This window comes from Flavobacterium anseongense, assembly GCF_021608185.1.
Lineage (GTDB): Bacteria > Bacteroidota > Bacteroidia > Flavobacteriales > Flavobacteriaceae > Flavobacterium > Flavobacterium anseongense.
This window is the reverse complement of sequence record NZ_JAKIHN010000011.1, coordinates 1-51,033: the sequence shown is the minus strand read 5'-3', so window position 1 is coordinate 51,033 and position 51,033 is coordinate 1. Positions and strand designations below refer to the sequence as shown.

At 37.1% G+C, this 51,033-nt stretch carries 29 protein-coding genes; 24 read left to right on the top strand and 5 right to left on the bottom strand.

Annotated elements, in window-relative coordinates; genetic code table 11:
- Together L1S35_RS12625 and L1S35_RS12620 are read right to left on the bottom strand one after the other, a co-directional pair.
- The coding region (locus L1S35_RS12625) for a beta strand repeat-containing protein (RefSeq protein WP_236401245.1) at nucleotides 1–3,388 on the bottom strand (3,388 nt) is incomplete at its 3' end.
- Between the two features lie 10 nt (nucleotides 3,389–3,398).
- A complete protein-coding gene (locus L1S35_RS12620; protein WP_236401243.1) occupies nucleotides 3,399–3,872 on the bottom strand; it encodes a hypothetical protein in 474 nt (157 codons plus the stop codon).
- A 314-nt stretch (nucleotides 3,873–4,186) separates the two neighbouring features.
- Between L1S35_RS12620 and L1S35_RS12615 the strand changes: the two genes are divergently transcribed.
- Entirely contained in the window at nucleotides 4,187–6,736 is a 2,550-nt protein-coding gene (locus tag L1S35_RS12615) for a RemA C-terminal-like gliding motility protein (protein ID WP_236401241.1), read from the top strand.
- Nucleotides 6,737–6,805: 69 nt separating this feature from the next.
- On the opposite strand, the gene L1S35_RS12610 is transcribed toward L1S35_RS12615, so the two are convergent.
- Complete coding sequence (locus L1S35_RS12610; RefSeq protein ID WP_236401240.1) at nucleotides 6,806–7,486, bottom strand: Crp/Fnr family transcriptional regulator; 681 nt, start codon at nucleotides 7,484–7,486, stop codon at nucleotides 6,806–6,808.
- Between the two features lie 107 nt (nucleotides 7,487–7,593).
- On the opposite strand from L1S35_RS12610, the gene L1S35_RS12605 reads away from it, so the two are divergent.
- The 9 genes from L1S35_RS12605 (at nucleotide 7,594) to L1S35_RS12565 (ending at nucleotide 16,484) form a co-directional block, all read left to right on the top strand.
- Nucleotides 7,594–9,966, top strand: coding sequence for a heavy metal translocating P-type ATPase (locus tag L1S35_RS12605; RefSeq protein WP_236401238.1), 2,373 nt, complete (start codon nucleotides 7,594–7,596; stop codon nucleotides 9,964–9,966).
- A gap of 72 nt (nucleotides 9,967–10,038) precedes the next feature.
- Nucleotides 10,039–10,233: a cbb3-type cytochrome oxidase assembly protein CcoS gene (ccoS, locus tag L1S35_RS12600; RefSeq protein WP_236401236.1), complete on the top strand. Its 195-nt coding sequence runs from the start codon at nucleotides 10,039–10,041 to the stop codon at nucleotides 10,231–10,233.
- Nucleotides 10,234–10,235: 2 nt separating this feature from the next.
- Entirely contained in the window at nucleotides 10,236–12,419 is a 2,184-nt protein-coding gene (gene ccoN / locus L1S35_RS12595; RefSeq protein ID WP_236401234.1) for a cytochrome-c oxidase, cbb3-type subunit I, read from the top strand.
- A 6-nt stretch (nucleotides 12,420–12,425) separates the two neighbouring features.
- A complete protein-coding gene (locus L1S35_RS12590) occupies nucleotides 12,426–12,593 on the top strand; it encodes a CcoQ/FixQ family Cbb3-type cytochrome c oxidase assembly chaperone (protein ID WP_236401232.1) in 168 nt (55 codons plus the stop codon).
- A gap of 15 nt (nucleotides 12,594–12,608) precedes the next feature.
- The gene (locus L1S35_RS12585) at nucleotides 12,609–13,538 is read left to right on the top strand and encodes a cbb3-type cytochrome c oxidase N-terminal domain-containing protein (protein WP_236401231.1); all 930 of its coding nucleotides are present in this window, start codon (nucleotides 12,609–12,611) and stop codon (nucleotides 13,536–13,538) included.
- A 20-nt stretch (nucleotides 13,539–13,558) separates the two neighbouring features.
- Nucleotides 13,559–14,977 carry a cytochrome c oxidase accessory protein CcoG gene (gene ccoG, locus L1S35_RS12580; protein ID WP_236401229.1) on the top strand — a complete coding sequence of 473 codons (1,419 nt, stop codon included), beginning with the start codon at nucleotides 13,559–13,561 and terminating at the stop codon, nucleotides 14,975–14,977.
- Between the two features lie 21 nt (nucleotides 14,978–14,998).
- Nucleotides 14,999–15,448 (top strand): FixH family protein, encoded by a 450-nt coding sequence (locus tag L1S35_RS12575; protein WP_236401247.1) that lies wholly within the window; start codon nucleotides 14,999–15,001, stop codon nucleotides 15,446–15,448.
- 75 nt (nucleotides 15,449–15,523) lie between these two features.
- Nucleotides 15,524–16,228 carry a sulfite exporter TauE/SafE family protein gene (locus L1S35_RS12570; RefSeq protein ID WP_236401227.1) on the top strand — a complete coding sequence of 235 codons (705 nt, stop codon included), beginning with the start codon at nucleotides 15,524–15,526 and terminating at the stop codon, nucleotides 16,226–16,228.
- A 25-nt stretch (nucleotides 16,229–16,253) separates the two neighbouring features.
- On the top strand, nucleotides 16,254–16,484 hold the full coding sequence (locus tag L1S35_RS12565; protein ID WP_236401225.1) for an HP1242/YdcH family protein: 231 nt from the start codon (nucleotides 16,254–16,256) through the stop codon (nucleotides 16,482–16,484).
- Nucleotides 16,485–16,546: 62 nt separating this feature from the next.
- Here the strand turns inward: L1S35_RS12565 and hemN are convergent, their stop codons facing one another.
- Complete coding sequence (hemN, locus tag L1S35_RS12560) at nucleotides 16,547–17,914, bottom strand: oxygen-independent coproporphyrinogen III oxidase (protein ID WP_236401223.1); 1,368 nt, start codon at nucleotides 17,912–17,914, stop codon at nucleotides 16,547–16,549.
- A 105-nt stretch (nucleotides 17,915–18,019) separates the two neighbouring features.
- Here hemN and L1S35_RS12555 point away from each other — a divergent pair, with 105 nt between their 5' ends.
- Nucleotides 18,020–18,940, top strand: coding sequence for a PfkB family carbohydrate kinase (locus tag L1S35_RS12555; protein WP_236401221.1), 921 nt, complete (start codon nucleotides 18,020–18,022; stop codon nucleotides 18,938–18,940).
- Nucleotides 18,933–19,850 carry a pseudouridine-5'-phosphate glycosidase gene (locus L1S35_RS12550; RefSeq protein WP_236401219.1) on the top strand — a complete coding sequence of 306 codons (918 nt, stop codon included), beginning with the start codon at nucleotides 18,933–18,935 and terminating at the stop codon, nucleotides 19,848–19,850. Before L1S35_RS12555 ends, L1S35_RS12550 begins: the two co-directional genes overlap by 8 nt.
- A gap of 68 nt (nucleotides 19,851–19,918) precedes the next feature.
- Here L1S35_RS12550 and L1S35_RS12545 read toward each other — a convergent pair whose 3' ends face one another.
- A complete protein-coding gene (locus tag L1S35_RS12545; protein ID WP_236401218.1) occupies nucleotides 19,919–20,227 on the bottom strand; it encodes a hypothetical protein in 309 nt (102 codons plus the stop codon).
- Between the two features lie 258 nt (nucleotides 20,228–20,485).
- On the opposite strand from L1S35_RS12545, the gene L1S35_RS12540 reads away from it, so the two are divergent.
- From L1S35_RS12540 to L1S35_RS12485, 12 genes are all read left to right on the top strand, one after another.
- Entirely contained in the window at nucleotides 20,486–21,421 is a 936-nt protein-coding gene (locus L1S35_RS12540; protein WP_236401216.1) for a nuclear transport factor 2-like protein, read from the top strand.
- A 409-nt stretch (nucleotides 21,422–21,830) separates the two neighbouring features.
- Nucleotides 21,831–23,519: a sensor histidine kinase gene (locus L1S35_RS12535; protein ID WP_236401214.1), complete on the top strand. Its 1,689-nt coding sequence runs from the start codon at nucleotides 21,831–21,833 to the stop codon at nucleotides 23,517–23,519.
- A gap of 27 nt (nucleotides 23,520–23,546) precedes the next feature.
- A complete protein-coding gene (locus L1S35_RS12530) occupies nucleotides 23,547–24,197 on the top strand; it encodes a response regulator transcription factor (protein ID WP_236401212.1) in 651 nt (216 codons plus the stop codon).
- Between the two features lie 221 nt (nucleotides 24,198–24,418).
- The gene (locus L1S35_RS12525; RefSeq protein ID WP_236401210.1) at nucleotides 24,419–25,168 is read left to right on the top strand and encodes a sensor histidine kinase; all 750 of its coding nucleotides are present in this window, start codon (nucleotides 24,419–24,421) and stop codon (nucleotides 25,166–25,168) included.
- Nucleotides 25,169–25,194: 26 nt separating this feature from the next.
- Complete coding sequence (locus L1S35_RS12520; protein ID WP_236401208.1) at nucleotides 25,195–25,551, top strand: YegP family protein; 357 nt, start codon at nucleotides 25,195–25,197, stop codon at nucleotides 25,549–25,551.
- A gap of 538 nt (nucleotides 25,552–26,089) precedes the next feature.
- Nucleotides 26,090–32,869, top strand: coding sequence for a T9SS type A sorting domain-containing protein (locus tag L1S35_RS12515; RefSeq protein ID WP_236401206.1), 6,780 nt, complete (start codon nucleotides 26,090–26,092; stop codon nucleotides 32,867–32,869).
- 220 nt (nucleotides 32,870–33,089) lie between these two features.
- Complete coding sequence (locus tag L1S35_RS12510) at nucleotides 33,090–34,676, top strand: helix-turn-helix domain-containing protein (protein ID WP_236401204.1); 1,587 nt, start codon at nucleotides 33,090–33,092, stop codon at nucleotides 34,674–34,676.
- A gap of 26 nt (nucleotides 34,677–34,702) precedes the next feature.
- Complete coding sequence (locus L1S35_RS12505) at nucleotides 34,703–35,836, top strand: tetratricopeptide repeat protein (protein WP_236401202.1); 1,134 nt, start codon at nucleotides 34,703–34,705, stop codon at nucleotides 35,834–35,836.
- Between the two features lie 324 nt (nucleotides 35,837–36,160).
- Nucleotides 36,161–44,935 (top strand): choice-of-anchor J domain-containing protein, encoded by an 8,775-nt coding sequence (locus L1S35_RS12500; RefSeq protein ID WP_236401200.1) that lies wholly within the window; start codon nucleotides 36,161–36,163, stop codon nucleotides 44,933–44,935.
- Between the two features lie 44 nt (nucleotides 44,936–44,979).
- Complete coding sequence (locus tag L1S35_RS12495) at nucleotides 44,980–45,915, top strand: PorP/SprF family type IX secretion system membrane protein (RefSeq protein WP_236401198.1); 936 nt, start codon at nucleotides 44,980–44,982, stop codon at nucleotides 45,913–45,915.
- Between the two features lie 11 nt (nucleotides 45,916–45,926).
- Nucleotides 45,927–47,798: an OmpA family protein gene (locus L1S35_RS13330; protein ID WP_305070388.1), complete on the top strand. Its 1,872-nt coding sequence runs from the start codon at nucleotides 45,927–45,929 to the stop codon at nucleotides 47,796–47,798.
- 121 nt (nucleotides 47,799–47,919) lie between these two features.
- Nucleotides 47,920–51,033, top strand: a 3,114-nt coding sequence (locus L1S35_RS12485) for a beta strand repeat-containing protein (protein WP_370641068.1), incomplete at its 3' end; no start/stop codon positions are given.

Here is a 51,033-nt window from a genome sequence, read left to right as displayed (position 1 = left end):
AAGTTGTAGCTGTTACGGCAGCACACCCGCCACCAGCTGCAATGGTGTAAGTAACAGTATAAGTTCCTGCAGTAGAAGTAGAAGGCGTAATGGCTCCGGTAACAGAATTAATGGTAAGACCGGCAGTAGAAGAATAGACTCCACCGGTATAAGCTCCTGTTCCTGTTAAAGTCACGGATTGTGCAGTAGCCACAGAAGAACAAAACGGCGTTGCATAACTAATACTTGCCGTCGGCAGAGCCGTAATGGTTACTGAAGTTGTAGCTGTAACGGCAGCACATCCACCACCAGCCGCAATGGTATAAGTAACGGTATAAGTTCCTGCAGTAGAAGTCGAAGGCGTTATAGCACCCGTAGCCGGATTAATGGTAAGTCCGGCAGTTGAGGAATAAACTCCACCGGTATAAGCCCCTGTTCCGGTTAAAGTCACGGATTGTGCCGTAGCCACAGAAGAACAAAACGGCGTTGCATAACTAATACTTGCCGTCGGCAGAGCCGTAATGGTTACTGAAGTTGTAGCTGTAACGGCAGTACATCCACCACTAGCAGCAATGGTATAAGTAACAGTATAGGTTCCTGCCGTAGAAGTCGAAGGCGTAATGGCTCCGGTAGCCGGATTGATAGTCAGTCCGGCAGTTGAGGAATACACTCCACCGGTATAGGCTCCAGTTCCGGTTAAAGTCACGGATTGTGCCGTAGCCACAGAAGAACAGAACGGCGTTGTATAACTAATACTTGCCGTCGGCAGGGCCGTAATGGTTACTGAAGTTGTAGCAATTACAGCTGGGCATCCGCCACTAGCCGCAATGGTATAAGTAACAGTATAAGTTCCAGCAGTTGAAGAGGAAGGCGTAATGGCTCCGGTAGCCGGATTGATAGTCAGTCCGGCAGTTGAGGAATACACTCCACCGGTATAAGCCCCTGTTCCGGTTAGTGTCACGGATTGAGCAGTAGCTATAGAAGAACAAAACGGCGTTGCATAACTAATACTTGCCGTCGGCAGAGTCGTAATGGTTACTGAAGTTGTAGCAGTTACGGCAGCACACCCGCCACTAGCCGCAATGGTATAAGTAACAGTATAAGTTCCTGCAGTAGAAGTAGAAGGCGTAATGGCTCCCGTTGCAGAATTAATGGTAAGACCGGCAGTTGAGGAATACACTCCACCGGTATAGGCCCCTGTTCCTGTTAAAGTCACGGATTGGGCAGTAGCCACAGAAGAACAAAACGGCGTTGCATAACTAATACTTGCCGTCGGCAGGGCCGTAATGGTTACTGAAGTTGTAGCAATTACAGCTGGGCATCCGCCACTAGCCGCAATGGTATAAGTAACAGTATAAGTTCCTGCCGTAGAAGTAGAAGACGTAATGGCTCCCGTTGCAGGATTAATGGTAAGTCCAGCAGTTGAGGAATAAACTCCACCCGTATAAGCCCCTGTTCCTGTTAAAGTCACAGATTGGGCAGTAGTTAATGAAGTACAAAAAGGGGTTCCGACATAGCTAATGTTGGCAGTTGGAGCTGGTGTAGTATTAATAGTAACTGTATCGGTTGCTGTACATCCAATCCCGCTATTTGCAGTCAATGTATATGTGGTAGATGAAGTAGGGCAAACAGTAGGGGTTAATGTATTAGAATTAGTCATAGTGGTTGTAGGCGACCATGTAAATGCAGGTAGATTATTATTGAAAGTTATAGTCCAACCCGAAATACTTCCGGCATCACCGCCTAAATCATCCTGAACAAAAAGTTGCCAAGTTCCGTTGGCAGTACATCCATTTAAAACATTGAAAGATTGTTCAGGTAAATAAGTCCCTGTAAATGGTGCGGTACCAGTTGTAATTGAGGAAGCAGCAGTTGGAGTAAAACACGTATTAGTATAATTATCTCCAGTACCACCATTATCAGTTGATAATTCTACCCTAGTTCCATCAGGGCATTGCAGATAAATATCTAGATCTGAGTCCCAAGTATGAGTCATGTTTACACAAACTGAAGCAATAGAAGATGCTGTTATAGTTGTTGGTAGTAGACCGCTCGTCACTAATGGAGAATACACACCAGTTGTACTACCATCAGGAATTGCATAACTTCCACTATTAGTAAAGGAAGTAGTTCCGCTTGAACCTGTAGCGTTTGTAGAACCGCCTAATGTGATACATCCACCTGAACAAACTGTGCCGCCAATACCTGCATCTACTGTTGGTATTGGGTTAACTGTAACCGATTGTGTTATGGCATTCTGACATCCTCCCGGAACAGCAGTTAGTAAAAGAGTTACGCTATATGTTCCAGCTGTTGCATAAATATGAGTTGGGTTTTCTGAAGTTGAAGTATATCCATCACCAAAATTCCAATTATAAGTATAATTACCGTTGGTCGTATTTGTGAATTGTGTAGCCGTTCCTATACAAGCAGTAGTAGCTGTAAAAGTAGGATTTGGGCTCGCAAATGTAGCGGTGGTGCCTGCAAAATTTAAGGTAAATCCAGCAGAAGAAGTTGCGGTAAATCGATCAACTAATATCGTGTAGGTTTGACCTGCTGTAACTGTAAATGTAGTTTCACATTGTGCTCCGCCGCATCCTAAACCGGTAGTTCCAGTTCCACCTGTATTTGGACTCCAATTACATTCTATTTCAGTTCCCGGACAAGATGTTGAAGTATTGAAAATCGCAAAATCATAATCAATAACAGCTGTAGGAGTAATAGTGAAGGCCAAAGTCCCCGAAGTAGCAACTGTAAAAGTATACCAATTTGAAGAACGTTCACCAGGAGCGCCAAAACAAGAAGGGTTCTCAGGCGTTATTCCTACACCACCTACACCATTTGGAACGGTAACATTCCCAACACTACATAAAGTTTGAGCTGTGGCACAATCTTGAACGGGTAATGCAGGTCCTATAGGCAAAGCTTGTTGGGCACAGATACCAAAAGTGCCGGTTGTATTTCCATTACCGTCAACAAGCATATAGTATGTATTCCCTATGGTTAAACCATGTAGTATAACATCAGTATGAAATAAACTACCACCTGTATTAATATCTTCCTGACAGGCAATTTGAGTTAAGGAACCACAAGCACCACTATAAACCGCTAATTGAGTATTGGCTAATGTACCTCCAAAATTGGTGGAAATTTCAATATCAGCTGTAGTAGCTACGAAAGAAAACCAAACAGTGTGACTTAAACTGTTAGGAGACCAACAAGCTGGTGTGGCAGGATCACTTGCTGTTGTTGAGGCAACATTGGTGTAAAGGATAGAATTACAACTTCCGACACCAACTGTAATAGGAATAGCCGCTCCACAAGCATCATTTGAAGGCTGTGCATATGTTAAGGTCGGAAAACCAAAACATAGTATTACTATGAGTAAATATTTAATCCAAGCCTTCATCCTATTGTTATTATTTTTTATCTACACTATTTTGTAAATTTCGTAAGTAGGCTTCACGATCAATAGGTTTGTCATCTTTTATATAGAAAATAGCCGGGGATACTTTTTCATTTATTGGTAAAGATGTTTTGGAATAGATTTCATCAGAAAAACCGGCAATTAAAAATTTAATTTTCTTGGTGTTCTCAAATGATAATTCCCCTTTTAATGAAATTTCATTATAATTTCCGATATCAACTATAATTGTGTCACCTTCTTTTGCAATTTTATATGCTGAAAGGATAGTTAATTTAGGATTGTCCGGAGAAATACCATCATTAGAATCATTTCCTATTGCTGTGGTATAGATATCTCCTTTGATTGAATTGTCATTAACATAAAAAGTAGTAGCATTAATTTTTGAGCAAAAAATTACAGCACAGTATAATAATATTCCGCAGTATCTTCTCCCTCTTATAAAATTGAATCGCAAATCTTTAACCATTCCAAAAAAAATGTTAAGAAAATCATAAATCAAATGTAATTAATTGATTTGTTAAAATTTATATTTTAATCTAAATATTTTATAGGGTTTTTACTTAAATGAGCAAAAAAATATGTTTAAAATCAACAATTTAGCAATTTTTTTAAAATTAATAAAAATATGATTTGGATTACATTTTTTTTTGAAATTTCTGAAAGTGTTATTCATAGATTTTTTAAGTAGTATAACGACAAAAATTTCCAATAAGTAGCAGATGGCGTAATTTTACAGTCCCTAAAATCTACGCGCTGAAAATCATCGTAAATGGGTACTATATGAAAACTTTTTTACTGTCCCTTTTTGTTTCTTTACTTTTTTCATTAGGCTTAAATGCCCAATGCACAATTACAGGTACTACTGTAAATGCAAGCACTTTAACATGCAGTTCGTTTTCGGGCTGTACAACGGTTTATGTTGGAAATGGAACTACTGCAACAACTCTTAATATGAATGCCGATTTGAATTTGTCTTGTCTTGGGACTATTCAGTTTATAATCAGAAACAATGCTTCAGTTGACTTCTCTCCTGGTAATAATAGATTAACTTTAGGATCTGGTTCCTCATTAACTATTGAGACCGGAGGAAATATAATCGGAGGCTCATGTAATGCTTCTGAACGTATCTACGTAGGTACAAATTTATTAGCAAGTTGTAATGGTGGAGCTGGAGCAGACCTAAGTTTTACAACACTTATAAGTTTGGGTGGAACAGGTAGTTTGACTTCTAATTCGCCGGTTTGTACAAGTAACACTATTAATCTTTTAGCCACACCACCACCAAATGGAACCTATACGTATTCATTTTTTGGAACCGGACTTCCAGGTGGCGGAACTGCATACTCTAGTAGTCCAAGTTATAGTGTAACAGCTCCAGGAACTGCAGGTTCTTATCTGTATCAGGTGTATATGAAATCATCTCTTTCCGGAAACCCTATTTCGGTAGCCGAAATTACGGTTGTAGTTAATTCAGGTTTGGCCACATCAACGCCTATTGTTACTGTTACACAGCCTACATGTACTGTTGCAACAGGAACGATAACAGTTACTTCGCCAACAGGAACCGGGATGACTTACAGTACAAATGGTATAACATATACAAATACAACAGGTATTTTTACTCCAGTGTCGTCTGGTACTTATAGCGTAACTGCAAAAAATTCATCAGGATGTATCTCACCGGCAACAAGTGCTACAGTTAATACACAAACAAATACTTGGTCATCTTCAGGTTGGTCATCAGGTTCACCTCCAACAAGCTCACAAAAGATTGTTTTTACCCATGATTACACATCACCTACAGATATTTCAGGCTGCTCATGTCAAGTAAGTTCAGGTGCTATTACAATAAGTTCCGGACATACTTTAACTGTGGCTGATGATATAAAAATTCTAGGTAGTGGCTCATTAACTTTTGAAGACCAAGCTAGTTTGGTACAAACAAATAATTCAGCGGCAAATGTAGGAAGTATAACATACAAAAGAAGAACTACTGCACTTAAACAATATGATTATACTTATTGGTCGTCGCCAGTTGTGTCGGCTACTTTAAGTCAGTTAGCAACAAATTCATTAATGTATAGTTTTAGCCCAATTACTAATCTTTATGTATATCAAACCGGCGCAACTACTATGGCGCAAGGTGTTGGTTATATAGGGAGAGCACCAAGTGGGCTAACTTACGCTCCAACACAAATTGTACAAACCAGTTTTGTTGGTGCTCCGGGAAATGGCGTAATCAACACTCCAATTATAAAAAACACTACAGCGTACAACTTGATAGGTAATCCTTATCCATCTGCTCTTAATGCCGATTCATTTATAGCAGCTAATAGTTCGGTTATAAACGGAACACTTTATTTTTGGACACATAACACGGCAATAACAAACAATGTTTATACTGTCAATGATTATGCAAAGTATAATTATACTGGTGCAGTAGGAACAGCTCCTGCTCCAAGCGGAGGTCCAACACCAACAGGGAAAATTGCTGCGGCTCAAGGTTTCTTTGTTGAGGCTAAAACAAGCTTGGCTAATGGAACCTATTCAGCTACTTTTAATAACGCTATGCGACTTGCCGGTAATAACACACAATTTTTTAAAGGCGGAACACAAGCAAATAATACCACAAGTTCTATTTCAGAAGGATTAGAAAGACATCGTGTTTGGCTTTCATTACGAAGTCCACAAGGAGCTTATAACCAAATGTTAGTTGGATATGTACAAGGAGCAACCAATGATTTTGATTCATTATTTGATGGTAAAACATTTGCTGTAGGTAATTCGGTTTCCATTTATACCAGGCTAGGTGCTGATATTTTAGCCATACAAGGAAAAAGTCTGCCTTTTTCTGAAGCAGATGTTATTCCGTTTGCATATAGCACAATTTTTAACGGAGAACTAACTATTTATCTGGATAATTTTGATGGTGTATTTACTACTCAAAATGTGTATTTATTAGATAAAGTTACCAACACATTACACAATTTAAAAGAATCACCTTATGCTTTTGTCACCACTAACGGTAGTTTTGAAGAGCGTTTTGAATTGCGATTTACGGATCAGGCATTGGGAACAACTATTCCAACAATAACCGATAATGATATTAAAATTATTACCGCAAATCATCAACTGGAAATACTATCACCGGCCATGGCTATTACAAAAGTTGAAGTATATGATATACTTGGAAAATTGTTGTTTACCCAAAATGACTTAAATACTAATTTGTTTCAAACAAGTTCGTTGCAAATAGCACCGCAAGTACTATTGGTAAAAGTAACTTTAGACAATGGGCAGAGCTTTACTAAGAAAACTCTAATGAACTAACAAAGTTCAATTATAAAACGAAAAACCACTTTATTCAAGTGGTTTTTTTTATGAGTTAATGAATGAAAATTAATCTGCTAAACGACGCAATTTGTTTTTGTCGACTATCTTGATGCGCTTGCCAACCAATTCAATAAGATTACTTTTATTGAGTTCAGAAAGTAATCGGATGCAGCTTTCTGTAGCCGTACCAATCATTCCTGCCAATTCTTCCCTTGATAATTGTAAGCGAAGTGTCCCGTCTGTATCAACTCCAAACATTTCTTCCAAATAAATGAGCGTTCCCGCTAAACGTTCTTTCACACTTTTCTGTGCCATGTCTACCATGTGATCATCGGCATCTTTTAAATCGCCACAAATGGTTTTCATCACATTCATAGAGAATTCATTGTTTTGCGTAAAGAACTGCATGATTTCTTTTTTCGGAATAAAACAAACTTCCATATCTTCTAAAGCAACGGCACTTAGGTTTGCAGGTTCTTCACTAATCATAGAACGTTGCCCTAATAATTCTCCCGGTTTTACCAATTTTACGATTTGGTCTTTTCCGTTAGAGCTAAGTTTAGACAGTTTGCAAACACCGTCTTTGACGCAATAAATTCCATTAGTGACTTCACCTTCTTCAAAAATTGGCTCACCTTTTTTGATGGTGTATGAAGTTTTACAATCTGCCATTTTGAGCAACTCTGCTTTGTTCAGCGCTTTCAAAGAACTGAATTGACGTACGATACATTGCTCACATTTTGACATAAAAAAAATTGTTTTTTGGTCATACAAATATATTCAAAAGGATGATATATATCATATTTTAATTTTAGTCGATGTTGGAAATTTGTCCCAGGTAAAATGAGCAAATTATGAATACATCACAGTGTTTCCATTGTGGTAATGAAATTAGTAAGAAAGACGAGGTTCTTTTTGATAATAAAAGTTTTTGTTGCAACGGATGTAAAACCGTCTACGAAATTTTTAGTCAAAATGACCTTTCGTGCTATTATGATTTTCAGTCAGCACCAGGTGCGACACCACAAGACATCAAAGGCAAATATGATTTTTTAGCCAATGAAAATATCGTTGACAAGCTTCTCGAATTTAAAGAAAATACAACGCATATTGTTTCGCTCTACATTCCACATATACACTGTAGTTCATGTATATGGATTTTAGAAAATCTGCAAAAACTGCAAGCAGGAATAAGTACTTCGCAGGTTAATTTTCCAAATAAAAAAGTCCGGATAACTTATAATCCTGAAAAAACTTCTTTGAAAGAAATTGTGGAGATGTTGTGCTCTATCGGTTATGAACCCTATATCAGTTTAGAGAATTATGACGAAGGCAAAAAGAAAGTAGATCGCACTTTGATTTACAAAATCGGAGTAGCTTTTTTCTGTTTTGGAAATATTATGCTTTTGTCGTTTCCGGAATATTTTGAAGTTAATGAATTTTGGATTGACCAATACAAAGATTTCTTCCGTTGGATGATTTTTGTGTTGTCATTACCGGCTTTTATCTATTCGGCTTCGGGTTATTATGTTGCAGCATGGAAAAGCATCAAACAAGGTATGCTCAATATCGAAATTCCGATTGCTTTGGGAATTGTAATAATGTTTATTAGAAGCACGGTAGATATTGTGTTCAATTACGGTCAAGGTTTTTTTGACAGTATGTGTGGCTTGATTTTCTTTATGTTGTTAGGGAAATTATTCCAGCAAAAAACCTATGATTTTCTTTCGTTTGAACGTGATTATAAATCGTATTTTCCCATTGCGATTACCAAAATTTTGCCTGACGGAAAAGAAACAGCAGTGCAGGTTTACGACATTCAAAAAGGCGACCGATTATTAATCAGAAATCAAGAGCTGATTCCGGTTGATGGTATTCTGATTTCTGATAAAACATCAATAGATTACAGTTTTGTAACCGGAGAAGCGGTTCCTATCGAAAAAAAATCAGGAGACAAAATCTTTGCCGGAGGAAAACAATTGGGCAAAGTCATTGAAATGGAAGTGCTGTTCTCGGTTTCCCAAAGTTACCTGACGCAGTTGTGGAGCAATGATGTCTTTCAGAAAAAGGTCGAACAAAAACACAAATCCATTACCGATAAAATCAGTCGCTATTTTACTCCGGCTTTGTTGTTATTGTCGGTTGTGTCTTTTATCTTTTGGATTTTTATCGATGTGACGACTGCTTTTAATGTATTCACAGCAATTCTGATTGTCGCTTGTCCGTGTGCATTGGCGTTGACAGCTCCGTTTACTTTGGGGAATGTCTTGCGTATTATGGGAAAACGAAAACTCTATCTCAAAAATGCGATTGTCATCGAACAATTAGCCAAAGTAGATACGATTGTTTTTGACAAAACCGGAACCATTACGACTAACAAAAAGACTTCGATAACCTATGAAGGTGAAGCTTTAAATGATTCCGAATTAAAGCTACTGAAAAATGCACTTCGAGGTTCTAATCATCCATTGAGCAGAAGATTGTATGACTTTATTCCGCATCAGGATAAACTTGAAACAAAAAGTTTTGAAGAGATTATTGGAAAAGGGGTTTTTGTTGAATTCGAAAATGATACTGTCAAATTAGGCTCATCCCAGTTTTTGCAACACATGAGCGAAAACACCCATAAGAAAACCAAAGTCCATGTCGAAATCAATGGCGTGTACAAAGGCAGTTATGTTTTTAATAATCAATACCGAAATGGATTAGAGCAATTATTTGAAAGCCTATCCAAAAAATACAATCTCATCGTATTATCCGGAGACAACGATGGCGAGCGCGCTATTTTAGAAAAGATGTTGCCCAAAACTACTTGTTTGGTATTCAATCAAAAGCCTGAACAGAAATTATCCTATATCGAAAACCTTCAAAGAGAAGGCAAAAATGTACTAATGATAGGCGACGGATTAAATGATGCCGGAGCTTTGGCGCAAAGCAATATTGGAATATCCATTTCGGAAAATGTAAATGTATTTTCTCCGGCTTGCGACGGAATATTAGACGCTTCTCAATTTGAAAAGATTGCGTTCTTCTTGAACTATTCTAAAAATGCGATGAAGACAATTTACATGAGTTTTGGTTTGTCATTATTGTATAACGTTGTTGGACTAAGCTATGCAGTTACCGGAAACTTACTTCCAATTGTAGCCGCAATCATCATGCCGTTGAGCACGATTACGATAGTAAGTTTTGTTACGGTTATGAGTAATTATTTCGCTCGAAAATAAAAATGCAGGTATGATAAATATCATATTTTAAGAATAACCCCAACAGTAACTTTGCTTACACAAATTAGAGGTATGAGTGTCATTTATCTATTAATATCCATCAGCATCATTATAGCCGTGGCGTTTTTATACGCTTTCCTTCGTGCCGTGAAAACCGGCCAGTATGATGATGACTACACACCATCGGTCAGAATGCTTTTTGACGATGAGCTTATAAAAGCAAAATCCAAAACAATAACAAATAAAGAAGAACAAAAACCAATTTAATTATGGAAATGCAACAATTTTATTACGACAACAAAATTGTAAAGAAGTTTATCTACGCCACAATTGTCTTTGGACTGGTAGGAATGTTAGTTGGACTCTTACTGGCGGTCTTATTTTTGTTTCCCAACTTAACGGACGGTGTTTCGTTCTTGAGTTTCGGGCGATTAAGACCTTTACACACCAACGCTGTAATTTTTGCCTTTGTGGGTAACGCTATGTTTGCCGGAGTGTATTACTCTTTGCAACGTTTGCTGAAAGCCCGAATGTACAGCAACTTTTTGAGCAATCTTCACTTTTGGGGTTGGCAGTTAATTATAGTTGCAGCAGCCATTACGCTGCCGTTAGGTTATACGTCTTCAAAAGAATACGCCGAATTAGAATGGCCGATTGACATCGCCATAGCTTTGATTTGGGTGGCATTTGGAATCAATATGATTGGTACGATTATCAAACGTAGGGAACGACATATGTATGTAGCTGTTTGGTTTTACATCGCCACATTTGTTACGGTAGCAGTGCTACATATTTTTAATAGTTTGGAGATTCCGGTTTCGGCTTTAAAAAGTTATTCCGTTTATGCCGGTGTACAGGATGCCTTAGTGCAATGGTGGTACGGACATAATGCTGTGGCTTTTTTCCTTACAACGCCTTTTCTTGGAATGATGTACTATTTTGTGCCAAAAGCAGCTAATCGTCCGGTGTATTCTTATCGATTATCAATCATTCATTTCTGGTCATTAATCTTTATTTATATCTGGGCTGGTCCACACCATTTATTGTATTCTTCATTGCCGGATTGGGCGCAAAACCTTGGAGTAGTATTTTCTATAATGTTGATAGCACCATCTTGGGGTGGAATGATTAACGGTTTGCTAACCCTGCGCGGTGTTTGGGATAAAGTGCGAACCGATTCGGTATTGAAATTCTTCGTAGTGGCGATTACCGGATATGGAATGGCTACGTTTGAAGGTCCGATGTTATCACTTAAAAATGTAAATGCTATTGCCCACTTTACCGATTGGATTATTGCTCACGTCCATGTTGGAGCTTTGGCATGGAACGGTTTCTTAATCTTTGGTATGATTTATTGGTTGATTCCGCGTTTGACTAAAACTACTTTATATTCTGAAAAATTAGCCAATTTCCATTTCTGGATTGGAACTCTCGGAATCGTGTTGTATGCGTTACCAATGTATGTTGCCGGATTTACTCAGGCTTCTATGTGGAAACAATTCAAACCCGATGGGACATTGCAATACGGTAACTTCTTAGAAACCGTTACGCAAATTATGCCAATGTATTGGATGAGAGCTATCGGAGGAACATTGTATTTAATCGGTATGATTGTATTGATTTACAACGTAATAAAAACAGTTAAACAAGGCAGCACAGTAGAAGATGAATTAGCAGAAGCTACTGAGTTAACCAAAATTTCTTCAGGCCGATTAAAAGGAGAAAAATTCCACCCATGGTTAGAAAGACGTCCTATACAATTAGCCGTTTTAGCTACTATAGCCATTTTAATTGGAGGTATTATTCAAATTGTGCCAACGATTATGGTAAAATCAAACATCCCAACTATCGCCGCAGTAAAACCTTATACACCACTTGAATTGCAAGGACGCGACATCTATATCCGCGAAGGTTGTGTGGGCTGTCACTCGCAAATGATTCGTCCATTCCGCTCAGAAGTAGTTCGTTATGGCGATTACTCTAAATCGGGAGAATATGTATACGACCATCCATTCTTATGGGGTTCTAAACGTACCGGTCCGGATTTGCACAGAGAAGGAGGAAAGTACAACGATAACTGGCACTTTAACCATATGTGGAATCCACAAAGTACTTCACCGGGTTCTATAATGCCTGGATACAAATGGTTGTTCGACAATACAGCCATGGATTATTCGGATACAGAAGCCAAAATGAAAGCCATGCAGACATTAGGTGTTCCTTATACAGATGCCGATATCTCCAATGCAAAACAAAGTATTGAAACACAAGTATCAGCAATAGAGAAAAACCTATACAACGATCCCGACTTTGTTAAATCATACGAAGCGAGTAAAACCAAAGCTGCTGCTAAAGGTGTTGCTTTTGTGCCAATGAAAGACAGAGAAATAGTGGCTTTGATTGGGTATTTACAACGTTTAGGAACCGATATTAAAGTAAAAAACAATAAATAGTCAGCCATGTTAAAGTTTGTAAAACACAATTTAGAATCCATTTCAGGAGTAGCTATTTACCCGATTATTTCCCTGATTATTTGCTTTTCATTTTTTGTAGGTCTGTTTATTTGGGTGTATACCTATAAGAAAGAAACCATCAAAGAATTGAGTGAGTTACCTATTAAAGATTAATTAAAAGTTATAGACATGAAAAAATTAATTCCCGCCTATGTAAGAGTACCATTGATTTTTGCCTGTGTGCTTGCTGCAATGGAATATTTCATCGATTCCGGAAATCAACCTGCTTTTATAAAGTATCCTATGGTTGGATTGTTTTTGGTTGTATTTTTATTTCTCCTGATTGCTATCGAAATTGTAGTCAGTGCGGTAGATAATGTGACCTATCATTTGCTGACTGAAGAGCAGAAAAAGCAACTAGACGAAGCGCAGTCAGTACCGTTTACCGAAAGTGCTTTCTATAAAAACATCTTGAAAAAACTGACCCGTACCAAAACCATAGAGGAAGAAGCAGATGTGATGTTAGACCACAACTACGATGGTATTCGTGAGTTAGATAATGTGTTGCCGCCTTGGTGGGTTTATTTGTTTTATGGAACCATTATTTTCGCAGGAATCTATTTAGTGCGCTTTCATGTTATGGGAGATTATAACCAAGATCAGGAATATCAGACCGAGGTTAGAGAAGCTAAAGCAGCTGTGGATGCCTATTTGAAAACGGCACCTGATATGATGAACAAAGACAAAGTAACTCTATTAACAGATGCACCAAGTATTGCGACTGGTAAAGCCTTGTACCAAACCAACTGTGTTGCCTGTCACCGTGCTGATGGTGGTGGACAAATCGGGCCAAACTTAACAGACCAATTTTGGATAAACGGTGGTGGTATCAAAAACGTATTCAACACCATTATGGAAGGTGGTCGAGACGGAAAAGGAATGGTATCTTGGAAAGCATCTATAAAACCATCTGATATTCAAAAATTAGCCAGCTATGTGTTATCACTTCAGGGTTCCAATCCAAAAGATCCAAAACCAACCGAAGCCGAAGCCAAAGAATGGAAAGAAGAAGGAGCAAAAGCCGTAACACAAGACACCGTCAAAGTAGCTAATAAATAAGTTTTTAATAACTCCAAATAATGCTCAACGAAGAAGATGATAGTTTTAGAGATAGTATAAGCACTATCGATGCAAAAGGAAAAAGAGCCTGGATATTTCCAAAAATTCCGAAAGGAAAGCTGTATGAACGCAGAAAATGGCTGAGTTATTTCCTGCTGTTGTTCTTGTTTGCCGCGCCTTTCGTAAAAGTTAATCATCATCAGTTTATGATGTTCAACGTTTTGGAACGTCGTTTTAACTTGTTTGGATTTCCTTTTTGGCCACAAGACTTTCACATCTTCGTAATCATTATGATTATTGGTGTGGTTGGACTAACCTTGTTTACGGTTGCTTTCGGGCGCATTTTTTGCGGCTGGTTTTGTCCGCAAACCATTTTCATGGAAATGCTCTTCCGTCGAATTGAATTCTGGATAGACGGCGATCGTGGAGCGCAAATACGCTTAGCCAAGCAAGAATGGAATGCAGAAAAAATCAGAAAGCGTTTAACCAAATGGTTCATCTTTTTTGTGATTTCGTTTTGGATAGCCAATGTGTTCCTAGCGTATTTAATAAGTAGCGATAAATTAATTCTGTTAGTTAGTGAAGGACCTGCCAATAATACATCAACGCTCATTGCCTTATTGATTTTTACCGCCGTATTCTATTTTATCTACGCCTGGTTCAGAGAGCAAGTATGTATTATTGCTTGTCCATATGGCAGAATGCAGAGTGTGCTTTTGGACAACAAATCCATTAATGTTGCCTACGACCATGTTCGTGGTGAAAAAGAAATCGGTCGGGCCAAATTCAATAAAAATGAAGACAGAACCACTACAGGTAAAGGCGATTGTATCGATTGCAGTTTGTGCGTGCATGTTTGTCCGACGGGAATCGATATCCGTCACGGAACACAATTAGAATGTACTAACTGCACCGCCTGTATTGACGTTTGCGACAGCATGATGGAAAACGTTGGTCTGCCAAAAGGATTAATCCGTTATGCGAGTGAAGATGAAATTGTCAAAAAAGAAAAATTTGTCTTTACCAACAGAATGAAAGGCTATGTAGCAATATTAGCAATTCTTTCGGGAGTTTTTATCGGAATGTTGTTTTTGAGAAATGAAGTTGAAGCAACTGTTTTGAGGTTGCCGGGTCAATTGTTTCAGCATAAAGGAGAAAATATCAGTAATGTGTATACGTTCAAAATTGTAAATAAAACGTCAATCAACTTTGATAAAGTACATATCGAATTAGTATCGCCTAAAGGCAAAGTCAAAATGGTTGGACCACGTTATTTTAAAGTGCCAAGGGAAGGCATCACCGAAGGAACCTTGTTTATAGAAATCAAAGAAGTGTTGCTCGAAAGCGACAAAACCAAATTAGTGTTAGAAGTGTATAATGATAACAAGTTAATCGATAACGAAACAACAAATTTTTTAGGTCCGCGTAGTTTCGATTAGCACAAATTTAAAAGTATGAGCATTAAAATTAATTGGGGAACTGCAATCGTAATAGCTTTTGCATTATTTATGAGTTTTATATTGTTTTTTGTGTTTAAGGTACAATCCGACAGCAAATACGATAATGAGTTAGTAACCGAGGAATATTATAAAAAAGAAGCCAAGGTTCAAAATGATATTGAATACGTTAATAACGCCAACGGCTTGTCCGAAAAGGTTAAAATAAACAATACTTCCGATGGAATCACAGTAAGTTTTCCTAAGGATTTGGATGCGAAAAACATTAATGGAAAAGTATCCCTATACAGACCGTCAAACCAAAAATTAGATTTTGTTATCCCAATTGCATTATCTAATTCTGATTTGCTCATACCTAAAAAAAATCTGGTTGGCGGTCTTTGGGATATTACTGTCGAATGGACTTATGATGGTAAAACCTATTTGAATAAGGAAGAAATATATTATAACTAGGGATAAGGTACAAGTTTATTGTTATGTACTGCTCCCTTTCCACTTTTCCCTAATCCCTTTTCCCTCTCTAATAAAATGCTTTATACAGCTCTCATATTCGGTCTAATCTCCAGTTTGCACTGCATTGGTATGTGTGGTCCGATTGCTATGATGTTACCGGTGTCACGCACGAATCCAACGCAGAAAGCGTTACAAATTATGTTGTATCATGCCGGAAGATTAACGTCTTATGCTACTTTGGGCTTTCTCTTCGGATTGATGGGAAGAGGTTTATATTTAGCCGGAATTCAGCAGCGTATTTCTATTGCAGTTGGTCTTTTGATGATTGTAATGGCTTTGGTGCCTGAAAAAGTATTTGCCCGTTACAACTTTTCGAGACCTATTTATAAACTGATTTCAAAAGTTAAAACCAATTTGGGCCAACAGTTTAAAAGAAAAACTCCTGATGCGCTTTTTACCATCGGTTTGTTTAATGGCTTATTGCCTTGCGGATTAGTATATGCTGCGCTGTTTGGTGCTGTTGCTATGCAAAATGTCGGTCTAAGCACAGTTTATATGCTGCTATACGGTTTAGGAACAGTTCCGTTGATGAGTGCGGTGGTCTATGTTGCTAATTTTTTAAGTTTTCCTTTTCGAAACAAATTACAGAAAGTTGTACCTTTAGTAACTGTGGTTATTGGAGTACTCTTTGTACTTAGAGGAATGGACTTAGACATTGCTTATATATCGCCAAGTAATGTTCACTTGTTTGTTCAGGCTGTTGCCAACTGCCATAAATAAAAATCAATAACCAAAATAAGATAGTATGGAAAAACACGATTTATTACATGAATTCCCTGAACATAAGGATAAAATTCACGAGTTGAAAATTTCGAATGAGCACTTCAGAAAATTATTTGATGAATACCATGAAATTGAGCATCAGATTCACCGAATAAATATGGGTTCAGAACTTGCTAATGATACTTTTGTTCACGAATTAAAGACCAAATTATTGTTCATTAAAGATGAAATTTATTCTTATTTGAATAAGTAGTTTTAAGTTAGTTGAAAAAACCACGTTGAAAAACGTGGTTTTTTTATTCTTTAGGTTTGATGTTAAACCGTCATGGAAAACAATTGGGTTTTAGGAGCATTGCGTTTTAATCGCAAATCAAAAGCCATACAAATGTTGCGCACAAAAGGTTTGCCTTTTTCGGTTACGGTTAGTTTGTCATGTGTTATTTCAATAAAACCATCGCTTTTCATCTCATCTAAATAGAATAAAATATTAGGAAGCAGTACATTAAAATAAAAGGTGTCATTATCCCAGGAAGTTGTAAAATGGCACATCAGATTTAATATATGTTGTCGAATAGTTAAGTCTTCAGCAGACAATATATGTCCTCTGAACACAGGTAATTCGTTTTGCTCTAATCGAGCGTAATAAGTTTCTAATTCCTTTTCATTTTGAGCAAAAGCATACCAACTGTCACTTATCGAAGAAACTCCCAAGCCAATCATCAGTTTTGTTTTGGAAGCAGTATAGCCCATAAAATTGCGATGCAGTTTATTTTCTTTAAAAGCTATGTACATGCTATCGGTTTCCAGTGCAAAATGATCCATGCCAATTTCGTGATAGCCTTTTTGCGCCAGTAATTTTTTGCCTTCTTCATACAGCAATCTTTTGGCATCATCTTTTGGGACATCTTCATCTTTAAAACCGCGTTGTCCGTTGCCTTTAATCCAAGGCACATGCGCATAACTGTAAAAAGCTAATCTGTCTGGCGAAAGCGAATTGGTTTTTTCAATGGTATCAGTCACATTTTCCAAAGTCTGAAATGGAAGACCAAAAATCAAATCATGCGAAATAGAAGTATAGCCAATTTCACGTGCCCAAAACGTTACTTTGGCCACATTGTGAAACGGCTGAATTCTGTGAATAGCGGTTTGTACTTTTTCGGCATAATCCTGTACGCCAAAACTAACTCTTCGAAAACCCAAGGCATGCAGCGTTTCTAAATGTGCTCGTGTAGTATTGTTGGGATGTCCTTCAAAACTAAACTCATGTCCGGCAGCAACTTTTGCCTTATTGAGTATTCCTTTTATTAGTTGTTCTAAATTTTCTGGCGAAAAGAAAGTGGGAGTTCCGCCACCGAGGTGAATTTCTTTGATAATAGGTTTCTCTGGAAGCAAATCACAATACAATTGCCATTCATTTAACACTGCTTCAATATATGGATGTTCCACTTCGTGGCGTTTGGTGATGCGTTTATGACAACCGCAAAATGTGCATAGACTTTCACAAAAGGGCAGATGTATATACAAACTGATGCCTTCGGTAGCATTGCTTTCGGCAAAACTTTGTAATAAGGTTTGTTTCCATTTTGCTGTTGAAAAAGAAGATTCATCCCAGTAAGGAACCGTTGGGTAACTGGTGTATCTCGGACCTGGAACGTTATACTTTTGTACTAATGAAATTGACATTGTCTATAATTTGTATGCTCAAAAGTAGTAGAGTCTAATCGCAATAAAGATGACAATTATCATACTATAAAAAAATGCAGAATAAATTTCTTTACATTTGTTTCTATGAACAAAACCGTACTCTGTATAGGCGCTACTTTAGTAGATGAGTTGTATTTCTGTGACAACAGCATCATTGCTGCTTCTTCTAATCCTGCTCAGAAAGTAACGAGTATCGGTGGTGTAATTAGCAATATTGCACAGCATTTGGCTCTTTTAGAAGTTAATCCTGCTATTATTACAGCTATTGGAAATGACGCTGATGGGGTATTTATAAAAAGTAGTTTTAATCAAAGCGGTATCGACTGCAATCATTCAATTGTAGTCAATGATGCTACCGGAAAATATGTTTCCATACTACAACCCGATGGCAATTTGTATGTTGCGGTTTGTCAGGATAACTGTGGGAAGCATATTTCAGCAACTTATTTAGAAACGCAAAAAGAGTATCTCAAGGGGTTTGACATATTGATTATCGATACCAATCTAGAGAGTGAAACCATACAGTGGTTAATCTACTTTGCCAAAAATCATCAAAAGAAACTTATCATTGAACCGGTATCAGTAGCCAAAGCTTCAAAGTTAGCGGGTTTAGATTTGAACGGTGTTTTTATGGTGACTCCAAATGAAAATGAACTGCTGACAATGTCAGCCAACAATATAAAAGAACAGTCAATAGATTCTCTTTTTGAAAGAGGTGTAGAAACCATTTGGATAAGAAAAGGAGCTGAAGGTTCGACATTACATACCAGAAATCAAAGTTTAGACCTGAATGTTCCATCCATACAAATTGTAGACAGCACCGGTGCCGGAGATGCAGCTTTAGCAGCTTGGGTTTTTGGCTATGTGAATGGCGAAGATGAAAAGACCTGTCTGCAATTGGGACATACATTAGCTTTAGAAATACTTAAAAGTAAAGGAGCAGTTGACGCATCTTTAACTCCATCACTATTATACCAACACAAGAAAAAATATTATAATGACTAAAAAAGATTATATCATTATCAGTCCCGAAGTGCAACATGCTTTGGATAATAACCTGCCTATTGTGGCTTTAGAATCCACTATTATTTCACATGGTATGCCTTGGCCCAAAAACGCTATTACTGCTGCTGCTGTCGAAGATGTTGTAAGACAAAACGGTGCAGTCCCGGCTACGATAGCCATTCGAGATGGTAAGTGTTTGGTTGGCTTGTCTAAAGATGATATTGATTATTTTGCGCAAACCAAAGATGTTTGGAAAGTAAGCTTACGCGATATGCCTTATGTAATTTCTCAACTATTGCCCGGAGCCACAACTGTTGCTGCTACCATGCGTATCGCTTCTATGGCCGGAATAAAAATCTTTGCAACAGGTGGCATAGGTGGCGTGCATCGCGGAGCAGAAGATACCATGGATATTTCAGCCGATTTAACCGAAATGGGAACAACAAATGTAGCAATAGTTGCAGCAGGAGTAAAATCGATATTAGATATTGGACTTACTTTGGAATATATGGAGACGATTGGTGTGCCTGTAGTAACTTTTGGTCAGGATGAATTTCCTAGCTTTTATTCTTCAAAAAGTGGTTATAAATCTCCGTTGCGTTTGGATACTGCAAATGAAATTGCAAAACTCTTACGCGCGAAATGGGATTTAGCCCTAAACGGTTCGGTGTTAATTGCCAATCCGGTTCCGGCCGAATATGAAATGGAACCTGAGGTTATTGAAAAACACATTCTCAAAGCACTTGATGAAGCCAATAAACAAGGAATCAAAGGCAAAGCAGTAACCCCGTTTTTATTAAAATTCATCGCCGATAATACCGAAGGAGAAAGCCTGGAAGCAAACATTGCCCTGATAAAAAATAATGCAAAAATAGGTGCAAAGGTTGCGGTTGCTTTACAAAAACTATAAAAAAACTCCCCATAATTTACATTACGGGGAGTAACTGTTTTCAACTAACCTAAATAGTAAAGCAATATTTAGTCTTTATCATGGTCCTTATGGTGCTTTTTATAATGACCTTTGTGTTTGCCTTTATTTTTCCATTTGTTTTTTCTTCCTTCTGCTGAACGTTCTCTTCCTCTGTCAGAAGCGTTATTTTCCTTGACAATCACTGCCGGTTTTGGAGTCGGAGCTACTACAACCGGTTTAATTACTTCTACTTTTGGTTTAGTAATAACAACTTTTGGCGTAACCACGGTTGGTTTAGGAGCTGTTACTTTAACAATTTGGGCATTCATCGTAACCGTAGCAGCAAAAGCGACAACAGTAAAAAATAATCTTTTCATACATTTTTAGTTTTATATTATTTTCATAAATGGGATTGTTGTAAAGCTTTTGCAGCTCTGTCAAACAACAAAATCTAAACAAAATTACAGCTATTTTTTTTATCTAATTGTAGCACTTTTAACTTTCCCATGTAGAATTTTTATCAATGTAAAGAATATGAAGTTCTATAAATCTCACTAAAAGTTATCAACATAAATTACTGAAAATCAATTAATTTGATTATATTTAACAGTATTACTAACCAATATTTTTTAAACATGAAAAAAACAGTACTGATAGTAGCGTTGCTATTTACCGGCATCACTTACTCTCAAAAAAAAACCAATGGTACGGTTTATATCGACCATCCCGCTATTAAAATAGTGGAAGACATGACCAAAGCCTTCGTTAGCGGAGACTCAGTAAAAGTAGCCAGCTTTTTAGCTGATGATTTTAAAGCCTATTCTGGTGCAAGTACCAACCCAAATGACAAAGGAAGAGACAAAGCCGCGTTTTTAAGAAACGTAAAAGGCTGGAAAGAACAACTGGACTATTACAGCATCACTCGTACAAAAGGAGCTTATCCGGATGCCATTGAATATTCAGACAAAGATCAAAAAGACGTGGTTTGGGTACAAACATGGGAACAGCTAAAAGGAGTACACAAAAAAACAGGAGTTAAAGTTGATATGCCTTTGCACCGTTTATTTGTGGTAAACAAAGACAACAAAATCAAAACTATTATCGAATATTCTAATTCGAGTGTTGGTGATGAGATAGAACAAAGTTTTGACGTTAGAGAAAACGGAACCATATACAACCATCATGAGTACATCAATATAGTTCGTAATATGGTTATGGCTTTTGAAAATAAAGACCTTGTAAAATCATACAGCTATTATGATGAAAAAGCTCGGTTTAGAGACATTAACCTGCCAAGAGATAAAACATTCTCACTTGCCGAGCAAAAAGAAAATGACAAAAAAATACTGGAAGAGTATGATATAAACAGTATTGATGTGGTAGGTTATCCGGATTTTTTGCATTATGAATTGAATAATGCCAAAGTGGTACTTTCCTGGTGGAACATCAATTTGACCAGAAAAAAAGATAAAAAAGAATTTGTTTTACCGATTATGTTTATGGATAATTTTAATGATGAAGGTAAAATTATATTCGAAACTGCTTATTATAGCGCTAAAATACTAGAGTAAGTAAAAGTATAAATGACTTTTAAATAATAACAAAGCTGAATCTGAATAGGTTCAGCTTTATTTATTTTGAAGACAGGATTAGTAGCAAATACCAGCTCCTGATGTAGAATTTATTCTACACAAATATTTGTAATGTACTACGTTATTTATCTATAAGAATACTAAATTTGCCTAGTATTTCTCTACATAAATTAAAAAATAGAAGAAATAACGTTGAGTAATTTTTTAAACGTACTCAACACAATTAAAAGAAATCCCCAAATCTCTTTTAACATTATAGAATTAGTTATGTACTACAACGGTATTGCGGTAAATTAGTGTTTATAATGATTTTTTAAACTGAGTTATTTTCGGTTTTGACGTATCAATGCGTTGGAATCCAATGAAGATAACGACAAATTTCGTTTGCTTGAAACCATTAAAATTTGAACATAGAAAAGTAGTTCACTACACCTTATTGTCCTGTATTATATTATTGCAAGTTATCGCTATCGTAACTTGGTACAACGAAACAAAGCTTTCAGAAGCTTTTGATACTATGGCTTCCGCCGGAAGGATGAGTCGATTAAACAGTTCGTTGGTAAGATCGCAGAACTATTTTAATAACTATATTACCTACAGAGATACAACATCTTTGAAAAATTATGCAATCAACATAAATGAAATTAGCGCGTTGATAAGCAGTTTGCAGCTCGAAAACAATGATAACAAAACCACAACAGCACTTTTAAAAAAGAAGACTAAAACCTTGGCCGAAATAGCGAAGGTTAGAGCAGCTATTGATTCTGTTATCGATAAGCAAACGAGTCAATATCAAAAAGATTTTCCAAAGGGATTTAGCTTTGAAGCGTTTGGCACAAAGAAATTCCTGGACGATGTTAAGACCGATTCTTATGTGAAGGTTGATAGCGCCACTCGAAAAGGATTGTTTTCCAGATTAGGCGACGCGATTGCCAACCGCACCAATATTCAGAAAGAATATGTCAATACTGTTGTCACGATGCAGTACAAAGACAAAATCACAACCGGCGACGTCGAGGAACAGATGGCCAATGTGGTTTCGATTACCAATAAATATTACGCTAATGAATTTGCCAGGCTAAAACAATCCTTTTCCAATTTGAGACGAAATGATCTAAAGTTGATGGAACTCAACAACGAATTGTTAGCTTTAAGTCAGACCATAAATGATTATACAGATGTTTCTCATTTACTCAAACCGGATGCACAGCAGCAGTTGGAAAACCAATACAACATCAATAAAACGGTCCGTAATTATAGCATCGTTTTGCTGATATTATTAATGCTGGTGGTTTCAGTAATCCTTTTCAATTTTACCCGAGTGGCTTTTGAATACGAAAAGCAGTTAACATCGGCTACAGCCAAAATACGTCAGAGCCTGCAATTTAAAAACCGAATTACCGGAATGATAAGTCATGAGATTCGGTCACCGTTAAGTATTATCAGAATGTATAGCAAAAAGGCAAGTGCATCGACAAAAGATACGGAGATGAAAGAAACCTTTAAGTCGATTGAGTTTACCACCAATTCACTATTGCTATTATCAAACCAAATTTTAGAATATTCAAAAGAGGAACAACATGAACCGACATTAAAGTGCAAGAATATCCAGCTAAAGGAAGAAATTTATCAGATAGTAAATTCGATGACATCATTGGTAGAAACCAAAGGAAATACTTTGCAGCTTGTTTCTAATTTAAAGGATGATACTATCGTTTATTCTGATGCCGCTAAGATTCATCAACTGTTTTATAACCTAATTGGTAATGCTAATAAATTTACAGAAAAAGGTGTGATTAAAGTAGCTATTGTACTGGATAAGCTTTCGGAATATGAAATGAACCTCAAGGTTGATATTTCAGATAATGGCATCGGAATTGCTCCCAACGATTTGAAAAATATATTTGAATCCTATTATCAAGGTACGGTTTCTGAGAAAGTGAATGATTTGGGTGTTGGTTTGGGACTAAATATCTGTAAAGAAATAATCGAATTGTTTGACGGAGAAATCAAGGTCGAAAGTACTCAAGGAAAAGGAACCAAAGTAACATTCAATTTGATACTAACTCAAGTATAATAACATATAAGCCAAAATAACAAAAGCATGAAAATAGCAAACAACCCTACTTTTTTAATTGCAGACGATCATAGTGTTGTTCGTCAGGGTATTTCGTTAGTGGTTAAAGAGTTGTTTATAAATGCTCAAATACATACTGCCGGCACTTTTAAAGACACACTTAAATTTGTCAAAGAAACTAAATTTGATTTATTGATTTTGGATATTAATTTCCCTGATGGAAATAGTATCAATATTATTCCGGAAGTTAAAAGCGTTCAGCCCGATCTTAAAATTTTAATCTTCAGTGCATTTGATGAAAGCATTTATGCGATGCGTTATCTAAATGCAGGAGCTACAGGTTATTTAAACAAAGGATGCAGCGAAGACGAAATCAAGCAGGCAGTAAAGAGTATGATTACCTCAGGGAAATATATTACCCAATCGATTAAAGACCGAATATTAGATTCCTATATATCAAAAACACCGATTAATCCATTAGAAAAACTTTCTATCAGAGAAGTCGAAGTAGCGCGATTGCTAATCAAAGGCTATGGTAATTTAGAGATTTCAGAATTATTACAGATTAAAAAAACAACGGTGAGTACTTTTAAAAACAGAGTTTTCGAGAAGTTGGGCATAGACAATTTAGCAGCGTTGATAGAACTTTTCCAGCTCTATTTCGAGGACAACAAATAGATTGTAACTTTTTATTTTTTATAACGCATTAAATAGCAAATACTTAGTGGTTTTTGCTATTTTTTTTTGGTGGATTTCTACCGATTCTTGTTCTGTTTTTGAAGTACTTTTTTGTAGAAACAATTCTACTAAATGAGTTTGAATGTTCTACAAGTTATTGATTTCGTTGAATTTATATTTGTAATAAAATGCTAAACAACAATCGAATAACACACATTATAATGAATAACACCAATACCTATAGTACTACTCTAAAGGAACAAAAATTAGACTTGATAGAGAAAGTAGCAAAGTATAGAGATTTTAATGATAGGCTGTTGAATTTGTTTTATACCATTTCTCATAATTTAAATGCGCATACTGCCAATTTTAAATCACTTTTGGATGTTATTGATTTTGAAAATGACCCGGTTGAAAACAAAATGCTGCTAAGTCATTTACGCAGTGTTTCAGATGGTTTGAATCAAACTATAAGCGATTTATTTAAGTTAGTTACTGTCGAAAATAATGCTGATGTAACAAAGGAATGGTTGAATTTGCATCAGAAACTGGAAAAAGTCAGAACGATACTCATTGGTTATAAAAATGAAAATCAATTAACGTTTATAAACAATGTTCCCGATGATGTTGTTGTGAATTTTAATCGAGCTTATTTAGAAAGTGTGTTGTTGAATTTTACTACCAATGCCATAAAATATGCCCACAAAGACAGACTTCCCGTAGTAGAGTTTAACTTTTTTACAGAAAACGGAAAGAAAGTTTTAACCATCACAGACAACGGATTAGGCATCGATTTGGATAGGCATCGCGATTCGTTATTTGGATTGTATAAAACTTTTCATAAACATGAGGACGCGAAGGGATTTGGTTTATACATTTCAAAATATCAAATTGAGGCGATGAATGGCAGTGTAACTGTTGAAAGCAAAGTAGGAGAGGGAAGTACATTTAAAATACATTTTAGCAATTAAATAATTAAACAAGAAATTAAAATACGATGGGAAAATTTATAATCACCAAAAGACTAAACGGTGAATTTCAATTCAATTTAAAGTCAAATAACGGACTTGTAATTCTCACAAGTGAAGGATATATAACGAAGGCTAGCTGTGAAAACGGAATTGAATCAGTAAAAAGGTCTTCACAAGATGATGCGCTGTTTCATAAGGAAAAGGCTTCTAATGGCAAACATTATTTTGTACTTAAAGCAGGCAATGGACATACCATTGGCACTAGCCAAATGTATAGCAGCGATTTTGCCACCGAGAAAGGAATTGCCTCCGTAAAAAGTAATGCTGCTGAAGCTACTATTGAAGACAAAACCAATAGACGAATTTTACAAAACGTCAATTAAAAATATATTACCCGTTTGCCCCAAATCGAGTTTTCTAGGTAAGTTGCTTGAAAAAAATAGTTATTATTTTGGTTTAGGGTTAAATCGCTTTTATGTTTATCAAGCGTAGGATATTGAGACTGTCCTTATAAGCTTACCTAGTTTACTTTATATGTTGCAAATAACCTTGCACATGTTTGTTGAAAGCCCTGATTGGTAGTGACAATCAGGGTTTTTCTTATTATTAGATATTGAATTATTTTAGATGTTGAACTAGTGTAATAGCAACTGCCAAAACAATTTTACAACTTACACAGTATTGCTTAAATCATCATAATCATCTAATATAATTACTACATTTCTTCTTTTGAGTCCACTATGGCTCTTTGAATCTGAAAAAAAAGCAGAAAACTTAAATTCCTAATATTTAAAGGGGTTGAGTAAGATAGTTAGCTGTTTTTTAACTTTTAAAATTCATTAAATTCAAAAGTGTTACCTTATTATAGAAGGTATAAATAATATAATTTTATTTCCGAATTAACTAACACACTTATATTTTATGTCTAACAATTACAAATTACTAAAAGGTTTTGCTTTACTGATTTTAATGACGGTATTTTCAATATCCGGAATGCAGGCACAAACCACACTTATTAATCCAGCTGCTGAAGGTGGATTTAATTCAGGCAGCACATTTGCTGCTAACGGATGGACAGTTGCCAATGAAGGAATCGGTGCTGTTAAATGGGTAGTAGGAACTGCTGTAAATTCAGGAGCAATTACAGGGAATTCAGCCTATGTTTCACTTGATAATGGGGAAACCAATTCTTATGTTGGAATTTCAGGAGCCAGAACAGTCTTCTTTTATAGAGATGTAGTTGTTCCTGCAGGTGAAACCAATATAGCTTTAACTTTCAACTGGAAATCAGTAGCATCAGCTACTTCAACTTGGCAGGTTTTTGCTGCGCCAACAACTTATACACCGGTTGGAACAGATTTACAAACAAGTGTTCCTGCTACTTTGACCGGAGCTACTTCTATAACTTACGGTAGTGTTAATGCGGTTACACAAACTGCTTTTGGATTTGTACCGGCAAGTTTTGCGGGGACTACCGTTAGATTAATCTTTATGTGGTCAAATAGTAATGGTGGAGGAACTAATCCTCCGGCAGCTATTGATAATATTTCATTAGTATCTAGAGCTGGCGGTGTTGAAATCGCTTCACTGGCAACAGGGAACTTTACAAATCCGGCAACTTGGGATGCGGGTTATGTGCCTTCACCTGCTGATGATGTAGTAATAAATGCGGGTCACACCGTAACAATAGATAACAGAAATTTCGGAGCAAACAATCTTTATATTGCCGGCGCTGGTGCGGTTTTGCAATTCGGAACTATTTCAGATGAATTCACAGTATACAACGACCTATTAATTAGTGGTTCGGGTGCAAGATTTAACGTATATGAGGGGACAAACGGAAAATCCTTAAAAGTGGGCCATAATATTGACTTGGCTTCAGGAGGAAGATTAGATGTTTCTGTAGGTAATACAAGTAATAATGTTGGGTCTCTTAATTTATTTGGTTCAACTGTTCAGACTATCGTTTCTGATGGTACAGGTCTAATAGGAGGAACTGTAGTGGCCACTGGTACAACTAATACTGCCGGTATTATCAATCAATTATTAATTAATAATACAAGTACAGCTACCCCAAATATCGATTGGCAATTAAACAATGTCAGAATCAAAAGCATTCTAAGATTAAACACTGCCAGAGTAGGGTTAGGGGCTAATAAAATATATATTGGGAACTTTGCCTCAATGTCTTCTGGTAATTTTACGTGTACATTAGGAAATGGTTTTATTGGCGGAGTAATTTCAAGATGGTATGGAACATCAGCATTAGGAACCGTTATCGATCCGGGAACTGATTACAATCCAAACAGCACAGTGTTGTTCCCGTTTTTAAATGCAACAGGACAAAACAGATGGGCATTTTTGGTTAACTCGGGGGCTACAACTGCAGGAGAATTAGCGATGAGCTATACTGACGCAAATAGTATGACTACCGGTCTTTCAGTAGTTGATGGTTCTTACACTATTACAGACAGATACGACGGAAGTTGGTCAGTTTCTAAAACAGGAAGTACTTATGTAAGTGCAGCCGGGACTTATACTTTAGGACTTTATGGTGTTGGTGCTTATAGTGCGTTGGATGGTAGTTCAAGAGTAATGAATTCAGGTGCTGTAGTTGGAACTCATGTTAACGGAACAACATCCCCTTTTGCAGTGAGAAAAAGTATTTCAGATGCAGACTTAACAACATCACCATTTTATATAGGCATCGGAAATGCTTCATTACAAGCTCCAACCACCAAAACTTCAGTAGCTTCTGGAGATTGGAGTGATGCTGCTACTTGGTCACCAAGTGGTGCGCCTGGATGTAGTGATGTGATAACGATTGCTTCAGGTCATACAGTAACCGTTAACTCTGCCGGAAATAATGCTGCCGGAGTTACGATTAACGCAGGCGGAACTTTAGTTAATGCTTCAGGAGATTTGACAGTGGGTTGTTCAAACAACAATGCTGTTTTAGCTAATAACGGAACAAACACGGTTTCAGGTGGTACACTTACAGTTAATGGTAGTGTAATCCACAGAACAACTGCTACTTTCAATCATACTGCCGGTAACATAGTAGTTGATGGAAATGCTGGTGGTGTTGCTGCAAATAGTGTTGGACAAGGAGCTTCTTTATTTAAAATCGAAACTTCTGCGATTAATTTAACAGGAGGAACTATTACTATTGTTGACCCATTGGTTAATAATGCAGTTCAAACTACTGCGACTTCGGTTACTACTTTCCCGGTTAACACTTACGGTGCTTCGGGGACTTTTAGCAAAACTACCAATGCAGCTGCTACAACAGGTTCAACAACCGTTGTTATGTCAGGTTTCAATAGTAATAAAGCTATTTATGGTGTTGGACAAATTGTAACAGGAACCGGAATTGCAGCGGGAACAACGATTGTTTCTGCAACTTCGGGACCACTTTCAAATTCGCCAATCACTTTAGTTATATCACAAGGAATCACAGCTGATATTGCTGCAGGAGCCGTTTTGAATTTTGCATCGATGAATGATGGTAGTTATGTGATTGATATTGATACCGCACATGCTAACTCTACCAGTTTGGCTGTGGGTCAAATAATTTCCGGTAACGGAATCCAAGCAGGAACTACGATTGTTAGTATGGGCTTTGATTTGAGTGGTATCGGTGGGATTGTTTTATCTCAACCGTTATCAGGATTAACAACGTCACCTATTATAACTCAGCAAGCAGTTAATTTCTCAGGAGCTTCACCAAACTGTTCTACAATTGTTTTATCTGCTGCAAACCCATTGTTACAAGTAGGACAAATAGTTGGTGGTACGGGAATTCAACCGGGAACGACAATTACAGCTATTAGTGGTGTAAGAATAGATTTGTCTTTACCAACGACAGGAGCTATTGTTGCTCCGGCAGCAATAACAATATATGACAGTAACGCAAGCAGCTTTGCTTTTGTTTACAGTTCGACTGTACACAAAGCAACGGGTCTTAATCATACTATTCAAATCGGTGATGGTGTATCTACAGACCAAGCGCCGGTTACTACAAATGGTTTCTATACTAACTTCGCTGCAGGTGGAGGTGTTTTATCGATAGGCAACTTTACAATCAATGCGCTGGATGCTACAAACAGATTCTGTAAAAGCATAGGAATCTTAAATGTTCAAAATAAATTTACAATTGCTACGGGCAGCTCTTTTTTAAGACCAATTGGACTTAATTCTCCTATTTATTTTGGTGGAGATGTTGAAAACAATGGTGTTGCCAATTTCCAGGTAAATACAGGGGTAAACTTTTCCAACTATTTAAATGGCGCAGCAGTAGCTATAACAACACCACAAACTATTTCAGGGACTGGTGTTTTTTATAACGAATTAAACAGTAGTTTGGCTTATGCCGGTTTTACGTCATTAACCGTTAATAATACAAATGCCTCAGGAGTAACAGTGAGTATGCCAAGCTTTAGAGTTGGTTCATTAACAATGACTGCCGGAGTTATCAATACTTCAACTGCAACTCCGTTATATGTAGGTAGAGCTGATTTATCACAAACAGGTTTTATAACGGGTACTTTTAGTAATACTTGTTACATCAATGGTCCTTTGGTAAGAGGATTGGCTACTAATTCAACTTCAGCATTTTACTCAGTTTATCCGGTTGGGAAAGATGGTGTTTATTCCCCAATATCTTTAGCAGTTGGTGGTGGTGCTGATTTCAAAGTAGAAGCATTCAATACTAATTCTGGTACAGCTTCTGCTAACATTGCTAACTTAAGTACAGCAAGATGGACAGTGGAAAGAGTAGGTATTTTAGGAACTTTAACTGACTTTAATGTAAGACTAGGACACACAGGTGTGACTAATGCAAGTCTTGTAGTTCAAGCATCAGCTGACCAAGGAACATATGATAATGTGTTTGGAAATACTTCAGTGTTTACTGCAGGAACTCCCAATACAGTAAATACAGTTGCGGCTGCTCTTGGCGCCAGTTTTACAGGTAACTTTGCTTATGCAACAGCACCAACCTGTACAGCGGTTAATCCAGGAAATACAATAGCTGATACAACTATAACACAAATTGTAACATTACAGAACTCAAGTAGCACTGGTATAACTGCCGGTTCAACAACTGTAACTTTACAAGCTGCTAATGCTGCAATTACTGTAGGTTTAACTGTAACGGGAAGTGGTGTCCCAACAGGTACTACAGTAGCAGCAATTAGTGGAACTACTTTAACGCTTTCGCAAGCGGCAACGGTAACTTCTACTTCGCAAACAACATTAACTTTCTCTATTGTTCAAACACCAACAACGTTATGTGGTACACAAACCGTAACGTTGAGTATACAAAATACACAAGTTGGTGCCGGTATTACGTACCAATGGCAGGCATCAACAGATGGAGGTGCTAACTATACAGATATTTCAGGTGCAACAGCTGCAACTTATATGGCAACACCAACAGCAAATACATATTACCGTTGTACAGTAACGTGCACTAATGGTCCGATTGTAGTTAACTCTACTCCAGTTCAAGTAACATTTACCAATGCTGTAGATACAACAACACCTGCTACAATTTGTGGTCCTGGTGTTGCAAATTTAGAAGCTACAACTGCTACTGGAGTTATTAATTGGTATGCTGCTGCGACAGGTGGTGTTGCCTTAGCAACGGGTAATACTTATTCGCCTTCTATTGCTGCAACAACGACTTATTATGCAAGTGCAGAAGCAACTTCTACTTATACTGCTGGTAAAGTATTTGCAGGAACAGGAACTCAGACAGCACCATTTAGTGGTCTTGTATTTAATACAGCTACTAACATTCGTTTGAATTCGGTAAAAGTGCATCCAAAACAAACTGCAGCAGCTGCTGATGCCGGTGCTCCAATTACCATTAAATTGTTTGATAAAAATGGTGTTCAGGTTCCGGGTACTACAGCGGTAACATTTACACCAGCCATAAATACCGGTACGGTTTCTTCTTCAATATTTAACACAGTAGTTCTTAACTACGATATTCCGGCTGGGACAGGCTATAGATTATTAGCAACTAACGGATTGAGTAGTACGAATGTATTAGGAAGACTAAGCAGTTTCCCGGCGGCAACTCCTACTGCATCAGGTGCTGTTGCTTTTACAGGTTCGTTAAACAGTTTTGATGGTACTGCGGATGCTAGTTACAACAACTTTTTTGAATGGAATGTTACCGAAGTGTGTGCTTCTCCAAGAGTGGCTGTTACAGCAACGGTTAATCCGGCAACAACTAATACAACCACAGTTTCAGAGTGTGATTCGTATACTTGGGCTGTAAACGGAACTACTTACACTACAGGTGGAACTTATACTTCAACCGTTGGCTGTCATACAGAAACATTAGAATTGACTATTACGCCAAGTACAAACAATACGACTACAGTTTCAGAGTGTGATTCTTATACTTGGGCTGTAAATGGAACTACATATACTACAGGAGGAACTTATACTTCAACCGTTGGCTGTCATACAGAAACATTAGAATTGACTATTACGCCAAGTACAAACAATACGACTACAGTTTCAGAGTGTGATTCTTATACTTGGGCTGTAAATGGAACTACATATACTACAGGAGGAACTTATACTTCAACTGTTGGCTGTCATACAGAAACTTTAGAGTTGACTATTACGCCAAGTACAAACAATACCACTACAGTTTCAGAGTGTGATTCTTATACTTGGGCTGTAAATGGAACTACATATACTACAGGAGGAACTTATACTTCAACTGTTGGCTGTCATACAGAAACATTAGAGTTGACTATTACGCCAAGTACAAACAATACAACTACTGTTTCAGAGTGTGATTCGTATACTTGGGCTGTAAATGGAACTACGTATACTACAGGAGGAACTTATACTTCAACTGTTGGCTGTCATACAGAAACTTTAGAGTTGACTATTACACCAAGTACAAACAATACAACTACTGTTTCAGAGTGTGATTCGTATACTTGGGCTGTAAATGGAACTACGTATACTACAGGAGGAACTTATACTTCAACTGTTGGCTGTCATACAGAAACTTTAGAGTTGACTATTACACCAAGTACAAACAATACGACTACAGTTTCAGAGTGTGATTCATATACATGGGCTGTAAATGGAACCACTTACACTACAGGAGGAACTTATACTTCAACCGTTGGCTGTCATACTGAAACTTTAGAGTTAACTATTAATTCAGCAGCTACTCCAACCGGAAATAGTACTCAGATAATTTCTGTAACGGATTTAAACGATGCTACTTTAGAAGATTTAGTGGTAAGTCCAACGAATGTTATTTGGTATGGTTCTTTAGCTGATGCTCAAAGTCAAACCAATCCACTTGCGATTACTACGGTTTTAACTAGCGGAACAACTTACTATGCTGTGAACGTATCTTTAGGATGTCCGAGTGAGCCATTGGCTGTTACGGCAACCGTTGAATTAGGTGTTGGTGGTTTTGACAATAATAGTTTTAGCTTTTATCCAAATCCAACTAACGGTATAGTGACACTTAGTTATTCAAACAACATTGCTAACGTAACTGTTTATAATCTTATAGGACAAGTAGTATTGGATAGAAAAACAAATTTGAATGAAGTTCAGATTGATTTATCATCATTAACTTCTTCAACTTATTTAGTAAAAGTTACTGCTGTTGACGGAAATTCAAAAGTTATAAAAGTGATAAAAAGAAACTAAAATCGCTAAGATTTCTTTATAAACTTTTAACCTTAAACAAAAGGTATTGAGAGTTTAAAAGTAAAGATTTTTCATAGGGTGTTTTTTAAGGTGAAAAGTCCTTCTCATTTTCGGGAAGGGCTTTTTGTATTATAGCAACTTAAAGATTACAGATATCGCCTATAATTCTTATATTTGCTGAACCTTATTGAACAAAATTTTTAGCGATAATTTAAAACGCATGAAATATCTAACCCCTATTAACAGATATTTTCATATCCTATTACTATTTGGACTCCTCCATAGTGTAACTAATGCGCAAACTTTAAGTAAGTATTATTTAGCTGATGATATTGAGAATTTAATTTATTCTAATCCCGATCAGGCACTCAAAATTGCACAGTATCTTTTGAGTAAAACCAATACTTCAGTTAGTGACAAATCGCGTATTAATTACTTAATTTCTAAAGCATATATAGTAAAAGGCGATTATAGTAGTGCTTTAAATTTTCTTTATGAAGAGAAGAATTACAGAGACTATTTATCAGATGAACAAAAAATTAATATTGATATTTCAAAGATATCAATCCTAAGAAATCTGACCCTTGACAAACAATCTAAGAAAATTATTGAGAAACTTGAAAGCACTGTTGTAGCTGATGAAAGGCTACAAATGTATTTGGAGGTTGCTATTGCTATCGAAAAATCAAAGTTTTTGTCAAATGAAAGTAAGCTTCAGGAAAGGATAGATGAACTAAAAAAAGTGGAATCTACAGTTGCTAACATCGCAAAAGATTTTAATGATATAGCATTAAATTATAACATCGCATTAGGGCAATTGTATTTGAAACAGAAAAATCTAGCACTGGCTCAAAAGCAGTTTGAACTTGCAATTAGTAATCTTAATCAGCAAAATGTTGAAAATGCTTATGCTAAAATTGATGTTCTGAATGGTTTGGCAAGCGTTCATTTTCTTAAAAAAGAATATGGAGAAGCCATAATATTGTCAAAGGAAGCGATGAGCTATGTTGAGCGAATTGGCAATCTTTTCTCGCAAATAAAAGTCAATCAATTGCAAAGTGAAATTTATTTAGCCATGAATGATGTGGCCAATTACAAACTTATAAATTCGAAGTTTTTTGAATTGCAAAATGAGACAGAAGGTCAGGAACAGGAGGCCATCAATACTAGTTTTAACCTTATTTCGGATGAATATGCTGATGGTTATTCGGATGAAAAATCAAAATACATAGAAACAATTTATATAGTTTCCGGACTCTTTTTAATTGTGATACTGATAGGCTTTTTCTTTTGGCAAAAAATAGCAGCAAACAAAAAGAGGTTAGTTGAAATTATCAATTATATCGAAATAACCAGAAGCAATCTCATGACTAGTTTTAGTATTACGGATAAAAAAATTGAGAAGAGTGAGCCCAAGAAAAATGTTATTTTAAAGGAAACAGAAGAGCATATCTTAAACAAGTTAAAACGCTTCGAAAGTTCTAAACGTTTTATCAATAAAGATATTTCTCTTGCCGTTTTAGCTGGTCAATTAGATTCCAATACAAAATACCTTTCGGAGATTATAAATACACACTACAATGTTAATTTTAATACCTACATAAACAAATTACGTGTTAATTATATCATCGAAAAATTAAAAACAGATCCTAATTTTATCAATTATAAAATTAGTTATCTGGCCGAAAACTGTGGTTTTTCATCACACAGTAGTTTTGCAACAGTTTTTAAAACGATTACGGGTATTTCGCCTGTGAAATTTATCGAATTGTTAAATCAGGAAAAAGAGAATAATCTTTTAGAGTAATGGGTACCAATAAATTGAGGTTTTGGATGTATGTATTAGTTGTCGGATTGCTGACTACTATTTCAATTCATGCCCAGAACTTTAAAAAGCTTGATAGTATTCTTAAAGTAGCCACTAATGAAATTTACAGCAACCCAGATAATGTAATAAAAGCAGGAGAGATGGTTGTTGTGCAATCCGGAGACAATGTTGATTACAAAATAAAAGGCTATAAATTAATATCCGATGCTTATTCTGCCAAAAGGGATTACGAGAAATCAGTAGAGTACCTTATAAAATCATCTGAACTGTTGCCGCTTTCCAACGACAAGTTGCTTAAGATAAACATTATCAATAAAACCGGAATCCAATACCATCAGCTAAAAGTTTATGATAAATCAATACAATATTTAGATCAGGCGGAACAATTGATTGCGGAATATCCATACAAAGATTCCATTCACATGGAATTAGGGAAAAATTATGTTGTCAGAGGTTTTATTTATAAAGAAAAGCTAAGTTGTGCTATAGCAATAACCTACATAGACCGTGGTATCGCTGAGTTAATGAAGATAAAAGATAAATCGGAATCGGCTACCAAGATGAGCATTGCCATATACAATAAAGGGAATTGCTATTTGCTGATGAATAACAATAAATTGGCTCTCCAAAATTTTGAACAGGCAGCCACAATTGCCAGAGAAGTTAATGCTAAAAGTCTGGAAGCTTTTGCCTTGAAAGGTTCAGCCAAAGTTTTTACACTCGAAGGGAAGAATACAGAAGCCATAGTAGCTTTAAACAAAGCATTAGATCTTTCTTCAGATGTAGATGATTTAATATTAGATCAGGAAATTTATAGAGGTCTAGCCGAAAATTACCTTGCCTTAAATCAATTGGATAAATTCAAAATTTACCAATTGAAGTTCTTAGCTACTCAAAAACTGATTAAAAATACAGAGCGTATTTCAGTAAGCGAATCTATCGGAGATAAAGAATTAGAATTTAAAGTTAAGAAAGCCGAATTATCCACTAAATTTTACTACCTTTTGTTGGTTTTACTATTGTTTTTAATATTGATTGTTCTATTTTTCTACGCAATTATCAAAAGAAAAAGAAAGGAAATCGAGACAATAAAAAGCCAAATTTACTTGCTCCAAAATCAAAAGAGTAAAGAAGCTTAGCCACTTAATTTCTCCAATTTTTACCTCAAATCTTCCTTTTATACTTTATAAATTCAGTAAATTATAAAGTAGAATGATTTTTCCTCAATTATTGTTTGCGTATCTTAGTGTAAGCAAATAAAAAGGAATACATTTTTATAGCCCGTATCACTGAAATCAAGGGCTTCTAGCGATTTAAAAATGATTTCACCATTCAAAAAAATAATGAATTTTGCTTCAAAAAACAGTAGTATTTGATTCAAAATGGTCTTTATATCTTTAAAAAAAAGAAAAAAACTTAAAAAGAAATTAAAATTAACACCAACAACTAAAATAATTTAAAAAATGCAGAAAAATTATCCTTTTTTTGAGACTACATTACCAAAAGTTAATCATGGTATTTTTCAAAAAAACTATGTTAATGAAAATGGGGCTGTAAGCAAAATAGTTCTTCAGCGAATTTTTGCTTTGTTTTTCCTAATCATGGCTAATTTAAGTTATGGTCAGCTTGCTACAGAATATTTTGAAAGTGGTATTCCGGGAACCTGGGCAGTAAATACCAATTTGGCAACTGCACCGGCTAATAACTGGACAACAACTCCGACAGGAGGTTATTTATCAAGTAGAGGCGCTTTTGTAAATCCGGGACTAAATACTACTACCGGAGTCACGGCAGAATATTTTTTGATTTCGTCTCAATTTATAACTCCGGCTAACGGTGAAATTCGTTTTTGGACAAAGCAAGGAAGTTTTACGAACAGAGGAGCAACATATCAGGTTAGAATTTCAACAGCAAATCAGCCGGATATCAGTAGTTTCAACGTAACCTTAGCTTCATGGACAGAGACACAACTTAATGTTGCAGCGACTACTTATGAAGAAAAAATTGTTCCGATTCCTTCTGTAGCTCCGGGAATTCCGGTTTATATTGCTTTCGTAGCAATAACGAACCAGACCGGAGTTTCATCAACTGCAGGAGATAGCTGGTTTGTTGATAACGCCAGAGTAATTTCAAGTTGTCCTCCTGTGACTGGTATTACTTCGGTAGTAACATCTGATAGTGCGACAATCAATTGGACTCATCCAACAGCAACAAATTTTGGAATTGAAGTAGTAGCAGCAGGTGCAGGTCACGGAGCAACAGGGATACCTGTTTCGGGAACTACCTATACAACACCTTCTACACTAACACCTAACACTACTTATGATGTTTATATCATAACCAATTGCGATGCCTCAACCAGCAGTACCTGGGCGGGACCGTTTCAATTTACCACATCAATGGTTGGATTAACCTGCTCAACTCCAATAGTCATTCCGCCAGATGTTACCACAACACCTTATGTGTTAAGTACCAATTTGGATCAGTTTTATGATGGTACAACTTATGTCGAAATGAACAGCCAGGGAATGGATTGTCAGCCGATTGGTCAGACTATGAATCTATTATCTGGAAACCATGTTTATCTTTCTTATACTCCAACAACTTCAGGATTAATCAATATTACCCAAGCGATTACCACTGGTGGAGGTCCAAATAATTGTTACAACTCACTTTCCAGTGTTTTTGTATTTGATGGATGCGCAGGTGTAGGAACCTCTGCAGGATGTCTTGATGCATTGGCTACAACTAATACGACACCCGTACAAATTCCGAATTTTTATGCTGAAGCTGGACATACTTATTTATTTGTGATCTCATCACCATTCCAACATACCAATCCGGGAGCAGGTCTTTGCTTTACTTTTACTGTTAGTGGTTCAACTTGTCCTTCTCCTTCTCAACCCTCAATGGTTATTGATAATTTGCAGCAAACTACGGCAGTGGCGTCATGGGATAATGTTGCCAATTTAGTTAGTGCTTGGGAGTATTTGGTTTTACCGGCTACATCACCGGCACCAACAGCTGCGCAAGCCGGAACGCCTACAACAACAAATATAAATAATTCAATATCAGGGCTTATGCCAGGTTTTGATTATAATCTATATGTGCGTTCTATTTGTGGAACTCCGGGACCTTGGTCAGCACCGAGAGCTTTTACCACACAATGTAACATTCAACCATTACCCTATTATACAGGATTTACGGGTGCTAACTCTGCTAATGGAATTCCGGAACCATGCTGGACTTCTTTAAATTTAAATAATGATTTAAGTGCATTTCATTATGGTCCAAATGCGTTTAGTGAGCCAGTAGCAAAATTGAGAACATCAACAGAAGGTCAAAATAATGATATGTTGGTGACTCCAAAGTTCCATTTAGATGGTGTGACACAAAAACGACTTCGATTCAAATATAATATTTATGGTAACTGGGGTCTTATTATAGACAATCCTACTGGAGGCCCGGGTTCTTTTGAAGTGAAGCTTTCTACGACAGGAGTTGGTGCTACTAATTTTACCACAACTGTAGTTCCTTTGGCACAATATACTACTGCTTATAATTTTATCGAAATGATAGTGCCTTTGCCTAATATTACAGCAGACATCAATATTGCCTGGATTGTACCACCAGGAGCTTTACAAACCGGAAACTGGTTATATATTGATGATGTATACGTTGAAGATTTACCGGCTTGTTCTGAACCTGCATATCCGGTTGTGACTCCAGGAACATTGACTTCGAATTCAGTTGAAATTTCCTGGACTAATGGTTATGCAAATACACAATGGCAACTGGTAGCTCAGCCTCTGGGAACTGGTGTGCCTACAGCAACTCCAGCTCCTGGTTCTGTATGGAATATTGTGAATACTAATCCATATACAGTAACAGGATTAACTCCATCTACACGCTATGAGTTCTATATGAGAGCGTATTGTAATGCGACTGAGCAAAGTATTTGGGTTGGACCTATTAACTTTAATACTGTATGTATTGAGCAGCCTACGCCATATTATGAAAGTTTTAATGATCCTGATCCTAATACTAAGAAATTCTGTTGGACAACAAACAATGCAAATAGTGACAATGCGCAATGGCTAATCAATGGAACCGATGCAAACATACGACCACAACCGATTAGCTTTTTCGACCCTTTTGTTTCTTATGATGATTGGTTAATCAGCGTACCGGTTAATGCGGTTGGTCCTAAAAGGCTGCGTTTCAATTACAGAGTAACAGCTCCAATAGGTCCTATCGCATTATACCCAAGAGGAAATTTTGAAGTGATAATGTCTTCAACTCCCGATTTTGCAACGTATACTACTTTGATTCCCTTGCATGATTTTACAAACGCAAGTTTTATGGAAGATTCGGTTTTATTTACCGGAACAGGAACAACCTATATTGCTTTCCGTATGCCACCTAATATGCCCAATCCGACACAAACGGGTCTCGTAACAATTGATGATTTTGTAATTGAAGATGCACCGGCTTGTCCGAATCCAAATTCAAATACTTTAACAGCGACTAATATAACACCAACATCAGCCACTTTATCATGGATGCCGGGTTATACCGAAACACAATGGGAAGTAGTAATACAAAGCCCATTAACTGGCGTTCCGACAGGTTCAGGAATTACGGTAAATGGAACCCCAACATATCAGGCAACATTAACAGAAAATACGGCTTACGAATATTATGTAAGAGCGATTTGCAGCACCACAGAAAGTAGTGACTGGGTTGGACCATTTCCTTTCAGAAGTATTTGCAATCCTTTGCCAACACCTTTCATAGAAACTTTTGACAGCAATTCACAAACAGAAACATGTTGGACAATTTATAATAATGCTCCAGATGATAATACTTGGAATCTGAACCAAACGATGCAACCAATGTTTGGTAACCAGATGGCTGCTTTATTTACCGGCACGAACGGTAACAATAATGATTGGTTAATTACACCTACACTTACGGCACATGCAGGACAAAGACTTCGTTTTTACTATAGAACATATAGTAACGGAGATTTCGAAGAGGATTTAAAAGTGATGCTTTCTACAAATGGAGTCGCTACCAATCAGTTTTCAACTATTTTATATGAAAATAATATTGTCCGTCCTACAGATGCTACAGGAATAGTTCAGGATTCTAATACAATAACCTTAACTTCTGTTGCAGGTGTTAGAATTGGAGACAGAGTAGATCTTGCATGGCAAATTCCATTTGGTGCAACAGTTACAGCCATCAATGGATTGACAGTAACTATGTCACAAGGTGCGTATTCAACTCTTGCAGGTCCTCTAGATATTACTTTTGTTCATGAAGTTATAAGTAGTACTACTGTGAGGGAGAAAGTTATTGACTTGACGGGAATTACGACTGATACCAATATTAATATTGGTTTCCATACACCGTTTTTTCCACCAAACCCATGGAACTATAGAGGTCAGTATACTTTTATAGACAATGTAATTGTAGAAGATATTCCAGCTTGTCCGTCAGTAATCAATGTTAGAACTTCTAATATTTTGGATGTTTCGGCTCAGGTTAATTGGGAAACAACAGGTACAGAAACATCCTGGCAAATCTCGGTTCAGCCTTTTGGGACACCAGCCCCAGTGGGAGATACATTACCAGCTTATCTTTATACTGCCAATGCTCATCCATATACTGTAACAGGATTGACTCCATCAACTTTATATCAATATTATGTGAGAGCAGTTTGTAGTGGTTCATCACAAAGTGAATGGGTTGGACCATTCGAAATTCTGACTAAATGTGATTATACAAATGTTTGTCAGTACACCATGTCAGTTACTAACGGGAATACAGGTACCGTTACCGATAACGTTACTGTAATGCAAAATGGATCAGTAGTACAGGCCTTAGAATTCCCTGGATTTGGTCAACCGGCTGTTTTAGATTATCAGGTATTCTTATGTTCAGGAGTTCAATTCTCTTTGTATTGGAATGGATTCGGTAGCGGAACACAATATGCAGAAGCGCAAATTGTCATTAGAGATGAATCCAATAACATTGTTTGGACCAGTCCTTTAGGATTAGGTGCTGTAAACACAACATTGTTTACTAGTGTTGCCACTTGTGGTGTGGTAACTTGTCCGCAACCAACCAATTTAGCAGTTAACCCACAAGGTGTTTTTTCATGGACACCCGGAGGTTCAGAAACCCAATGGGAAGTTTTTGTACAGCCTTATGGACAAGGGACGATTCCGCAATCAGGAACCATTGTTAATTCACCATCTTATACTCCTGTTGCTGCTGACTTTATGAATGCTGCTGACGGTACTTATGAATATTTAGTTCGTGCAGTTTGTGGTCCTACAAATAAAAGTTACTGGTCAGGACCAAAAGTATTTATCAGAAATGACGAGCCGATAAATGCAGTTCGTTTACAGGTAAATACAGGATCAACCTGCGAACTTTCAGGAGCAGATGCTTCTTTTATTTCAGCAACAGCTTCTACTGTTCCAACTTCTTGTCCGGGTGTAAACAGCGGTGATATTTGGTACGACTTTGTGGCAACGTCTAAAGTTCATGTAGTTGAACTTAGTGACTTTGCACCGGGTACATATTACACGGGAGGTTTCGTAGGTGCTTGGCCGCAGATTATGATGTCTTTGTATGAAGTACAGGGCGATGGATCTCTTGTTGAAAAGGGATGCAGCAATAACAATTCATTTGTTGCTAAATACGCAAGCGAATTAGTGGTTGGGAATACATATAAAATCAGACTAACCTTAAATGATCCCGGAGTATCCGATAAAACATTCCACATCTGTGTTACTACACCTGAAGATTTGTGTGATATGGATGCTTTTAATTATAGTTTCGAGAAGTTGCCAATGCAGAATGTAACCGGAGTTTCTACTATTATTAACTCAAGAGTAACGCCAGGTTGGAGAACCAATACCGATTGGGGAACCATGTTCTTCCTTGAAGGAAACAATATTGGGGTTACACCATTTGAAGGAGGTCAATGTCTTCAGTTAACTCAAGATGGAGAGGATGATTGGAACCCAAGTGATCCAAACATTAAAGGATTGTACAAAGATTTTGATACTTCTGAAATCACAAAAATGGATTACAGCTTTGCGAGTGCCACAAGAATGACTAGTGGTAATGGTACTACACTGCAATTGTTTGCCGGACCGCCTTCAGGACCTTTTACTGTGATTGCCGAAGATAATGCCAATAGTTCAAACTGGGATTTGGTACAGGGAACTTATAACATCCCAAGTGGACAAACCACAACCCGATTTATTTTCCGTACAGTTGGTAATGCTATAGGACATCTTTTAGATGCTGCCAATTTCAAAGCAAATGTTGATATTACAATAAATACAGCCGATACAACTTTAGACTGTACAACAACATCAATGTCTTTTGATGCTAATGGAGTAGGCGAATGGATTGCAGATGCTGGTAATCCGGCAACAACCACTATTGCAAATCCAAATAGCGGATTAACGAATGTTTCAGGATTTACTACACCAGGAACCTATACTTTTAATTGGAATACCCGCTATTGTGAAAAATCTATAACAATTACTAAACAAGGAACAACTGATGTGCCTGTAGTAACAACACCGGTTGTTTACTGCCAAGGTGCGACAGCGACAGCTTTAACAGCAACAGCTCCAAATCCTGGTGATAGTTTAATGTGGTACACACAGCAAACTGGTGGAACCGGAACAACGACAGCTCCAACACCGCAAACTGCAACTGCCGGAACAACCAGTTACTATGTTAGCGTTGTAGGTTCAGGAGGATGTGAAGGAATACGTACCGAAATAGTGGTAGAGGTGATTGCACTTCCTACTGCAACAATTTCTGGAACAACTACAATTTGTGAAGGTGCAACGGCAGTAGTTACTTTTAATGGTACTCCAAATGCAACAGTTACATATACTGTAAATAGCGGAACACCTCAAACTATTGTATTAAATGCTACCGGAATTGCAACTGTTACAACATCAACATTGACCGCTAATGCCACTTATGATTTAGTAAGTGCTACTTCAGCTGGTACTACGACTTGTAGTCAGCCATTAACAGGAAGCGTGTTGGTTACAGTAGAAGCTTTACCAACAGCTACAATTTCAGCTACTCCTGCAATTTGTGAAGGAACAACAGCTTCGGTTACTTTTAACGGAACACCAAATGCGACTGTTACTTATACTGTAGATAGTGGAGCCAGTCAAACCATTACATTGGATAGTGCCGGATTAGCGAGCATTACAACTCCGATATTGACCGTTAACAGCACTTATACATTAGTAAGTATTACGGCAACCGGAACATTAGCTTGTACACAAACACTATCAGGTTCAGCAACGATAACAGTAAATGCATTGCCGAATGCAACTATATCGGGAACAACTTCAATTTGTTCGGGAGCAACTGCAATTATTACATTTACAGGAACAGCAAATGCAACAGTGACTTATACTGTTGATGGTGGTTCTAATCAAACAATAACATTGGATGCAACAGGTAATGCAATAGTTACAACACCGGCATTGTCAATAAATTCTACCTATACTTTGGTAAGTGTTTCAGCAAATGGAACTTTATGTAGTCAGGCAGTTAGTGGATCGGCGGTAGTTACAGTTGGAGCATTGCCAACGGCTACTATTTCAGGAACTTCTACAGTTTGTCAAAACGCTGCTAGTCCAACAATTACATTTACAGGAGCTAATGGTGCAGCACCATATACGTTTATCTATACTATCAATAGTGGAGCAAACCAAACTATAACAACAACTACTGGGAACAGTGTTTCAATCAGTGTTCCAACAGCAACAGTTGGCGTGTTTACCTATAACTTAGTAAGTGTTTCAAGTGCTGGTTTATCTTCTTGTTCACAAGCTCAAACAGGAACTGCAGTAGTAACTGTACAAGCACTACCAACTGCTACAATTTCAGGAACTACAACAATTTGTACAGGTTCAACTGCAACAATTTCTTTTAGCGGGACAGCAAATGCAACAGTTACCTACACTGTAGATGGCGGAACACCTCAAACCATTGTTTTAGATGCTACAGGATCAGCTTCAATTACAACTGGAACTTTAACAGCAAGCACGACTTATACTTTGGTAAGTGTTACTAGTTCAGGAATTCCTGCTTGTAGTCAGACAATAACAGGTTCGGCAACAATAACTGTAAATCAGTTAACAACGCCAAATGTGACCTTTAGTTATGCTCAAACGTGTAGCAATGCCTCTTCAAATCCACTTCCGATATTGACAGCTAATTTTGCTACAGGTGGTGTATTTAGTTCATCAACAGTAACGGTAAACTCATCTACAGGAGCGGTTACTTTATCGCCTTCGGCAGTAGGAACGCATCAAATCACTTATACTTTGGCAGCTAATCCCGGAACTTGTACAGATGGTGGCGTATTTACGACAAGCATTACTATTGTAGCAAGTATTACTCCGGTGACTGGATTTAGTTATGATGTAAGTTATTGTACTAATGCCGCTAATGATTTGCCAACACTTTCGGCAAACTTTACTACAGGTGGTGTATTTAGTTCATCAACCGGATTGAATTTTGTTAACCAAAATACAGGAGAAATTAATATCTCAGGAAGTACCCCTGGCACGTATATTATTACTTATACTGTTGCCGCTAATGCTGCAACCTGTAATGTTGGTGGTTCAACTAATTTTACCATTACGATTGTTCCTGATTTGACTTTCACTATTGATGATATCTGTCAAAATAGTAGCTTGACACTTCAACTGATAGACACCAACTTTGATTCAAGTGCTGCAAATTATATTTGGACACAAGGAAGCACTACTATTGGAACTACTGCGACATTGAATATTGATGATTATTTGTCTCAAAATCCATCGCTAAGCTTACCGTTAACTTTTGGAGTTTCGGTAGAAGTAAATGGATGTACAACTAATCAAAACATTACCATAGAAAATAATCCTTGTTTACTAATACCAAGAGGAATTTCTCCAAACAATGATCAGTTGAATGATACTTTCGATTTATCAGGTTATGGAGTGAAAGAGATTACGATTTTCAACAGATATGGAACGATAGTTTTCTCTTTCTCAGGAAACTATACTAATCAATGGAAAGGTCAATCGGATAGCGGTCAGGAATTGCCTGATGGGACTTATTTCTACAGTATCCATACTAATGAAGGAGCAACCAAAACAGGTTGGGTATATATTAACAGAGAGTATTAATTAAATCGAGTATGTATCAATTACTAAATAAAAAGGTAAGCCTAATGAAAAAAGGATATATAGCACTAGCACTATTTTCAATCATTTCTATGGAAGTAGCAGCCCAGCAGGATCCACATTATACGCAATATATGTATAATATGAATGTTATGAATCCGGCCTATGCAGGTTCAAAAGAGAGCATATCTGGTGGATTGCTTTACAGACAACAATGGGTTGGTTTAGATGGGGCTCCAACAACAGGGACTTTTGCCATACACAGTCCGGTTGGTAAAAATGTCGGTTTGGGTCTTTCTGTTATTTCGGATAAAATTGGTCCGGTAGAGGAAAACAATATTTACGGTGATTTCTCCTATACAATCAATATAGGAAGTGCCAGCAAACTGGCATTCGGATTAAAAACAGGAGCTACTTTTCAAAAGGTAGGTTTGTTTAGTGAAATCGGGAATGGTTATACACAGCAACCGAATGATAATGCCTTCAGCGAAAATTCGAACAATATAAAATTAAACATTGGTACTGGTTTGTTTTATTATACCAATAAATTTTATGCTGCTCTTTCGGTGCCCAATATGCTAAAAAGTAAGCATCTTGATATTACAAGAAATGGGCAGGAATTGAAATTTGGTAGCGAAACACAACATTATTTTTTGACTAGTGGTTATGTGTTTGATTTATCTTCGAATACAAAATTCAAACCTTCTTTTATGTTGAAGTCGGCATTTAACGCACCAACCTCGTTAGATTGTTCTGCTAATTTCTTACTTTTCGAAAAATATGAAATAGGAGCAACATATAGAATGGATGATTCTTTTGGAGCAATGGTTAATTTTGCTGTAACACCAGCTATCCGAGTTGGATATGCTTATGATCATGTAACTTCAGAAATAAGAGGAACAGCTCCTGCATCTCATGAATTTATGTTGTTATTTGATTTAAATTTGTCTAAAAAAGTATCTATTTCACCAAGATTTTTCTAAAACTACCAATTATGAAGAAAGTATATTTAACCATTAGCATGTTGTTGCTATTAAATGTCGGATACGGACAAAACAGCGCCACTGCTAAAGCGGACAAACTTTTTGATAGCTATCAGTATGTAGCGGCTATAGAGGAATATCTGAAACTGACAGAAAACAAAACTGCCGGAGAATATGTTTATACTCAATTAGCCGAGAGTTATTATAATGTTTTTGATTCTGAAAATGCTTCAAAATGGTATGCCAAAGCAGTAAAAGGAAAAGCAACCGCAGAGACGTATTATCGCTATGCGCAAACATTGAAAGTCTTAGGAAATTATCAGGAAGCCAATAAGCAAATGGATGTTTTTGCCAAAATGATGCCTAAAGATGAAAGAGCTAAAGAGCATTTGGCTAATCCGAATTATATTCCAAGTTTAACTAATAATACCAAGCTATTTGATGTTACTGATACCAATATCAAAAACAAAGGGCAAAGTGATTTTGGAGCGCTATTGACCAATGAAAATATACTTTATTTTACTAGTAACAGAAACAGTTCAAATAAAACAGATAAATGGATTGATCAACCTTATTTGGATATATACCAATCAACCAGAGATGGTAATGGGACTTTTTCTGAACCATCTCCGGTAAGAGAGTTGAATACGCCGTTTCATGATGGTCCACTGACATTAAGTGCAGATGGGAACACTATGTTTTTTGCACGTGACGGTCATAGTGAAGGACAATATGAAAAGAATAAAAAGAGCAATATTAAAGTTGGGCAACAAGGAATTTACAAAGCGACTAAAGTTGATGGAAAATGGTCAAATGTAGAAGCGTTGCCATTTAACAGTACAAGCTATTCGGTTACTAATCCGAGTTTGAGCAAAGATGGAAGAACATTGTATTTTGCTTCAAACATGCCAGGAGGTTTGGGTGAATCAGACATTTGGAAAGTAGCTGTTGATGCCAATACTTATGGAAAACCACAAAATTTAGGTCCGAATGTAAATACGGCAGACAGAGAGAATTTCCCTTTTATCACCGAAGATAATGTATTGTATTTTGCTTCAACAAGTCATCAGGGATTGGGAGGTTTTGATGTATTCAGAACTAACCTAAACACTAGTGAAAAACCACAAAACTTAGGTAAACCGGTAAATACTGAAAAAGATGATTTTTCATTTAGTTTTAATAAAAATGCGAATATTGGTTATTTTTCTTCAAACAGAAATGGTTCTGATGCTATTTATGCAGCAACTCCGGTTTGCAAAGCAGAAGCAACTATTGTTGTGACGAACAGTAAAACAAAAGCTGTTTTAGCTAATGCTTCAGTTGCTATATCAGATGCGAAAGGAAATGTTATCGAAACCAAACAAACTAATGCACAAGGAAAAGTGAGCTACGATATCGAATGCAATGTAGGTTATGGTTTGAAAGTTTCGGCACAAAATTTCGAAAATGCTGCATCGGCAGTGAAGCCTTCTAAAGCCGGTGAAACGGTAGTTGAGGTTGCTCTAGAACCAACAAGTGTAATCATAACCGATACGGAAGTAATTTTGAATCCGGTTTATTTTGAATATGATAAAAGTAATATCACAGCTCAAGGAGCAGTCGAATTAGATAAGTTGATTAAAGTAATGAACGATTATCCGACAATGGTTATCTTTGTAAAATCGCATACAGATTCTAAAGGTTCAGCGGCGTACAACATAAATTTATCTGAAAAGAGAGCGCAATCAACAGTGCAATATTTAATTTCTAAAGGAATTGCAAAAGGACGTATTTCTGGTAAAGGATTTGGTAGTACAGAGCAAAAAGTAAAATGCGGAACCAATTGCACACAGGAGCAGGATGCTCAAAACAGACGTTCAGAGTTTTTAATTGTAAAAAAATAAAACAATCATTGTAGATAAAGATTAGGTTTAAAGTTAAGTTAATTAAGTGATGATTGTAAGCAATAGCTAATCTCGATTAAGATTGAGATTGGCTATTATGCATAATAAATAGGATGATTCAATGAAGAATTTTTTAAGTTTTTTTGTTCTGTTATTTTTATCAAATATAGTTTTTGCACAAGAACCAAATGATTGTGCTACAGCTTTGATAGTTTGTGGTAACGGAGCTTTTTCCTCTAATGCTATTGGGTCAGGTAATATTCAAGAAATCAATTCATGTGGTGGATTTGAGAGTAATTCGATTTGGCTCGAGATAAATATTGTACAAGGAGGAACATTAGGTTTTAATTTAATTCCGGATGATCCGGATATTAATGTAGATTATGATTTTTGGGTATATGGACCAAATCCTGTTTGTGGATCTTTAGGAAGCCCGATACGTTGTGCTACTACAAATCCGTTTGAAGCAGGATTAAGTAATAATCTCACTGGAATGAATGGGTCGACTTTGCTCACACAAACTGGTCCGGGTTCAGATGGGAATGGTTATGTCAGATGGTTAACAGTAACTCCCGGACAAACTTATTATATTGCGATTGACCGACCTATTGGTGATGGTGGGTTTCAAATTCAATGGACTGGAACTGCCACATCAGGAACCGGAGCTTTTCCTTCACCGCCTTCGGCTAATCACATTCCGGATGTGTTAACCTGCAGCAATACACCAAATGTTGGGATTTTTGATCTTAATGCTGTAAGGGCTTTGATAAATCCTGATCTAATCGGTAACACGATTACCTTTCACAATTCAATTACCGATGCCAATGATGGTATTAATGCTTTGCCTAATATCTATTCTAACATTTCCAATCCGGAAACAATTTATGTTAGGGTTACCGATAACATAGCAGGTTGTTATGCCGTAACAGATTTTGATTTGGTGGTAAACTTAGTGCCAAATGCTTCGGTAAGTGTTTCTGCCACTTCTATTTGTGTTGGAAGTCCGGTTACAGTTACTTTCACAGGAACACCAAATGCCAATATCAATTATACAGTTGATGGCGGTTCGGTTCTTTCTGCTTATTTAAATGCGGCTGGGGTTTTTACTATAGCAGCATCACCAACACTAATGAATACCTATACTTTGACTAATGTCAGAATAGTTGATGGTTCAGGAAATACGTTGTGTACTCAACCATTAAATCAGTCGGTTTCATTTACGGTTGTTCAGTTGCCTACAGTAACAATATCAGGAACAACAACTATTTGTTCAGGAACATCAACAGGAATTACATTTACCGGAACACCAAATGCAACAGTAACCTATACGGTTGATAGCGGTCCAAATCAGACAATTATTTTGGATGGATTAGGAACTGCGACAATAACGACACCATTGTTGACTATGAATAGTACTTATAATTTGGTAAGTGTTGCTACTTCGGGCACTCCTGTTTGTAGTCAGCCTCAAACGGGTTCGGCATTAATTACGGTTACTTCATTACCAACAGCAACTATATCGGGGTCAACCTCTGTTTGTTCAGGATCAGCTACTGTTGTAACATTTACCGGAACACCAAATGCGACAGTTACTTATACAGTAAATGCAGGCTCTAATCAAACCATAGTATTAGACAGTTCAGGTAATGCAACTCTGAATACAGGAAATTTGACTATAGATACTACATACGCTTTGGTAAGTGTAGCCATAGGTACATGTAGTCAGTCGCAATCGGGTTCAGCCGTCATAACGATTAGTGCTTCACCAACAGCTACAATTTCAGGAACAACAACAATCTGTTCGGGAACAACAACGGTCATTACTTTTAACGGAACACCTAATGCGACGGTTACTTATACCATTAATAGTGGTTCCAATCAAACCATAGTGTTAAGCGGAGCAGGGTTTGCATCATTCACTACGCCAGCATTGACAGTTGATACTACTTACGATTTAGTTAGTGTTGCACTACCAGGTACGCCACCTTGTAGTCAGCTTTTAAATGATTCAGCTGTTGTTACGGTTAGAGCCTTGCCAACCGCTACAGTTTCAGGAACCACAAACGTTTGTAGAAATGGAGCAAGCCCTAACATCACCTTTACTGGAGCCAATGGTACAGGGCCTTACACATTTACGTATACTACTGATGGCGGAGTAACTACAATCACAACTCCACCTAGTGTTGGAAATACCTATACAATTCCGGTTTCTACAGTTGCATCAGGAGTATTCACTTATACTTTAATTAGTGTTCAGAGTGCCGGAGTTCCTGCCTGTTCTCAAAACCAATCAGGTTCGGCAATCGTAACGGTTACTGCATTACCAACGGCTACTATTTCAGGAGCAACTACTGTTTGTCAAAATGCAACAAGCCCGAATATTACCTTTACGGGAGCTAATGGTACAGCACCATATACTTTTACGTACAGTACAGATGGTGGAGCAACTACAATTACCACTCCGGCAAGTTCAGGAAATACCTATTTACTTCCGGTTTCTACAGCTTCCTCAGGAGCAATTACTTATACTTTAATTAGTGTTCAAGAGTCGGGGACTTCTGCTTGTTCTCAGAATCAATCAGGTTCAGCAACTGTAACGGTTAGACCATTACCAACCGCCAGTATTTCAGGGACTACAGCAGTTTGTCAAAATACAGCTAGCCCAAATGTTACCTTTACGGGAGCCAATGGTACAGCACCGTATACTTTTACTTATAGTACAGATGGTGGAACAACTACAGTAACTTCTCCACCAAGTGTTGGAAGTAGCTACACACTTCCTGTTTCTACAGTTACATCAGGGACATTTACTTATACTTTAATCAGTGTTCAAGATGCAAGTGCTCAAGCCTGTTCTCAAAATCAATCGGGAACGGCAACGGTGACGGTTAACCCACTACCGACTGCTACAATTTCGGGGACAGCTACAATTTGTCAAAATTCCGCTTCTCCCCAAATTACTTTCACGGGTTCTAATGGTACATCACCATATACATTTACGTATTCCATTAATACAGTAGTCCAGCCACCGGTTTCAACTGCTGCAGGGAATAGTATTTCGATTAATGCACCAACGGCTACAGCTGGAGTTTACACATATGCTTTGGTAAGCGTTCAGGATGGTGCTTCTCCTTCCTGCTTGCAGTCTCAGAGTGGTTCGGCAGTAGTTACAGTAAACACGGCACCTACAATCAACACACCAACACCTTATGTGGTTTGTGATGACAGTTTAGAC

Excerpts from the sequence above, each read along its gene's own strand:
- L1S35_RS12620 (WP_236401243.1), bottom strand. The coding sequence starts at position 3,872 with ATGGTTAAAGATTTGCGATTCAATTTTATAAGAGGGAGAAGATACTGC.
- L1S35_RS12615 (WP_236401241.1), top strand. The coding sequence starts at position 4,187 with ATGAAAACTTTTTTACTGTCCCTTTTTGTTTCTTTACTTTTTTCATTA.
- L1S35_RS12610 (WP_236401240.1), bottom strand. The coding sequence starts at position 7,486 with ATGTCAAAATGTGAGCAATGTATCGTACGTCAATTCAGTTCTTTGAAA.
- L1S35_RS12605 (WP_236401238.1), top strand. The coding sequence starts at position 7,594 with ATGAATACATCACAGTGTTTCCATTGTGGTAATGAAATTAGTAAGAAA.
- ccoS (WP_236401236.1), top strand. The coding sequence starts at position 10,039 with ATGAGTGTCATTTATCTATTAATATCCATCAGCATCATTATAGCCGTG.
- ccoN (WP_236401234.1), top strand. The coding sequence starts at position 10,236 with ATGGAAATGCAACAATTTTATTACGACAACAAAATTGTAAAGAAGTTT.
- L1S35_RS12590 (WP_236401232.1), top strand. The coding sequence starts at position 12,426 with ATGTTAAAGTTTGTAAAACACAATTTAGAATCCATTTCAGGAGTAGCT.
- L1S35_RS12585 (WP_236401231.1), top strand. The coding sequence starts at position 12,609 with ATGAAAAAATTAATTCCCGCCTATGTAAGAGTACCATTGATTTTTGCC.
- ccoG (WP_236401229.1), top strand. The coding sequence starts at position 13,559 with ATGCTCAACGAAGAAGATGATAGTTTTAGAGATAGTATAAGCACTATC.
- L1S35_RS12570 (WP_236401227.1), top strand. The coding sequence starts at position 15,524 with ATGCTTTATACAGCTCTCATATTCGGTCTAATCTCCAGTTTGCACTGC.
- L1S35_RS12565 (WP_236401225.1), top strand. The coding sequence starts at position 16,254 with ATGGAAAAACACGATTTATTACATGAATTCCCTGAACATAAGGATAAA.
- hemN (WP_236401223.1), bottom strand. The coding sequence starts at position 17,914 with ATGTCAATTTCATTAGTACAAAAGTATAACGTTCCAGGTCCGAGATAC.
- L1S35_RS12555 (WP_236401221.1), top strand. The coding sequence starts at position 18,020 with ATGAACAAAACCGTACTCTGTATAGGCGCTACTTTAGTAGATGAGTTG.
- L1S35_RS12550 (WP_236401219.1), top strand. The coding sequence starts at position 18,933 with ATGACTAAAAAAGATTATATCATTATCAGTCCCGAAGTGCAACATGCT.
- L1S35_RS12545 (WP_236401218.1), bottom strand. The coding sequence starts at position 20,227 with ATGAAAAGATTATTTTTTACTGTTGTCGCTTTTGCTGCTACGGTTACG.
- L1S35_RS12540 (WP_236401216.1), top strand. The coding sequence starts at position 20,486 with ATGAAAAAAACAGTACTGATAGTAGCGTTGCTATTTACCGGCATCACT.
- L1S35_RS12530 (WP_236401212.1), top strand. The coding sequence starts at position 23,547 with ATGAAAATAGCAAACAACCCTACTTTTTTAATTGCAGACGATCATAGT.
- L1S35_RS12525 (WP_236401210.1), top strand. The coding sequence starts at position 24,419 with ATGAATAACACCAATACCTATAGTACTACTCTAAAGGAACAAAAATTA.
- L1S35_RS12520 (WP_236401208.1), top strand. The coding sequence starts at position 25,195 with ATGGGAAAATTTATAATCACCAAAAGACTAAACGGTGAATTTCAATTC.
- L1S35_RS12515 (WP_236401206.1), top strand. The coding sequence starts at position 26,090 with ATGTCTAACAATTACAAATTACTAAAAGGTTTTGCTTTACTGATTTTA.
- L1S35_RS12510 (WP_236401204.1), top strand. The coding sequence starts at position 33,090 with ATGAAATATCTAACCCCTATTAACAGATATTTTCATATCCTATTACTA.
- L1S35_RS12505 (WP_236401202.1), top strand. The coding sequence starts at position 34,703 with ATGTATGTATTAGTTGTCGGATTGCTGACTACTATTTCAATTCATGCC.
- L1S35_RS12500 (WP_236401200.1), top strand. The coding sequence starts at position 36,161 with ATGCAGAAAAATTATCCTTTTTTTGAGACTACATTACCAAAAGTTAAT.
- L1S35_RS12495 (WP_236401198.1), top strand. The coding sequence starts at position 44,980 with ATGAAAAAAGGATATATAGCACTAGCACTATTTTCAATCATTTCTATG.
- L1S35_RS13330 (WP_305070388.1), top strand. The coding sequence starts at position 45,927 with ATGAAGAAAGTATATTTAACCATTAGCATGTTGTTGCTATTAAATGTC.